Raw genomic sequence first — 57,671 nt, forward strand, 5'->3', positions numbered from 1 at the left:
CTGCTCCAGCTGATTCAGATAACGGGTACATAACGGGCAGTGGCGGCCACGATAAACCACGACCATCTTCCAGTCGCAGCCCTGTTCCGGCATCCCCAGAATGGCTGAGCCGCCACCGATCAGCGGCAATTCGATTTCAGGGAATACAGCCCCGGCTTTGATTTTTTCTGCGTTCATAGCGATTTCTCAATTATTAATTCAACGTAACGAGCTTGGTTAGTTTCTATTAACCGATGAACAAATCTTAATCATTACTATTCCATCAGAGAACTATGATAAATTGCATACCAATCATTCGAATTTGGAATTATTGAGGCGATTGTGGATCAGCTAAGCGCTATGCGGGTATTTGTCAGGGTGGTTCAGACTGGTAGCTTCTCCGCCGTGGGCCGGGAAATGAATAGCAGCCAGGCCACTATCAGCAAAAAGGTTGCTGCGCTTGAAACCAGGCTTGGTGTGAAACTGCTCACCCGCAGTAGTCGTGATCACTCCCTGACAGAAGCGGGTGTTGAGTACTTTGAAAAGTGCCTGATCCTGCTGGCTGAGTTAGACGAAGTGGAAGCGCGGGTTCGATCCCAGGTCGCTTCGCCCCGGGGCGTTTTGAAAATAACTGCCCCTGTAGCTTTTGGGCGTCTGGTCCTGGCTTCGCTGATAAAGGATTTTCTGCTGCAGTTTCCGGATATACGGATCGACCTGTCCCTTAGCGATCGCCACGTTGACCTTATAGCAGAAGGTGTGGATATTGCGATCCGGGCCAGAAAGCTTGAAGACTCAACTCTGATTGCCCAGCCATTGTTTGACAATCCAATGTTACCAATTGCCAGTCCAGAGTATCTTGAAAGTCACGGCACACCACAACACCCCGATGACCTTAAAGAACATAATTGCATCCTGTATTCCCTGGCCAGAGAAGCCTATATATGGCGCTTCCACCAAGCGGATAAAACATTTTCAGTACCTGTCAGTGGCAATTTTCAGAGTGACAATGGCGATACTAATCTGGAAGTAGTCCTTTCAGGCCTGGGTATTACCCAGTTACCGATCTGGATGGTTGAAGAATACCTACAGACTGGCAAGCTTATCCGACTATTATCCGATTACGGAACAGATAGCATTCCCTTCAACGCCATCTACCCACAAAACCGCTACGTTCCCCTGAAGGTGCGCTGCTTTATCGATTTCCTTAAACAGAAACTGACGGAAAGAGGCCTGGTGTAACGAAAAAAGCCCCTCAATGAGGGGCACAAGAACTTCCGGTTAGAGAAGGAAGATAAAACTCCGGGATTGCCCTCCCGGCAGGGTGATCAACTCTTTACGTTTCTATTTATTGATATTTATTACTTGAGCGCTGGTATATTCCATCAGACCTTCCTGACCAAATTCGACACCGAAGCCGGACATCTTGCAGCCTCCGAATGGTGCGTATGGCAAAAGTTCTGCGTGGCCATTGATCCAGGCGGTACCGCATTCCAGGCGGGAAGCGACGTTGTGGGCCTGTTCTGTATCAGCAGACCATACAGAGCCACCCAGGCCGTTTTCACTGCCGTTGGCTCGCTTGATCGCGTCTTCCACATCGCTGTAACGAATCACCGGCAGTACCGGGCCAAACTGCTCCTCGTCGACCAGGCGAGTGCCGTCAGAAATGTCGGCAACGATAGTCGGCGGATAGAAGTAACCTTTACCTTCCAGCGGCGTACCACCGGTCAGGATACGGGCGCCATTGGCTTTAGCGTCTTCCACCAATTCATTCACCAGATTAAACTGATCGCGGTTCTGCACCGGGCCAAATGTCACACCCTCTTCCATACCGTTACCAACATTCTGCTGAGCTGCAACATCGGCCAGCTTTTCACATAACTCATCGTAGATAGAGTCATGTACATACAGACGTTTCAGGCAAGCACAGGTCTGCCCCATATTGAGGAATGAGGTCTGGAAAATACCTTCCGCAATGGCTGCAGGATCAGCATCCGGCAGCACGATACCTGCATCATTACCGCCCAGTTCAAGGGTCAGGCGTTTCAGGTTATCTGCAGCGCCACGCATTATGGTCTGGCCAGTTGGTGTCGAGCCGGTAAAGACGATCTTACGAATTCCAGGGTGTTTAGTAATGCCACTACCTATACCGCTCTCGCCAGTCACTACGTTGACCAGACCGGCAGGTGCGACTTCATTAATAATTTCCACCAGACGCAGGGTATTCAGCGGCGTCAGGCCGGAAGGTTTACACACTACGGAGTTACCGGAACGGATCGCCGGCATGATATGCCATACCGCAATCATTAAAGGCCAGTTCCATGGTGTGATAGAGCCAACAACACCCAACGGCTTGCGGTGTACTTCTACCCGCTTAGTATCGGAATCTTCCAGCACATCGACCGGCATCTCCAGATCAGCGGTGGCACGGGTCCAGGCGATTGCTCCACCGACCTCAGCCTGGGCCAGGAACAGCGGCTTGCCCTGCTCCCGCACGACGATTTCCGCCAGTTCCGCAGCATTCGCTTCGATCCGGTCTGCGATATCGTTCAGCAACTGTTTACGATCACCATGGGCAGAGAACTGCCAGCTCTCAAACGCCGTCTGCGCGGCAGATACCGCTTCATCCAACTGCTCAATAGTTGCTTGAGGACACTGTGCAACCAGTTCCTCATTTGCTGGATTAAGAACCGCAAAAGTACCAGCACCGCCGGCTACTTTCCGGCCATTAACAATCAGTGAATATTCTGTCATTCTTATATCCTCTCTATACCGAAATGCCGGATCACAGTGAGTGATCCGGCTTTATAATTATGTTGGTTGTAATCAGAACGGCACGATCGCCAGCAACTGGAAGTAAGTGTTATCGGATTGAGTATTCTGAGTAGCGTTGCTGCTGTCAGGTGAATAGATACCGACCAATGGGCTGATGATCAGGTGCTCATTAACCACCCACTCAGCGTACAGATCAATTTCCTGACCTTCAGAATTAGCGCCGAAGGTTGTTGAATCGCTGAAGTCAAAGTACATAGCACCCAGCGCCAACGTCTCAGCCGGGAAAAGCTTCAGTCCAACGTGTTGAATATCAGCAGATGACCCAAAAGGGCCGGCATAGTTTGCTGCTACTTCACCCTGGTACCAGGTACCGTAACCACGACTGAAACCGAAGAACAGGGAATCAAAACCATCATCGTAACTGGTGTATCTGTAGTTTACTGCAGGCGACCACGGCAGATCAGCAAAGGTCCAGCCAGCCTCTGCAGTCCAGGCATCGGTATCAACACCGCTACCACTCTCCTGCTGCACAAATTCAGCGTTCAGGAACAGGTTCTCGACACCAGCATTACCCTGATAGCGCAAGCTAAGAGTTTCCTGGCCATCCCGGTCATGACCCATACCCAAAACATCATCCTGCCCCAGGCCTTCCAGATACATTGCACCGAAGGTACCTTTATCGGTCACGTACTCAAGATTCAAACCAGCCATCTCAACATTAGACTGGCCATTGTTATCAGACTTAAACCAAAACAGATCGGAGCGCAAACCACTATCGCCACCCAACTTGAGCCAGAAGGTCTCATCAAATGCTTTGCGGGCAGCCAGCCAATAGGCTCCACCACGATCAGAAAGGTCGCCGGCAAAGTCACCCAGGTTAAGAGAGTCACCATTAACCAGGAAACCATCGCCAATTGAGATATTCTGACGGCCAAAAGAGACATCCACGCCATTCTCGCCCAGCGCCGGAATCATGTTGCCGGAACGCCAGCCAACATAGATATCTTCAAAATCAGTTTCGCGCTCATTACCGGTAGTATTACCACCCGCATCGCCATCACCAAAAGTACCAGAAGCCAGTACATTAACCGCACCGTAAACACTTGCCCCTTGATCGCTGTAACTGTGACTGCCGCTCAGGCCAGCTTTAATATAAGCCTCCTGCCAATCAGAGCTATCTCCCGATTTACCGAAGTAGTTCTCCTGGCTGCTAAACGTCCCGAAGATCGCTTCCACATCCAGGTTCAGCTCGGTACCATTTTCGCTGTGCAGGTTATAGGCTGATGCCGGCAACGCCGTCACAGCGGTCGCTGCAGCAACCGCCGCAGATAACAGATAGCCCGAAGCTTTCCGGCTAATAGTATTCTTCATCGTGATTTTTCCTCCGCGAAGCACGCGTTTTTCTTTTTTATAATTTTTGTCCGGTCTGGCCGTCTTGTCGCTCTCTGGTTATTGCCTCGTGCTGTACCTTAAATCCGGTGGCTGAAGCTGAAGGGGTTAGTTCAGTCACCGGATTTAAAGAACGATCAGGTACTGCATTGAGATTAACGGTGCGGTGTAAACCAGATACGCGGCAGATGTAGGGAGTTGTAGAAAAATGTAACGAGATGTAAGGGCGGGAATAGTTGCCGTTGCTCGTTGCTCGCCCGCAGCAAAGAGCGCTGCTTATTCGTAGCTCGAAAGAGCCTTCTTAATGCCTATGATAAGAACTGATAGTAAAACCTTTGTAAGGTAACTTTTTAGGGGGCAGTCCAGTTTCGTTGGTCATCGCACATCGATGCCCACAAAAGGAAAATAAAGAGCCCCGAGGCGAGTGTTACACGGGGCTCTTGTATTCTTGTCAGAACGGGTAACGCAGAGAGACTGTCACGCTGGAGTCATTCAGTTGCCGGTGTCCGAACAGGTAATTCAGTTCAAAACTGGCGTTAACATTTTCACTGAGCCGTGTATCAACCCCAAGGGTAATGTTGCCATATTGCTCGTCGCTGCTACTAACAGGATCATTGAGTTGCCAGACTGACGCTTACGACTGGCAGAGATCGGAAAAGCCCGATAGACTGACGGTTCCATCCTATTAGTCAGCAGGGAGCAGATTAAATATGAACGAAATCCTGGAGTTACAAACCGGCCAGGTATCTTTTATCAGTGGCCTTATGGCGGGGTTCTCGCTGTCGATTGCAGCGCAGATCATCCGCAGCAGATCTGAAAGCCGTATGGCTACCATCAGCTTTCTACTGTTCACCGCTACTTCCCTGCTGTTTCTCATCGCACTCTACATCGATGTTGCCCTGAGCCTGCGGATTGCCGGAATTGATCAGATCGCCCAGGAACTACTCGAGCAAATAACATTCGTACGCACTATCGGCACCTCTGCCGCAACCCTGGCACTGTTCCTGTTTATTATCTCCATCGGCATTCTCGGCTGGCTGCAGTCCCGCATTGCAGGTATCGCCACCAGCGTCATCGCTCTGGCCACCTTCATCATGATCTGGATCGCCCGGAGTATGATATTCGGATGAAAGCCGAAGGCTTTTATCAAGTAGCTAGATCGCCGCTGCACGGCTAGCTAGAAACGCTGAGCAAGCTCAGCTTGCTAGTGGCTAGAAAAATCGTAAGAGCCTTCTTAACTCAGTAAGTACTTTTCTGAAGTATTAGGCTTTTTAAGGAAGGCTGGTGCTTAGTCCAGCTTACAATTTTGTAGGAGGGACGCTAGCATGCCCCATCGGGTACCTCGTCCCGAGAATATACATAGTGCTGGATCAATCGCCACGAGGGCGTGGCTCCCACAAGTCTGAGTATTTGCGCTTTTTCTAGCTACTAGCAAGTCGCGCAGCGACGTTCTAGCGAGGAAGGTTTCCTTCCGGTCTAGCTACTGCTTTTCTGCGGCGATCTAGCCACTTAAAAGCTTCGCTTTTACCCGTCCGAACGCTTCGATGGCGAATTCGAGATCATCCTTAGTTAACGCAGCCGACATCTGAGTGCGGATACGAGCCTTGCCTTTTGGCACAACCGGGAAAGAGAAAGCCACCACATAAACGCCCAGTTCCAGCATGGCGTTGGCAAACTGTCCTGCCAGTACAGCGTCATGCAGCATTACCGGCACGATAGGATGCTCGCCCGGTAGCAGTTCAAAGCCATGTCGCTCCATACCTTCCCGAAAGATCGCCGCATTCTCCTGCAGCTGATCACGCAGATCGGCGGATTCAGTCACCAGTTCGATCGCCTTCAATGCACCGGCAACCACAGGCGGCGCTACAGTATTGGAGAACAGATAAGGCCGCGAGCGCTGGCGCAATAACTCAACCACTTCTTTACTGGCGCTGGTATAGCCTCCGCTGGCACCGCCAAGCGCCTTACCCAGGGTACCTGTGATGATATCCACCCGATCCATACAGTTACGGTATTCATGGGTGCCGCGACCGCCTGCACCAATAAAACCGGTAGCGTGGGCATCATCAAAATGCACCAGTGCGTTGTATTTCTCAGCCAGATCACAAATTTCATCTAACCGGGCAATATAGCCATCCATCGAGAACACGCCGTCGGTGCTGATCAGTTTAAACCGCGCACCATTTCTGTCGGCGGCTTGCAGCTGCGCTTCCAGGTCCGCCATATCACTATTGCGATAACGGTAACGTTTCGCCTTACACAGCCTTATGCCGTCAATAATACTGGCGTGATTCAGCTCATCGGAAATGACTGCGTCTTCCTGCCCCAGGATGGTTTCAAACAGGCCGCCATTGGCATCGAAACAGGAAGGATAAAGGATGGTACTTTCCATCCCCAGAAAGTCACTTAACTTATCTTCCAGTTGCTTATGCAGTACCTGGGTACCGCAGATAAATCTCACCGAAGCCATACCGTAGCCCCAGTTTTCCAGCCCCTCTTTCGCGGCAGCATTCACTTCCGGGTGCTGCGCCAGGCCGAGATAATTGTTGGCGCAGAGATTAAGAACTTCCCTTTCTGAGCCAACACCGTTTGTATTTACGCCCACATGGGCACTTTGCGCGGTGGTAATGAGTCGCTCACGCTTATACAGCCCGGCCGACTCAATCGACTCCAGCTCCTTACCGATGTGGTCCTGAAACTTACCGTACATATCTGTTCTCCTAAGCTCTAAATCCCAGTGAGCAATCTGCTAGCTTATTCCCAGTTCAGGATGACCTTGCAGGCCTCACCGGAATTCATCGCATCGAAACCCTGTTGAAAATCCGGGTAATCGAAACGGTGGGTAATCACCGGCAGGATATCCAGACCGGACTCAATAAATATGGACATTTTGTACCAGGTTTCATACATCTCCCGGCCGTAGATACCTTTCAGCGTCAGCATATTAAAGATCACCGTACTCCAGTCGATGGCAACCTCATCACTGGGTATCCCAAGAATCGATACTTTTCCGCCATGACACATATTCACCAGCATATCCCGCAATGCAGCAGGACTGCCTGACATCTCAAGGCCCACATCAAAACCCTCGGACATTCCCAGCTTTTGTCGCACATCATCGAGGCTTTCTTTACTGGCATCCACCGTGCAGGTCGCGCCCAGCTGCTTTGCCAGCGCCAGACGTCGGGGGTTAATATCGGTGACCACAATATGCCTGGCGCCGGCGTGCCGGCATACCGCTGCCGCCATCACGCCAATTGGACCAGCACCGGTAATCAGAACATCCTCGCCAAGCAGATCGTACTGCAGAGCCGTATGCACGGCGTTACCTAAAGGATCGAACAGTGCTGCTATATCAAGATCGATGCCCGGCCGGTGTTCCCACACATTCGACATAGGCAACACCAGGTATTCGGCAAATGCACCGGGGCGGTTAACACCGACACCGCTGGTATGCGCGCACAAGTGACGCCGGCCGGCCATACAGTTACGGCAACGGCCGCAGACCACATGCCCTTCACCGGAGACAATCTGGCCACACTGAAAGTCATTCACGTTGGAGCCGACTTCGACGATCTCCCCGACAAATTCGTGCCCTACAACCATAGGTACCGGAATGGTATTTTGTGCCCAGCTGTCCCAGTTATAGATATGCATATCGGTACCGCAAATTGCGGTGCGTTTTATCTTGATCAGAACATCATTGATACCCACCTGCGGCACAGGCACCTCTTCTAACCAAAGCCCCGGAGCGGACTCTCTTTTGACCAAAGCTTTCATGTTCATGAAGCCTCCTCAAATTGTGTCAGAGATTGCAGTTCTGACGCACCGGCATTAGCAAAATCCAAAGCTTCTGCGAGTGTCAGAAACAACCTCTTAGAGTGGGTTTCGCACTTGCCGGTATCGTAAACATTGACGCAGTAATAGCGCTTACGCAGCCGCGTATTCGTTGCCCGACTCAGGTACACATATAACTGAGACCACGCAAGCTGAAAGGTTACAGCCCGCGATTGCCAATTCTCAGTATTGAGTACGGTCACCACATTCACAGGCTTAATACCCAGTATCGGATCGTGTGAAGGTACAAAGTAATCAACGATTTCATTCATTATAGACTTCTCTTTCAGCGCCCTATTGGGGCGTTCTTACTTTCGGGAAACGAATAAACAGATGCCAGTTCCCGGCGTCATTACACCGGTCACTAAGAGAGATACGCGTTAGTGACGCATTCGCTCAGGCATGACTTGCCCGTCTGGCCGCTGCCGGAAAGCTATAAGAGGAGAATCGACACGGCAGTATAAAACACCATAAGGGTGGCATTTATCCGCCGCGATATTTAATATAAAAGAAATCATTCCAGCATCTTAGAATGATGCATTCCTTGATACAAGATCTTTTTCTCATATAGCGGAAAATCATTAATGAGTTCAGAAAAAGCTAAAAGCAGTAATAAGGCCGATATCGATCCCGCCAGTCAGGTGTTATGCAATCGGGTGACCGAGCTGCGCAAGAAAAATAAACTGACTCTGGACCAACTGGCAGCCGCCTCAGGCGTAAGTCGATCTATGCTGAGCCAGATCGAAAGAGGACAGGCTAACCCCACTCTCGCGGTCACCTTTCGCATCGCCCAGGCCTTCGGCATCACTATCGGCGAACTTGTCGACCAGCCCTGGGCATCATCTACCATTGAGGTAGTGCATGGCGACGATGCCAGCAACCTGTTCCGTGCCGACGACGAGTGCCAGATCCGCACCCTCTCGCCGCTGCATATGGAAAAGAATATTGAGTTCTATGAACTGCGCATCGCACCCCGGGCCAGTTTGGCAAGTGCGCCCCACTTTGAAGGCACCAAAGAACTTCTGACAGTCACCCAGGGCAGCGCCCGCATTACCGCAGGGGACAACAGTCGTAATCTGGCGGTAGGCGATTCGGCACACTACCGTGGTGATCTGGAACACAGTATTGATAACTGCGGTAACGAAGAGTTGATCTGTTATCTGGTAGTTACCAGCCAGTAACTGCAGTAGCTAGATCGCCGTTGCGCGGCGGACTCGTGGCTCGTAGCTCGACCGCAGCAAAAAACGCTGCTCGTTCGTTGCTCGGAAAAGCAAAAGACAAAAGCCTTCTAACAACAGGTTGGTAAAGTCGCAGACAATAAATAACTCCATAAGGAAGGTCGTTAAGTAATAAGCCGGCGATGTATTAACTTTTTAGCGCTTCGACCCAATCGCAGATATGCTGATAATGTGAGCCGCGCCAATAGAGTTTCTGGCAACTTTCACACTGCCAGAAAACGTCACAATACTGCAAAGTATCTGCTGGCAACCGGTCCTGCACCTTAGCCTTCTCAACCTGCTGCAAGATCCCGTTACAGTTTGTGCATCGGATGAAGGGCCTGAAACTGCTTTCCAGCTGAAAGCGATTAATCACCTCTTTCATCTGCACTCCCGGATCATTACTGCGCACCCAGTAACCGTGGGTGACTGCACTGTGTTTCAGGACGCCTTTGTCCCGGGTCAGGATGATACGCTGCTCCAACAGAGCGATCTTAACGATCTCGCTATCCTCAAAATCGTTTCGATATAAGGAATCAAAGCCTAATAAGCGTAGCTTTTGTGCCAGTTTGCCAAGATTCACATCAACGATAAACTTAGTATCCCGCAATGGTTTTTCACGCAGATGGATAAGCGGTGTAATATCGAAAGATTCAAACACCGGATACACCGAAACCCGCTCACCTCCCAGCAGTTGGTGATCAAAGCCCACCGATTCACCATTAACCAGTATCAGATCTATTTCAGCATGTGGCACCCCGATCGCTTCGATAACGCCTTTAACTGTTGGCTTACCTATAAATTCATAAGGAAATGATCTCTTATGCAGGGCAACTGGCAGAAAGTCATTCAGTTCCTCGTAGAAACGGAAGACGGCAGAACGAACAACTGGGGCATGAGGATCGGAGTTCATAACAGAATTATAGGAAACGCCTTAAAGTAGTATGAACATCGCTTCGCGACTCGCTAGAACGGAAGGTAAACCTTCCTGCTAGTGGCTAGGAAAAGCAAAAAGGAGCGCAGCGATTTGCAGGAGAGACACTGGCATGCCCCATCGGGTACCTCGTTCCGAGAATATACATAGTGCAAGATCAATCGCCACGAGGGCGTGGCTCCCACAAGTCTGAGTATTCACGCATTTTCTAGCCACTAGCGAGTCGCGAAGCGACGTTCTAGCTAGCTGCGAAGCGGCGATCTAGCAACTGATCCTCTGATCTTCTTTCTGGCATAAAAAAGCCCGGCTACTGCCGGGCTTTTTAACTTTACGCTTCGCGACATTACCGCTCATCAAAATCCACAACAACAGATTCGGAAATCGGGTGCGCCTGACAGCTCAGGATATAGCCCGCTTCGATCTCGTGCTTCTCGAGACCGTGGGAGATATCCATATCGACCTCACCTTCTACCAGCTTACACTTACAGGTAGAACATACACCTGCTTTACAGGAGTAAGGCAGTTCCATGCCGTTATTCATACCGGCATCAAGTATATTCTCGCCAACCGTAGCCAGATCAAACATGATGGCCCGGCCATCAGCTCGCACAGTAACCTTCGAGGTCTTCTCTTCACCGAACTGCTCTTTACGGGCAGCGGCTTTCTCCAGCATCTCTTTCGAATCTGCAGAAGAGTTAGCGAACAGCTCATAATGGATCTGATCATCGCTAAGGCCTTCAATACGGAAGCCACGCGACACTTCAGACATCATCGATTCAGGGCCACAGATAAAGGCATCATCAACTTCTTTGATGTTGATCAGACCCGCTTTTTGCAGCGCGTAGCCTTTCGCGTTATCGATCCGGCCATTCAGCAGCTCAGCACCCTGATCTTCATAGTCCATGATGTTGATCCACTTAAAGCGGTTCATGTAACGGTTTTTAACAAAGTTCAGCTCGTCTTTAAACATTACTGAGTTACTGCGGCGGTTACCGTAGATCAGGGTTACCTGAGAGCCCGACTCAGTATCCAGTATCGACTTCATGATGGAGATCATCGGTGTGATACCGGAACCAACAGCAATACACATATAGTTCTTGTTGTTGTCAGCATTCAGTTCTGTATAGAAGCTGCCTTGAGGCGGCATTACTTCAATATCCATACCCGGCTTGAACGTATCGTTGGCGAAGTTAGAGAACTTACCGTTCATAACTCGCTTGATACCCACACGCATCTGGCCATCATTGACGCCGGAACAGATAGAGTAAGAACGACGTACATCCTCACCATCGATCATGGCACGCAGGGTCAGGAACTGACCTTGAATAAAGTTGAACTTTTCTTGTAGCTCAGCAGGAACTGCAAAGCTCACTGCGATCGCGGTTTCCGTTTCCGGTTGTACATCAGCGATCTTCAGTGTGTAAAAATTGGTGTCAGACATGCTTCACCTGTTCTATTAATAAGACCCGATCCAAGATCAGATCTTTTTAAAATAATCAAAAGGCTCACTGCAGTCATCGCACTGAAACAGCGCCTTACATGCAGTGGATCCAAACTCACTTACTCTGCGGGTATTACGTGAACCACAGTGCGGGCATGCTGCGTGAGCGTCCGGGGTCAGGCCATCATCATCCAGATCCGCATCCTCCGGTGGCGCAATGCCATATTCACGGAGGTTTTTGCGACCTTGTGGTGACATCCACTCTGAACTCCAGGCCGGTGACAGTGACATTTTGACGGTCACATCGGCATAGCCGTTATCGTTCAGCAGTTGAGTCACATCAGTACGGATATTGTCCATCGCCGGGCAACCGGAATACGTTGGCGTAATAGTGACAAGAATATTGTCACCGTTACGCTCGATATCACGCAGAATTCCCAGATCCCAGATTGAGAGTACCGGTACTTCCGGGTCTTTAACTGCGTCGAGCAGATCCCATAGTTCCTTTACATCCGGTTGACTGCGTTGCTGCATCCGGTCGTACTGCTCTTTCGGCATCAGTGAGATTTCAGTCATAGCCAATTACCATTTACAGCCCGGGTGGGAGCGGTGCACGATCTGCATCTCGGTCAGCATATGGCCCAGGTGCTCAGTGTGATAGCCAGTACGGCCTCCGCGAACAGCCCAGCTGTCTTCCGGTACAGTGATTGTCGCCTCGGTCAGAATATCGCTGACCATCTTCAGCCATGCACCGCGCAGTTTGGAAACATCAACGGCGATACCTTCTTTTACCAGCAGCTGCTCAGTTTCATCCATATCGAACAGTTCATGGGTATAACCCCACAGCTGATCAACAGCTTTCTGAGTACGCTTATGGCTCTCTTCAGTACCGTCACCCAGACGCAGCACCCAGTCACGGCTGCGACGCAGATGATACTTGGTCTCTTTGATCGCTTTAGCGGCAACTCCCGCCAGGGTTTCATCTTTAGACTGAAGCAGTTCAGGCAACACTAATGTGTAGTACACATCGGCAAACAGCTGACGTACCTGAGAGTAGGCGAAGTCACCTTTCGGCATCTCCAGCAACAGCAGATTGCGGTATTCACGGTCGTTACGCATGTACGCGAAGTCATCTTCGTCACGTCCGTCGTCTGCCAGTTCAGCTGCATAGCTGTAGAACAGACGGGCACGACCCACATAATCCAGAGAAACGTTACCGTAGGCGATATCTTCTTCCAGGAACGGGCCGTAGCTTACCCATTCAGAAATACGGTGACCCAGTACTACAGAGTCATCACCCAGACGGGTTGCATATTCCTGAATTGCGTTTTTAATTTGATCACTCATTATCAGCTCTCCCCCAATTACATGTTGTTAACTGGGTCAGGCAGAACGTAATAAGTCGCATGGCGGTACGGCTTATCATCGCTCGGATCGTAGAAGCACTCGGCATCGTCTTCCTGAGAAGCACAGATATCATCGGACTTAACAACCCAGATACTTACGCCTTCGGTACGGCGGGTATAACAGTCGCGGGCATATTCCAGCGCCTGCTCATGATCTTCAGCGTGCAGACTACCGATGTGCTTGTGGTCCAGGCCACGCTTGGAACGTACAAATACTTCAAACAGTTCCAGTTTTTCAGTGATGTTTGTCATTTCAGATACCCCTTATGCCGCGTTCTGTGCTTTCTTGGCACGCTTCTTATCGTTATATGCTGTGATCGCATCACGTACCCACTCACCTTCTTCGTGAGCGGCAACATGGTGCTCAATACGCTGACGGTTGCAATGACCGTTACCGTTGATAACGCTCCAGAACTCGTCCCAGTTCAGGTCGCTGCTATCGTAATGACCGCGCTCTTCATTCCACTTAATGTTCTTATCCGGATGTTCCAGACCCAGAACTTCAATCTGTTTAACTGTCTGATCAACAAACTTCTGACGCAGGTCGTCGTTAGTTTCACGCTTGATCTTCCACTCCATCGATTTCTGCGAGTGTGCAGACTCAGAGTCATGCGGACCAAACATCATCAGCGCAGGCCAGTAAAAACGGTTCAGCGCATCCTGAGCCATCTCTTTCTGCCCTTCTGAACCTTTAGCCAGTTCCAGAATTGCTTCATAACCCTGACGCTGATGGAAAGACTCTTCCTTACAGATACGGATCATGCCGCGAGAATACGGACCGTAAGAGGTACGCTGCAGGGATACCTGGTTAACAATCGCTGCACCGTCTACCAGCCAGCCAATTGCACCAACATCCGCCCAGGTCAGGGTCGGGTAGTTGAAGATAGAAGAGTACTTAGCCGTACCATTCTGAAGCTGCTCGATCATCTCAGAACGGGAGATACCCAGGGTTTCACAGGCGCTGTACAGGTACAGACCATGGCCCGCTTCATCCTGCACTTTAGATAGCAAAACTACCTTACGACGCAGAGATGGCGCGCGGGTGATCCAGTTACCTTCCGGCTGCATACCAATAACTTCGGAATGTGCATGCTGGGAGATCTGACGGATCAGGTTTTTACGGTACGCTTCAGGCATCCAGTCTTTCGGCTCGATCTTCTCTTCGGCCTCGATCTTGCGCATGAAGTTTTCTTCTTGAGGTGCTGTCATTTCAATCGCCTCCACAACGTTGTTTTACCGTAACCTGAGCCGTCTAGCACTGACGATAAAACGGTCAGTATTAGCCAGCCAGGTCACGATGATTCTTACCTACAGCAACCGCTATTACCGGCAGCTGCCTGTTTGTTATTAAACTTGCTGTTACTAGCCTTACGGGCGGTTATCGAAAACCCGCTTGGCTTTACCTTCAGAACGCGGCAGGCCACCCACCGGCACCACCTCAATCTTAGTCGAGATACCTACAACCGACTTAATGTGGTGAGACAGCTCTTTCATCGCCTGACTCTGATTCGCAGATTGCGCCTCCGGCGCCATCTCGACTTTCACCAGTACCGTATCAAGGTTGCCCTGCTTGCCGACGATGATCTCGTAGTGTGGCGCCAGCGCCGGGATCTTCAGGATCTGTTCTTCGATCTGAGTCGGGAATACGTTCACGCCACGGATGATCATCATGTCATCGGAGCGGCCAGTGATCTTATCGATACGACGCATCGGACGCGCGGTACCCGGCAACAGACGGGTCAGATCGCGGGTACGGTAGCGGATGATGGGCAACGCTTCCTTGGTCAGGGAGGTGAATACCAGTTCACCGTATTCGCCGTCCGGCAGTACTGCACCGGTATTCGGATCGATGATCTCAGGGTAGAAATGATCTTCCCAGATAGTCGGGCCATCTTTGGTTTCAATACATTCCATCGCGACACCCGGCCCCATCACTTCAGACAGGCCGTAAATATCAACGGCATCGATACCCAGGCGGTTTTCGATGTTCCTACGCATCTCTTCGGTCCACGGCTCGGCACCGAAGATACCCAGACGCAGTGAAGTATCCCGAGGATCCAGACCCTGGCGGTCCATTTCATCGATGATGTTAAGCATGTAAGACGGCGTCACCATGATGATGTCGGGATCGAAGTCACGCATCAGTTGAACCTGCTTCTCGGTCTGACCGCCAGACATCGGAATAACCGTACAACCCAGGCGTTCGGCACCGTAATGAGCGCCCATACCGCCGGTGAACAGGCCGTAACCGTAAGAGATATGCACCTTGTCGCCGTAATGGCCACCAGCCGCACGAATAGAACGTGCAACAATATCCGCCCAGGTATTGATATCGTTCTGGGTGTACCCCACTACCGTCGGCTTACCGGTAGTGCCGGAGGAGGCATGTATACGTACCACTTCATTCATCGGTGTCGCGAATGAATCAAATGGGTAAGTATCACGCAGGTAAGATTTAGTGGTGAACGGAAATTTCGCCAGATCATCCAGTGTTTTCAGATCGAACGGGTGAACGTCCTTCTCTTTACACAAGTTTCTGTACGCCGGTACATTGTTATAGGCGTGGGCGACACTCCACTGCATGCGGTTAAGCTGCAGCTCACGCAGTTCATCGATGCTCGCAGTTTCAATCTGATCAAGAGAACCGCGTAATGGCTGGTCATATTGCATGGTTATTCTCGTCCTGTCTTATAGTTCTGTTGAGCGCATCTTTATAGTTATGTCGGCATTCGGAACCGTGATGCGCTTCTTTTACTGCATGTACTGCTTGTATTACATCGAGTGCTCGTCAGACCCGTTCGATGATCAGGGCGATACCCTGACCCACACCGATACACATAGTGCACAGTGCGTAGCGGCCACCGGTACGGTGCAGCTGATACATCGCAGTCGTCACCAGGCGAGCGCCACTGGCACCCAGAGGGTGACCCAGAGAGATCGCACCGCCGTTCGGGTTAACGTTCGCTGCATCATCCGGCAGACCCAGATCACGCATGACCGCCAGCCCCTGTGAGGCAAACGCTTCGTTCAGTTCGATAACATCCATCTGCGCCAGTGTCAGACCGGTCTTTGCCAGTACTTTGCGGGTAGCCGGTGCAGGACCGAAACCCATAATACGGGGCTCAAGGCCAGCGGTTGCCATACCGACAACCCGAGCTTTCGGTGTAAGGCCATGCTTTTCTGCAGCCTCTTTAGATGCGATCAGCAAGGCGCAGGCGCCGTCGTTAACGCCGGATGCATTACCCGCCGTAACTGAGCCGCCTTCACGGAACGGCGCGCGCAGCTTGCCCAGCGCTTCCAGCGTCGTCGAGGCACGTGGATGCTCATCGGTATCCACTACGACAGGATCGCCTTTGCGCTGCGGGATAACCACCGGCACGATCTCATCAGCAAACAGACCCTGCTCCATCGCAGCCGCAGTCTTCTGCTGGCTGCGAAAAGCAAACAAGTCCTGGTCTTCGCGGGAGATATTGAAATCTTCAGCCACGTTCTCAGCAGTCTCCGGCATGCTGTCGACACCAAATTCAGCTTTCATCTTCTTATTGATGAAACGCCAGCCGATAGTGGTGTCGTACAGACCGTTCGGATTACGGCTGAAAGCGGATTCCGCTTTACCCATAACAAACGGTGCACGGGACATCGACTCACAGCCACCGGCAATCATCAGGTCGGTCTCGCCCGACTTAATAGCACGGGCGGCATAACCGATGGCATCCATACCGGAGCCGCACAGACGGTTGATCGTGGTGCCCGGCACATCGGTCGGCAGACCGGCCAGCAACGCGGACATACGCGCCACGTTACGGTTGTCTTCACCGGCCTGATTGGCATTACCGTAGATGATGTCTTCAACCTGCGTCCAGTCTACATCCGGGTTGCGGTCCATCAGGGCCTTGAGAGGTACCGCGCCCAGATCATCGGGACGTACCGGGGCTAACCCGCCACCGTAACGACCGAAAGGGGTGCGAACCGCATCACAGATAAAAGCGTCTGCCATTGTATTAACCTCATGTAAAAAAGCCGGTATTAAAAACCCGGGCCGGGAATTCCCCTGCCCACAAGATGAAAACAGACTGGTACTTCATCATTCAGTTTTCTTGTCTGAGTAATATATTACACAATTATTGACTAAGATCAATTTTATTGTATCACTTTAAATCAAAAACTATACTCTGCTGACAGCCAATAAAACCAGGAAGACCACTCTGTATCCGGACAACCGAGACGTTATTCGTAATAATTTTTTTATCTTTTGTATCAGACTAAAGATAAGTATTTCTGTTCCCAAAACTGGCATAGCAGGTATATTCAAAGGTTCATTGAAGACGATGGGCCGGGGTTTAAAGTTGTAAAACCTTGTAAACAAGATGTAAACATGGCTTGCCAAGCCTATGCTTAAAGCACTAGCGTATAGCCTGATAATAAAAATAATCTGTCGTCCCGGAGTTATGAACCTTTGCGCTTAGCCGAGCCTTAAACAGGTTCGCTTCAGAACTACGCCGCGACACTCACTTATGACTAATTATGAATAATGATGCCCGAATCCTGGTAGTCGATGATGAAGTGCTGACCCGGCAATGCCTGAGCAGCTACTTTGAAGAGGAAGGCTACACCGTCTTTTGCGCCGAAACCGCTGAACAAGCTGAAGGGATTCTCAGCGCTGAAACCATCGATGTGGTGCTGTTGGATATTCGCCTGCCCGGCAAGGATGGGCTGACCCTGACCCGGGAGCTACGAGTGCATACTGAAGTAGGCATTATTCTGGTCACCGGCCGGCTGGATGAAGTGGACCGTCTGATCGGTCTCGAATGCGGTGCCGATGAGTATGTGACCAAGCCATTTAATCCCCGTGAGATTCTCGCCCGCACCAAGAACCTGGTACGCAGGGTACGCCATTGTAGTGATGCCAAGCCCACCGACTCCCTGCCCCATACCTTTAAAAGCTTCGAACGCTGGAAGCTGAATCTCGATCGACGCCAGCTTATTGATGAGATGCAGCAGCAGATTCAGCTGACCGAAGGGGAATTTCAGCTACTCAATACCCTGATGCTTAATTCCGGTCGTGTCATGAGTCGCGAGCAAATTCTGGAACAAATTCGTAACCGGGAGTGGGTCCCCAGTGATCGGACTGTCGATGTTCTTATCGGTCGCTTAAGACGCAAACTCAACGATGATCCGGCCAATCCCAAAACGATTCTCACAGTGCATGGTGCCGGTTACCTGTTTACCCCGAAACCCGTGGATATGTAATGCCCCGTTACTCGCCGGCCTTTCTGAGTCAGATTCTAATCCTGATTCTGGTGCTGATTCTGATACCGGGCACCAGCTACAGCAGGACCCTGAAAGCCTGTGGGCATCCATTCTATCCGCCCGTCTCCTGGGTCAGTAACCAACAGCTGACCGGCCTTGCTCCTGCCATAACCCAGCAGTTATTTGCTGAACTGGGCTACAGTGTAGAGCTGCGCTCCGGCTACAACTGGAAGCGCTGCCTGCTCGAAGTACAACAAGGTAATGCTGACATTGTCGTGGCAGCCTATCGCATTCCCAGCCGGGAAGCCTATCTCGGATTCAGTAGCCAGCCGGTTATAGCTGATCCGGTGACGCTGTTTGTTAATCGGCAAAATCCCATGCCCTTTACCGGGCTTGGTGATCTTAAAGGTAAAATAGCAGGACTGTTACTTGGCGATAGCTTTGGCGAAAGCTTTGATCAGTTTCTACGTCAGAATAACCGTATCGAATATGTCTCACGTAATCGGCAGAACTTTGAAAAACTGGCCCGTCAACGCATAGATTTTATGCCGATAGGCCTGCTCAGCGGTCGTCTGCAGAGCAGAAAATTAGGTTTTCATGAGCAGGTAATGCCGCTGGAGTACCCTGTCAGTACTGAATTCTATTTTCTTGCCGTCGGTCGCAACAGCGGTTTGCAGCAACACCTGCCCTTTCTCAGCCGCCGCCTGCAGGAGATGTACCAGGATGGCTCCATTAACCGATTAACCGACTATTACAGCCTGATCTATCTCGACCAGACGGCGGCGGAGTCCAGCCCATGAAACCGCTTAAAGGACTGCTCCCTAACATCACTCGTTACTCCCGCGAGCATCCTTTGGGATTCCGAATGATGATCTATGTCTGCGCCTGTAGTTTCCTGTTTATTCTGCTCTCCACCGCCCTGCAACTGACACTGGACTATCGCCGCGAGTTCCGGGCTATCGATCAGCAGGTCGAGCTGATCCGCAGCAGTTATCTGGCAAGCCTGGCCAAAAGCCTATGGGATGTGGACCGGTCACAGATAACGCTGCAACTGAAAGGAATTCGTAATCTGCCCGATGTCAGCTACCTTGTTCTCCAAAATACCGACACAGGAGAAACCGCTATAGAGGGGCAGCTAAACTCCTTCCCCGACTATCCACTGCAAAATCACAGTTTCGATCTTATTCACACCACTCCGGAGCAACAACGCAAACTGGGACAACTGGAAGTCAGCTTCGATCTTCAAGCGGTCTATAACAGAATCTGGGCACGCGGTTTCAGCATTCTTCTCAATCAGACCCTGCTGGTTGTACTGATCGTTCTCGTCATTCTTATTTTGTTTCAGCGCAAGATCACCCGCCACCTGGAAGCAATGGCCAACTACAGCCGGGATATCGGTGCCGGCCAGTTGGAACACAGCCTGACATTGAGTCGCCAGCCACCGAAGAACAGCGATGAGCTGGATCAGTTAGTAAACGCCCTGAATGATATGCGACAGTCGATCAAACAAGAGATCGTGCGGCGTGAACAGGAACAGCAAGAACTGCGCTATAACCGGGATCAGTTACAAATGATGGTTGAACGGCGCACAGAAAGCCTGCAACGGGCCAAGGACGCAGCCGAAGAGGCCAGCAACGCTAAGTCCCGCTTCCTCTCTACTATGAGCCATGAGATCCGCACCCCGATGAACGGTATGCTGGGGATGATCCAGCTATTGGAAAACTCGCAACTGGATTCCCGTCAGCGGCAACATATTCAGGTGCTGCACGATGCCACTAATGCCCTGCTGGAAACTTTCAATAATGTGCTTGAATATGGCCGCCTGGTGGAAGGTGCCTATAGTGTCAGCCCCACCCGATTCTCGCTGCATAACCTGTTGCATAACCTGACCACCCTGCTATCTCCCGAAGCCGATCGCAAAAAGCTGCAACTTAAGCTTGAATGCAGTAGCGATGTGGCAGATATCTTTCAATCCGAAGAGAGCAGCCTGCGGCAGATCCTGACCAATCTGCTGGCCAACGCAATTAAATTTACCGATAGCGGTGAAGTGAAACTCAAGGTAGAACAATTACCTGAACAAGCGCAAAGCCGGTCAGGTAATCAGCAACAACAGAAGATCCGTTTTGAAATTTCTGACTCAGGTATCGGCATCGCTCCGGAATTGCAACAACACATCTTCGATCGCTTTACCCAGGCCGATGAAACCATAACCCGCCGCTTTGGTGGCACCGGTCTTGGCTTGGCAATCTGCAAAGAGCTGGCTGAACACTTAGGCGGACAAATCGGCCTCAATAGTATTCCAGGCGAAGGCAGTACCTTCTGGCTGGAACTCAATTTAACACAGGCCAGCAACTCAGCTGCAGAGCAGGATTCTCTACCTATTGAGTATGCGGCGATGCAGCAACAAAAAATACTTCTGGTCGAAGATGTCGAAATTAATCAGCAGGTTGTACTGGGACTGCTTGAAGAACAGAAGCATGAAGTCACCATCGCAGGTGACGGTATCAAAGCTCTGGAACTGGGTCGGCAACAACGATTCGATCTGATCCTGATGGATATGCACCTGCCGGGCCTGAGTGGCTTAGAGGTCAGCGCCCGCCTCAATAATGACCCGGACTGTATCAACCAGAACACCCGGATCATCGCACTGACCGCCAGCGTCCGGCCGGAAGATATCCATAACTATCTGGATGCAGGCATCAGCAGTGTTATCGCTAAACCGGTTCACAAAGAGCAACTGCTGCAGGCAATCGCTGGCAATAGCACAATTCCTGAAGCCAGTATTGAAGTAGCCCCGGATGCGGCGGCTCACCCGTTGTTGGATCAAGCGGTAGTGAGTGTCCACCAACAGATGCTGGGATCTGAAAAGCTGGCCACCCTGATGCAGGGGTTTTGTAAGGTTCACGATGAACTGTGGCCAGCATTGCAGCAAAGTATCCGTGCCACCGATGACTACGAAATTTCCCAGCAGGCACACAAACTAGCCGGTGCCTGCGATACTATCGGCTTTGCTCAGGCCAGCCAATTACTACGCCAGCTTGAGCAACAGGCGGACAATGGAGAAACTGTTCAGGATCATTTCCGGAAAGAACTGGGCCAAGTGATGGCTGCAACGGTTGGCTTGGCACAGGACTGGAAATAACAGCGCAGCAGGAAATTCTAAGTGGCTAAATCGCGGCTTCGCCGCTAGCTAGAACGGTGCGCAAGCGCACCTGCTAGTGGCTAGAAAAAACATAAATGCCTTCTTAACTAAATGAGGTAAAAACGCAGGTATAAGGGGGACTGTGCTTTTAGCTTTTAGCTTTTGACTGTCGCTTTTGACTTTGCCTTTGATTTTTCTAGCCACTAGCAGGAAGGTTTACCTTCCGCTCTAGCGAGCCGCGCAGCGGCGTTCTAGCTACTGTTTTAAACAGGCCCGTAGATTGCGTCTTTATTCCCGGTAAGAAAGGCCCAAAACCGGTCTCCATAGGAGAAATGCCACCACTCCTGCGGATAGTTCACAAACCCGGCAGCACTCATAACATCGACTAACAGCTTACGGTTACTGACGGCCTCGTCAGACAAGCCTGCTGCCATGGTAAAACAGAGATCCGGATCAACCTCGGTCCAGCAGTGAATATCCATACCGAATTCCAGCGTTACCCCATTGCTATTAATCAATTCCAGATCAACTGCCGCGCCGGTATTGTGGGGTGGCACATTGTGACTTCCATCAGGATAAATCACTGCGGAAACCATTCGGGTCGCTTCTTCGAAAAGTTCATACTCATCGATCCCCGGCTGGCGTTTTCGTACCCGCTCCAATTCATCATCAAACAGCATCTGTTGCACAGCAAGACTGCGGTAACCTTCATACAGCCGCAGATATATTCCTTCAGGTAGCTGGGATTGCACGATTAGCAGCCGCTCATAAATACCCTTTCGCATACGGGTATAATCCGGGGCCGTAGCCGGACACTCGGGCGGCGGACCGTATAGCAGATCAGCGCTCTGTTTCAGATCCACCAGCGGTTCATGGCATTCGTTGATAGGAACTAAACAGACTTCGGCTGAAGAGGGTGTTAATCGATGCATCAGATGTTTTCTAATCCAGTTTACCGGCCCATAAAAAAGCCCTGTGGTTACTCTAAACCATAGGGCCTTGTTCTAATTACAGCAATAACTTATCGCCAGCTTCACCGCTTCAACTAACCGAACACCATCTCCGGCAGGAACAGTGAAATCTGCGGAATATAAGTGGTCAGAATAAGCGTTGGTATCCACGCAAAGAGGATCATGATCAGTGTCGGCTTCAACATCGCGCTCACCCGTACCCCGGTCACCCGTGAACCGAGATATAGTAACGGTGCGGTTGGCGGCGTGATATTACCCATGCCCAGGTTAACCCCAACAATGGCTGCAAACTGAATCGGATCGATACCCAGCTCCACTACTATTGGAAACAGCAACGGCGAAGCCAGTAATACACCACTGACATCATCCATCAGCATACCGATCAGAATCATCACAACGTTGATCATCACCAACACTATGATCGGGTTATCAGATACTGAGAAGATCAGCTCTTTCGCCAGATCAGGGATATCCTCAAAAATCAGTAGCCGGCTAACGATCATCACCATGAAGAACATCACCATCACCACACCGGTAGTCGTGGCAGACTGAACCAGCGCATCTCTGAAGTTGGCCAGATTTAACCCTTTATAGATAAAGAAGCCCACCGGAATGGCGTAAACTACCGCGATACCTGCCGCTTCAGTTGGCGTCATGATGCCACCATAGATACCACCCAGAATCATAAATGGCATCAACAGAGCTGGCAGGGCAAAACGGCTTTTCTTGGCGACTTCTTTAGTCAGGTTATCCGACTTAGGCAGCACCTTGATATTGTTGTATTTACGCAGCATCACATAGTTAACGATACACAGCAGAACTACCAAAATCAGACCCGGCACTATTGTCGCCAGAAAACATTTAAGCACCGATTGCCGGGTCACCCAGGCGTAGATAATCTGAATCGCGCTGGGCGGAATCAGAAGCCCCAATGGCGCAGCATTAGTTATCAAAGCAGCCGACAACCCTTCGGGATAATTTGCCTTGCGCAGTTGCGGCATCATAATGCTGCCAATGCAGGTCAGCGTTGCCGTCGCACTGCCCGCAATAGAGCCAAAGACAGCACTGGCCCCCACTGCGGTATAAGCAATACCGCCTTTGAAACGACCGACAAACACTTCAGCAAGCTCAACCAGAGGCTGGGCTATCTTACCCCGCTCCATAATAGTGCCCGCCATAATAAACAGCGGAATTGCCAATAGCACCAGAACATTCATACGCCAGTGCCCGGACGCCAGAAAGCCAGCCGGATCATGATCTCCGGTCAGCGACATGTAAATCAGTGCCAGACCAAAGGCAAAAGGTACCGGAATACCAATCACCAGGGCGACACAGACAACCAGAAGAATAGCTAAAATTAACATCGTGAATACCCGTAGTTGGGAAAGGTTTGAACAAGTCCTTTCTTATATGTGCGGAGGCGTTTCATCAGATTCCCACTCCTTACTGGGGCCATCACGCAAGCCGCTATAAACATGCAGCGCGGTATACAAGGTCATTAATATGAATCCCAGAAAGATACCTAGTTTGGGAATAAAAAATGGCAACTCCAGTCCGGTGGTTCGCTGCCAATCCGGGTAGGCGCTGATCTCTTCCGCCAGCATCAGCCAGCCCCAATAACTGAGCACAATACAGATCAGGGTCTCAATAAAAAGAGTGCAGTTAACAACTATCCATTTAGTTTTAACGTTATCGATAAGCGATAGAAGAAAATCAGCCTTTACATGGGTGTTTTCATAACTACCCACCGCCGCTCCCAGAAAATAAATCCAGAATGCGATCATTAACACCCATTCTTCATAAGCAAAAAGGTCCGCCTGAAACCAATAACGAAGAACAACTACAAAGAAAAAGACAAAGGCCATAATAAGGCTGGATATCGCCAGAAAGTATTTCTTAATATTAAGAAGAACACTAACCAGCCTACCGAGCGGGCGCGGTATATTCAGATGCATACAGCTTCACTCTTGTTATTATTTATTTTAATACCCGCGACCATATCTATTTATTCAGATATAGCCGTGCAGGTAACAGAAAATGAGCCTTTATGTGTTGATAGACAAAAAGGCTCTTAAGACGATCGGTTTACAGATCGGCGATGACTTTTTGCAGCACCTCTTTGCCTAAACGATCTTCCAGTTTAGGCCAGGTTTTGGCACGAATCTCTTGTGCAATAGCGCTACGCTCGGCATCGGAAATAGGCAGGATGTTAACTCCAAACTGTTCCAGCTTCTTCAGATTGGCAGCATCATTCTCACGACTCCAGTCAACAAAACCTGCCGCCGCTTTGGCAAATACCTCAGCGATCACTTTGCGCTGTTCGTCGTTAAGCTTTTTCTCCCAGGTTTTCTTACTGGCATAGTAGGCATAGTTTTCTACGAAAGCGTTGTATGGCACGTAGTTACTTATCGCTTCCTTAAACGTGGTGTAAGTCGCCTCGGGTGTAGCGCCGATCATGCCATCAACCACTCCCTGCTGGATGGCAGGGAAGGCATCGCCCCAGTCAATTGTGGTTGTATTGAAGCCCATATCCTGTGTTGCCAGCTTCGCAGACTGCGCACTCCAGACCCGAATGTTCTGGCCCTTGGCCCCGGTAGTCTTATAGTTTTCCGGAACGGATGATGACATAACCCCAATAAAGCCCTCAGCAGTAACACCCAGAAGTTTCAGGCCCATCTTATCCATACGCTGATCGAAGATACCGTAGAAGTTAGACCCCGGGCTGAATACCTTCTCCATTTCATCATAGTTAGATACCAGGTATGGCAGGGAGTTGATCTCCAGTACCGGATCCTTATGGCTGTAAACAAATGAGTGTACGATATCAATATCGCCACGTACTGTGTCGCCCAATAACTGCTCGCCTGACCCTAGCTGACCCGCAGGATAAAGCTTAATTTTCAGGTCGACACCGGCACCTTCCAGGTCGGTTTTAATCTGACGCAGTACCTCAGAAGCGTACTGATCAGGCGCATGCTGGCTGGCAATTCGAAGTGTTGTCGCTTCTGCAGAAGTTGCCAGTAAAGCACCCATGACCATGCTGGACGCGATAAGTGATTTGAGACTGAATGGATTTTGAATCTTTTTCATTATTTTCTCCGCGTCTTCCATCTGGAAGATTATTTTTATAGTTCGCGCTGCACTCTTACATCGGCCTTTTAAGGGACAGATATAAAGGAACCATTATTTTATACAGAGATAAAACGAGATTTAAAAGGGCGTAAAAACCAACCTAAAATACTCAAATAAAAAATCACCAAGAATCATTGTAAACATAGAATTACATTTAACGATTATTTCCCTACAAAACAGATACTAGTTTAATTTCAAGATATAAAACAGCATATATGTAAATCATATAACCAGATAAACATGTCTATCTATAAATATACATTTACATTTTTTTACAACTATTTACGACTATTAATAACTTTCAACACCAGATGATTTTAAGAGTATAAAAACAGTGCTATAACGCAGAACAAACAATAAAAAGAGCGCTATAAAATGCCTGAAGCCAAAGAGAAACGACAGTTCAGCAACCTGATGCGTGAAACAAACAGTGCTTTTCTCCCCTCCGAGAGCTTTTCTGGCGAGCTCTGTCGGGTCGGCTTCGTACTCCAGGAGCATTTCTCAATGATGGCTTTCACGGCCGCTGTGGATGCGCTGGTCACTGCTAACCTGGTAAGAACCAGCCCATTATTCAGCTATCAGACCTATGGGGGGGATTCTGCCCCCGTTACCAGTGACCTGGGGATTGAGATCGCCAGCCACTCCACCCTGACGACCCTGGCGCAGGAGATCACCAAAACACCGGATATTCTGATCATCTGTGGTGGCTTTCGCTGTAATACAACGGAAAATACTCTGTTATCCCAGACCCTGAGGCAAGCTGCTAAACAAGGATTAACACTAGGCGGCTTATGGAATGGAGCCATCGCACTGGCACATTCCGGGCTTCTGGATAATATGGGCTGCGCCCTGCACCCCGATAACCATGCCTATATGCGGGAAAAATTTCCCAGGGTACAAGTTGCTGACCAGGTTTTTGTCAGCGATAACAAACGCCTGACCTGCGCCGGTCCTGTCAGTGCCCTGGAAATGATGCTGCACATGATAGAGCACACCCACGGTAAGCAAGTAGTACGGGCAATCCGGGAGATCCTCAGTTCTGATCAGTTATCAGAGAGCAGCAACCAAAAACTGACGCCGATCGGTGATGACCCTCGTCTGCCAAAGACTCTGCGTGATCTTATCGAACTGATGGCGGCAAACATTGAAGAGCCGATGAGCGTTGACGAACTGACCGAGTATGTGGATATATCGCGGCGTCAGGCAGAGCGTCTGTTCCAGACCCACCTGGATACTTCACCGGGCCGGTATTATCTGGAATTGCGAATTACCCATGCCCGCCGACTGCTGTTACAAAGCAACGAGTCAGTAACAAACATAGCCCTGGCCAGCGGTTTTGTAAGTACCAGTCATTTCAGTAATTGCTATAAAGATTATTTCGGTGTATCACCCAGCCATGCGAGGGACAGAACGGCAGTGGCTAGACCGCCGCGAAGCGGCTAGCTAGAACCGCTGAGCAAGCTCAGCTCGCTAATGGCTAGAAAAAGCGTAAAAAGCCTTCTTAATTCAGGACCTGCCGGGATTACCTCGGCACTTCGTAAGAATTGTAGGTTGGTGCTGAGCGCAGCGATGCCCAACATCAAGCTAGAATAAACGAAGATCAAAACCCTCTTTAAATAGCCTTTCTGAACAAGTTCTCTTACTGCGCACACAAACCAGACCCAAAAAAGCCCTCAGTTAAGAAGGCTTTGTGTTTTTGACTTTTCTAGCCACTAGCAGTGACGCTTGCGTCACGCTCTAGCTAGCTGCGCAGCAGCGATCTAGCCACTGTTTTTTAATCTAGCCACTGCTTTTATATAGCGACAGAACCAAAACTTGGCTCAGTCTGAGCATAATTGAGAGCGGAAGCGGAACGGGCAGCCTGCACCATCATCAGGTTTTCCTGTAACGGATCACGCAACACATTACTCTGACCGCTACTGGCCCAGACACTTTTACGTTCATCCCGTGGCGAGATGCCAAGGTGTTTGCGGTAACAGCGGCTGAAATGCGGCGTTGACACAAAACCACAGGCGGCTGATATCTCAACGATCGACATACTGGATTGTTTCAACAGCTGTCGGGCGCGGTCCAGGCGTAATTTCAGGTAATAGCGCGACGGCGAACAACTCAGGTACTTATGGAACATGCGCTCCAACTGGCGCCGTGAAACGTCGACAAAGCATGCCAGTTCATCCAGCTCAATGGGTTCTTCCAGATTATTTTCCATCAGTTCGATCACATCCACCAACTTCGGCTTAGGCTGACCGCTGTTATGCATCTGCCTTAGTGGCACCCGCTGCTGATCAAATTCACCACGAATACGATCGCAGACAAACATATCCGATACCGCACTGGACAGTTTAGGACCATGCTGCAAGGAAACCAGATGCAAGAACATATCCAATGGCGAATTACCACCGGAAGAAGTCATACGATTACGGTCAATCGTAAACAGGCGGTTGTTGCAGTTAGCCTTAGGAAAGCGTTCCTGCAACGCAGCCATACACTCCCAGTGCGCACTGCAATCATAGCCATCCAGAAGTCCGGCATGGGCCAATGCATATGTCCCGGTGCAGATACCACCCAAAATCGTTTTCCGACGCCCCTGGGATTGTAGCCAACTGACCTGACGCGGCCGGAAGCTGCGCGTGATATCGACGCCACCGGCAACAATAATAATATCCAGATCCGGCGCATCCGCTATGGAGAAATCGGCATTAAAACTTAAGCCATCACTGGCAGATACCGGATTACCGTCTTCAGTAATCATATGCCAGCTGTACAATTCCTCACCAGACAGCTGGTTCGCCATTCGCAGGGGCTCCATCGCAGAAGCCAGCGCAATCATAGTAAAATTGTCCAGTAATAGAAAACCAACCCGGGTCAGCTTCGGTTCGCCATTAGCAGAATTCAGTGCAACAACATTGGTCATCGGTATGCCCTCTTTAACGTACTGCTCATCGCTGACGATGAGATAGCTTCAATTAGTGAAACACAACAATCAGTACATTATTTTTTATTATCGTAGGACTTATCTTTCAGGGGTTAGATAGCAGCATAGAACTGCATTTTTATCCCAACCTCTGCGCCTTGATCGGTCTCTTAATTATTTACGTTTTACCCCATTCACCTGCCTGGTTGAACGTCATCGGGTCAAAAACGTCAGGACTCATAATAACCCGCTGAAAAAAAGCCGAATCACCAAAAACGACCTTTCCGGGACAACGCTTACCCAAAAACGACACAAGCACCCAATTTACTCTTGATGCAGATCAAAAAAAGCAAAATAAATATGTTGTTCAGATGTCGCTAACCGGCATGAATTTTTGTCGATAATTCGCAAAATTCACCTATCCCCCTGCTCTCTTGAAGCATACATATTAATCAACCAAAAACCGCTGAATCCCTCTATTTGCAACCTTTATAGCAAAAACAAGGGCTTTTATGGTTAATTATTAGACAATAGATCATTCCCTGCTATTACTTAATGCTATTGGGGGTGGGAAGCCGGGCCCGGCTTAAGAGAATAGCTGTACGATTAAGTCATAATCAGTACGTTTTCTCGTCTCCGGGTAGTCTCTTAAACGACAAGGTGGATCAGCCCTATGAAAATGCAGAAAAAACTCCTCACGGTATCAATTGCCGCATCACTGGCTTGTTTCTCAACCACATCCGTTCTGGCCGCAGGTCATACTGAAGTTGAAGCCCTTCGGGCTCAGATTGAAGCGATGACTAAACGACTCGATCAACTGGAAAAGCAGTCAGCCAACGCTGAAAAGATGGCCGCTGCAGCGGAAGAAAAAGCGCAGATGGCAAGCCAGAGCAGTGCAGGCAAGGGAATTCAATCAGGCAATGACAAAGTTCGTGTCACCCTGTCTGGTCATGTTAACCGGGGCCTGCTGTGGGCCGATGACGGTGAAAGCAGCAACGTCTACCATGTGGATAATGATGCCTCCTCTACCCGGATGCGGGTTATCGGCGAAGCCGATGTCTCCGACGATATGACCGTTGGCGCCGCTATGGAAGTCCAGCTCGAATCCAATTCAAGCTCAAGTGTGACTCAAGACGATGAAGATGGAACAACCTCTGACGGCTTTACCAAACGCCGTGCCGAGGTTTACTTCGCCAGCAAGCAGTACGGCAAACTCTGGGTCGGCCAGGGTTGGACTGCATCGGAAGGCACCTCTGAAATGGATCTCTCCGGAACAGCTCTGGCAGGCTACTCCGCCACCACGGATATGGCTGGCGGGATTAAATTCCGTGATAGCAGTGGATCATTCGTATCAACTGGACCTGATAGTTTTCTCACCGCAGGTAATGTATTCACTAACTACGATGGCCAGGGCCGACAGGATCGTATCCGCTATGATACACCAGCCTTCGGCGGCTTTACCTTCTCGGTTGGCGCCATTGAAAACGATGTCTGGGATACCGCCCTCAGGTATTCTGCTAACTACGATGGTACCAAGGTGGCCGGCGCAGTGGCATATTCTGAACCCGACTCCTCCAGTGTCGATAGCCGGGTCAACGGCTCTGTATCCGTTCTCCTGCAGGGCGGTCTGAACCTGACGCTCGCGGCCGGTGAACAAGATGCTTCCAGCGGTAGTGACCCAAGCTTCTATTATGCAAAACTCGGTTACCAGACCCGCATGAATGGTGCCGGTATGACCGCATTCTCGGTAGATTATCACGGCGCTGACGATGTTCACACGGATGGCGATGAAGCAACCAGCTATGGTTTGCAGGTCGTGCAGAAGATCGATTCATGGTCTACAGAAACCTATCTCGGCTGGCGCACCTATGAATTGGATCGCTCTGGAATCAACCTACAGGATATCGATGCACTGATTGCCGGTGCGCGGGTTAAGTTCTAGGAGTAGCTTATGAACTGGCACAAGCTGACAGGAATTGCAGTACTGATCTATCTGCTAAGCGGATGCAGCAACGGACAGTACTACCAATACAGCAACAACCTGGAGCAACCTTCAGGTCCCGGCTTACTTAGCGGTCCAGATGGACAGTTCGGCATTACCCGGGAATCCAAATAGCACCTTCCCGGTATGCAAAGGAGACTTCGGTCTCCTTTTTTTGTTTTTGATTTTTCTAGCCACTAGCAGCTGAGCTTGCTCAGCGTTCTAGCTAGCCGGACGTGTCCGGCAATCTAGCCAATGAAATACCTGAAGGCCTTCTAACTTTGTTTCAGTGCGAGGTATATTTTCACCTCGTAAATAGACCAAAAACTTGACACCAAATTATTAGTTTTTTGTTTTTGTTTTTGATTTTTCTAGCCACTAGCAGCTGAGCTTGCTCAGCGTTCTAGCTAGCCGGGCTTGTCCGGCGATCTAGCCACTGTATAAAAGCCTTCGGCTTTTATCCTGTCGCTCCCGATCAACTCCTGTGCCGGTCAGGGTCAGTTTCCGGTTTCCGCTTCCCGCTAAAGTGGCGTGGCGCCTTCCACAATGCTGTAGGTAGTCCGAAAGGAAACCTGGAAGCGCGCTAAATAAAACAATAACAGGAGTAGTTACCATGTGTAGCAACCATGCCAACCGTGGTGTTGTCTATAAAGGCCCGGGTGAAGTCGCTGTTGAATCTATTGCTTTCCCAGAACTGGCGCTGGGCAACCGAAAATGTGAACACGGTGTAATACTGCGTGTTCTGACCACTAATATCTGTGGCTCCGACCAGCATATGGTTCGTGGCCGTACCACCGCTCCATCCGGTCTGGTTCTGGGCCATGAGATCACCGGTCAGATTCTGGAGTGCGGCAGTGACGTCGAGTTCCTGAAGCCGGGTGATATCGTTTCTGTACCGTTTAACATCGCCTGCGGCCGTTGCCGTAACTGTAAAGAGGGCAATACCGGTATCTGCCTCAGCGTGAACCCTGCCCGTCCGGGCGCGGCTTATGGCTACGTTGATATGGGCGGCTGGGTAGGCGGTCAGGCTGAGTACGTCATGGTACCTTATGCCGACTTTAACCTGCTCAAGTTCCCGGATTCTGACCAGGCGATGGAGAAGATCCGTGACCTGACACTGCTATCCGATATATTCCCTACCGGTTTCCACGGCTGCGTTACCGCAGGTGTTGGACCTGGCTCAACTGTGTATATCGCAGGAGCAGGTCCTGTTGGTCTGGCTGCAGCAGTATCTGCTCAACTGCTGGGTGCCGCCTGCGTTATTGTCGGTGATATGATCGAAGATCGCCTGGAACAGGCGCGTAGCTTCGGCTGTGAAACCATCGACCTGCGTCAGGAAGGCGAGATGGCCGATAAACTGGAAGTTATCCTGGGTGAACGTGAAGTTGATGCCTTCGTCGACTGCGTAGGATTTGAAGCCCACGCCTGTGGTTGTAACCACGGAGTTGAAGCACCGGCAACTGTACTGAATTCGGCGATGGAAATGACCCGCGCTGGCGGCCAGATCGGCATTCCGGGCCTGTATGTTACTGAAGATCCTGGCGCTGTGGATGACGCAGCCAAGCAAGGTGCTCTAAGCATGCGCTTTGGCCTGGGCTGGGCAAAATCCCACTCGTTCCATACTGGCCAATGTCCGGTAATGAAATACCACCGCGCGCTGATGCAGGCGATCCTGTTCGATAAGGTCGATATTGCTAAAGCGATCAATGTTCAGGTGATCAGCCTTGAGCAGGCGCCACAAGGCTATGCCGATTTCGATGGTGGCGCAGCGAAGAAGTACGTTATCGACCCGCACGGTAGTGTTGCAGCGTAAAACTATCATCAGATAAAACCAGAAAAGCAAAAGGAGGCAAAAGCCTCCTTTTTTATGTCATAAATTTAACGAGTAAGCATAGAAGTCTTCATTTGTACGCTGAAAACCAAGCTTCTCATACAACCGCTGCCCCGGCGTATTATCTTTTCCTGTCAGCAGGTCAATTCTGGCGGCTCCATGCTCACAGGCAAAAACGGCGGCCTGCTCCATCAGCATTTTACCGGTGCCTGACTTACGCCTGCCCGACTCAACAAACAGATCGTAAAGAATAAATATCTTTATCGCATCCACCGAGCAAAATGATGGATACAACTGAACAAAGCCTATTACTGACCCATCCTCAACAGCTATAAAGATCACCGACTCGCCGTTTTCAATCCGCTCAGAGATAAACCGGGTTGCCAGCGTCAGATCGGTATCACATCGGTAAAACTGCCGATACAGGTCGAAGAGTCGGGCTACATCTGGGATATCAGTTTTATCCGCTCTGATGATTTTCATCGACTCTCCTGTGAATGATCGCGCCCTTGAATTTTAATATTTCGATAGCAATCTCTAAAGATACAGACCCGACAGGGTACAAGAACATACCACCGGATAGGTAATAACAGATATCTCAGATACAAAAAACGCCCCAACAGGAGCGCTTTAGTTTTGTCTTTTTTTATTGTTTAATCGCTCATTATACCGGTTCAGGTAATCAAACTGCTTCAAATGACTCATCTGACCCAGTTACAGCGCTTCAGATTCCTGGGATTCCAGTTCACTGACCGGTTTAATATTTACCGCATGAATTCCGCTATCACCTGGCTTAGTTTCGAACTCGACCGCCTGACCCGCCTTAAGGCTCTTATAACCATCAACAAGAATCGCCGAATAGTGTGCAAACAGATCCTCGTCAAAATCGGACGATATAATAAAACCAAAGCCTTTTACATTGTTAAACCACTTTACCGTTCCCGTATACATCCACTTCACCCATCGACAGATATCGTCATTACGCCCACAACATCCGCATACAGCATCAGAGCGCTCCCCCTTCCTCCCTGAAAACTGTTCTCCTGTGTTTAATATTGAACAACAGTATAGATCTGTATATAGGAAAAAGTCTCAATCTCACTGCTGAGGCCAAATTACTTGATAACTATCAGTTTTTTTTCATAAGAAAAGCTTGGTGGAAGCATCAATATTACGATAAAGGATAGACAGTCCAATAAAAAAGGAGGCTAAGCCTCCCCTTTAATTGGACTGTGATGTCGCTTTAAAAATCGATTACCACATCGCCCTGCGGCACACTGCAGCAAGACAGAACATAGCCTGCCGCCACATCCTCATCGGTGATGCCACCGTTATGGTCCATAGTCGCTTCACCCTCTTTCACCATCACCTTACAGGTACCACAGATACCCATACCACATGCCTTAGGTATATTCAGATCAAGCTTAGATGCTGCAGCATGAAGGGTTTCACCCGGCATAATCTGAATACTCTTACCGGTATTGGCAAAATCGACCCGAATCATTTCAGACTGATCAACTGCCAGAGCTTCTTCCTGAGCGCTATCGGCCTGATCTTTCGCATCCTCGGCGATACCTACCGGAGTCTCACCGAAGGACTCTTCATGGTAGCGGCTCATATCAAAACCGTTACTCTCCAGTAGTTGCTTCATCGCAGCCATGTAAGGACCCGGTCCACAACAAAATACTTCCCGCTCCATGAAATCCGGAGCGATCATCTCCAGCTTAGCCTGATCCAGATAACCGCGATAACCGTGCCATGCCTGACCGTTATCAATCTTTTCGCAGATCAGATGCAGACTGAAATTACCGATCCGGGATGCCATATGATCAAGTTCACGCTGGAAGATAATATCTCCCGGGGTACGGGCACTGTGGGCAAATGCCATATCGACATCGGCATTGGTATCGAAGAACCAGCGGGCCATAGACATCATCGGCGTAATACCCACGCCACCAGACAATAGCAACACTTTGCTGGCTGGATAATCAATACAGTTAAACACACCGACCGGGCCGTGTACTGCCAGCTCATCGCCCTCCTGCATATTATCGTGCAGCCAGTTTGATACTTTACCGCCCGGCGCCCGTTTGACCGTGATAGAGAAACTGTATGGTACCGATGGAGAGCTCGAGATAGTGTACGAACGCATCACCTGCTTTGCATCGATCTCAAGTTCCAGAGTTACAAACTGACCCGGCTTAAAGAAGTACATTACCGGCTGCTCAGACATAAAGCAGAAAGTGCGCACATCCCAGGTTTCTTTAATCACTTTGACGCAACGCACGTTGTGACGACCATTGACCCAGGTCTGAGTGTTAACCGGGATAAAGTTGTCAGCGCTGACAACAACAGGAACTGTATTGGTCATAATCTATCTCTCTTCTAAGGCCTGAAGGCCCTGTGCAAATAACAATTAAACGGCACAGGGATCCCCTGCATTTACCAGTTCCAGCCATTGTCTGCCCAGCACGATTTACAAAATTAACCAGTAACGACAAAAACTTGCTTATTGCGACCAGAGCTTGCCACTGCAAGCCCTGAAGTCGATTTAGGTACAGTCCGATGTCGCAAATGGTCAATCTGCGACAAGGTTCTTGAGCGAGGATAGCGTTATCGGTAATGCCGACACAGTTCGTAGGGTTTTGTCCTAACAGCAACCTGTATGAACAGCGGATTTATAAAAATTGCACTCTGGTGCTTATGAGGATAAAAACAAATGAACCAGAACGATCTGCTGAATACCACCAGCGCCACTATTGAAGATGCAAGGCAGGAGATGGCAAACCTGCTGGAAGCCCGCCCGGCTAACTATTCTCTGCCACAGCCTCTGTATAACGATCCGCAGATGTTTCGCATCGATATGGAAGAGGTATTTCAGAAGGAATGGCTGTTTGTCGGCATGACCAGCGAAGTCCCTTCTAAAGGCGATTATTTCACGGTTGAGATAGGCCAGAATCCTGTCCTGATCGTACGTGATGCCGATGGCAGCGTGAATGCCTTCCACAATACCTGCCGTCACCGTGGCTCACGGGTTTGCACCGAACACCGCGGCAAAGTCGCTAACCTGGTCTGCCCATATCACCAGTGGACCTATGACCTGAAAGGCAACCTGCTGTTCGCCGGTACCGAGATGGGCGATGCCTTCGATATGAAGGCGCACGGCCTGAAGAAAGCACATTGCAAAACCGCTGGCGGTTTCATTTTTATATCCCTGGCTAAGAAAGCACCGGAAGGCGATTTCGATCAGTTCCTGGAGACTCTGGAAGAGTACATGGAGCCGTACGATGTGGAGAACACCAAACTGGCGGTGGAATCCAACATGTACGAGAAAGCCAACTGGAAGCTGGTTATCGAAAACAATCGCGAGTGTTACCACTGCGCCAGTAACCACCCTGAGCTGCTGAATACACTGCTTGAATTTGACGATACCAAGGACCCTCGTGCGTCAAAAGAGTTTGTCGAACTCCACGCTGAGCAATCCGCAGAGTGGGACGCTGAAGGTATCCCCCACGAGCACCAGAGCTTTGGCCCGGGTCTGCGCAACCGTATCGTTCGGATGCCGCTGAAGAAAGGCACCAAGGTAATGACCCTCGACGGTGAAGCCGGCAGTAGTAAACTGCTGGGCCGGATCAAGAATCCACAGATGGGCTCTATGCGTATTCTGCACTTGCCGAACTCCTGGAACCACATGCAGTCCGATCACTTCATCGTATTCCGGGTACTACCGATCTCCGCTCAGGAGTCGCTGGTAACGACAAAGTGGTTTGTCCATAAGGATGCTGTAGAAGGTGTTGATTACGACCCTGCACGTCTGCGTCAGGTATGGGACGCTACCAATGAACAGGATCGTATCCTGGGTGAAGAAAATCAGCGCGGTATCAACTCTGTCGGTTATCAGCCTGGGCCTTACTCAGAGACTTTTGAGTTCGGTATCATTAACTTTATGGAATGGTACAGCGAGACAGTACAAAGCAACTTGAAAAGCAAGTAAACACTTGATATTGTTGAATAAAAAACCGCCCTATGGCGGTTTTTTTATTAATTCAGTAGCTAGATCGCGGCTTTGCCGCTAGCTAGAACACATCGCAAGCGATGCTGCTAGTAGCTAGAAAAAACCTTCTATCCGGCTGCGGTTTATCAGAGGCTCCGATACTTCGTAAGTCAAGACTTTAAACCCTGCTTAAAAAAAATGTTCTGCTACCCTTAATACTGTTTCAATTGAATTGAATTGACGTAACTCCGTGCCACTGGCACTGGGCGACTAAGGGGGACATATGCAAACACTGAATTTAAACGAGAACGTGCTGGGCTGGGACTGCGATACTTTAGAGGTCAGTTATAACGGTAAGATAAAGACCTTTGATACCGTATGGGAACTGGAAGAGTACCTGGATCACCGTTACGGTGTGTTACTGGTCAGTGAAGAAAGCCTGACCGACGAAACACTGCACTAATACGCATTTTAGTTACACACCCATGGTAAAAAGCTTCAATGACACAGGGACACAGGGACACAGGGACACAGGGACACAGGGACACAGGAAGAGTAACCGGATAGCTGCTACGACGACTACGGGTTAATGAAGAAAGCCTGACCAACGAAATCCTACACATATATGAATGTTGCCATTTTCTAAGTTCTTACAAACCGCCCCAGAGAGGCGGTTTTTTTTTGCGCTCAGTAACTTGAACACCTTATTCTGGGTACTGTTTTAACAATATGGACTCGACTATGACGGCAGCTTTTAGCATTCTAATTCATGGTTGTTCACTTCCCTGATCAAAACTGATCATTTGGCAACCAATAGCTTTTAATATAATCAGATTGTGAACAACAGCTCTGAATTACACAGCTCGTCACGCTATCTTATAAGTTGATGGAATTAAGGAATACCGCATGACCATGAAGCTAACTATCAAGGAAAAAATGTACCTGCTGGCAGCGGCTGTTGCGCTGGTTTCACTATTAATCCTGAGTATAGCCTTATACGGTACTCATACTTTAGACCAGATATCCTCGACTCAGGATCTGGCACGGCAAGTCAACTCTCAGATGCTGATGATGCGTCGCTATGAAAAAGATTTTATCAGCCGCAATGATCTGAAGTACCAACAGAAATTCCATCAGCAAATGGAGGAACTGAAAACCAATAGCCAAACTCTGACAGAGTTTAAGGCTGAAGCAGGGATACCTACTGATAATATTACCGGGCTGATCACCATATTTAACAAATATGATGCAGAGTTTGATCGCCTGGTTGATATCCAGAAACAGCTTGGCTTCGACCATAAGACCGGCTTGCACGGCAAACTGCGTAAAGCAGTACGCGATGCTGAAGAGCAACTCGCCAGTACAGGTGATTTAAGCCTGACCAACGCAATTCTGGAACTGCGCCGGAACGAGAAAGACTTTATCCAGCGTAAGGAACTTAGCTACAGCGCACAGTTTGATGATAACCTGCGGCGGTTCATGACGGTACTGGATAACAGCCACATCAGCAACGCAAACAAACACTCCATCAGTAACTTAATGAAGGCCTACAACACCTCATTCCAGAATATGGTTGCCGGCTATAAGGATCGCGGCCTGGACTCAACTTCGGGGATTCAGGGTGATATGCGAGCCGCGGCCCACCAATCAGAGGCCTTATTGCAAGAGGTCATAGCCGACACCCTGGGCATGACTAAAATCAGGCACGATCAGGTCGAGACCGCTATTACCGTATCAGTTCTTGTATTAGCATCGCTGCTGGTGATATCGCTGATTCTGCTGGTTCGAAATATCGTCGGCGCCCTTGAACGTATCGTCAATCAAATGAAATGTATCGCAGAAGGAGAAGGTGACCTGCGGGTACGTCTGCCGGATGAAGGCCGCGATGAAATAGCCCGCCTTTCTGCCAGTTTTAACTTGTTTGTAAGCCGCATTCAGGAGCTGGTGAAAGAAGTTTCCGATGCGGCGCTCAGCCTGGCCGATGCTGCCGAAAAATCAGCAGCATCGGTTGATCAGACCGCAGAGATGCTCAATCAGCAACAACATGAAACCGACCAGGTTGCGTCAGCTATTACTGAGATGAGCGCCACTGTGGCCGAGGTAGCAAGTAGTGCTGCCACTGCAGCACAGGCGACACAGGCTGCCAATGCTGACAGCCAGCGCGGCAAGGATGTGGTCGATGAAAGCGCTAGTGCTATTCGTAATCTGGCCTCTGAGGTTGAAGCCGCCGCAGACGTTATTCATCAGCTCTCAGAACGATCGGTCTCTATCGGCTCAGTCGTTGATGTCATCAGTGAAGTCGCCGAACAGACTAATTTACTGGCTCTGAATGCCGCCATTGAAGCGGCCCGAGCCGGTGATCAGGGGCGGGGATTCGCAGTTGTAGCCGATGAAGTCAGAATCCTGGCCCAGCGCACCCAAAACGCGACCAACGATATTCACACTATGATTGAAGAATTACAGCATGGGACCCAGAATGCCACTACTGTAATGGAAACCAGCCGCGAATCTGCAGGCATTGTAGTAAGCCAGGCCGTCGATGCAGGTCAGGCTCTGGATTCCATTACCGACGGCGTCAGTACTATCAGCGATCTCAATACGCAGATTGCCAGCAGCTCGGAACAGCAGGCAGCGGTATCCGATGAAATAAGCAAAAGCATTATCAACATCAGCAACTATGCCCAGCAGACTTCGGCGAGTGCAAGCCAGATCCGCACTGCAAGCTCAGAGCTGGCGCAACTGTCACAAAAACTATTTAGCCTGACCAGCCAGTTCAAGGTTTGAAGATTGAATTCTGAGGATTGAGTTCTAAGGAGTGAGTTTTGAGGACTGAGCTGTGAAGTTTCAGATACTTGTAAATCACCCCAGACGGTCGCTTGCTTCAGGCCTGCAGATACTATCGAAACAGGCCCCTTATCCTTTATCGACGTTTTGTTGCAATCAGGGAGGCAAGCCTCCCTTTTCTTAAAAAAGTAAAAGCAAAATCACCCGCAAGGGAATAGAAAAGAAAGGAACCGTTAGCGATATTTACATTTAAGAAATTCAGAGTTAGACATACATATCTGGAGACGTTATGGGAAATGAGACACTGGGGATTCTTGGGGTTGGCCATCTAGCCTCATATACCGTGAAAGGACTTCGTAATAGTGGTGATCAGCGAGGGATTGTTCTTTCACCAAGAGGCTCAGAAACCGCAAAGATACTCTCTGAGAGCTGCCACTGCAGCGTTGCTGCCGATAATCAGAGTGTTATTGACCAAAGTAATATCCTGCTGCTGGCTGTCAGGCCTGACGCCCTGGACAGCCTGCTGACTGGCCTTAGGTTCAAACCTGGCCAAACTGTTATCTCCGTCATGGCCGGTGTCACATTACCGCAGCTACAGCAATTTCCGGAACTAACCGATATATGCCTGGTACGCGCCCTGCCCTCCGCCAGCGCCGAAGCCTGCACCGGTGCCATACCGTTATATCCGGCAAATACCAAAGCAGCAGATCTGTTCAGCCGGATCGGCAAAGTAGTTTCACTGGAGTCCGAAGCGCTATTCGATGTCGCACTATCCCATGCCTGCCTTCACGGCTGGAGCTACTTCCTTATCCAGCAAATAATAGACTGGAGCACCGATCAGGGCATGGACCTGGACACCGCCCGACTAATGGTCGCCCACTCAATCGGCAGCGCCGTCGAGTTTGGCGAAGCGAATCCTCAACTCAGCTACGGTGAAATCGGCAGATCGATCGCCACTGAAGGCACCTTCACCCGCAAGGGAATAGATCAGATAGAAGCCGGTAACGGCATCAGCAGCTGGGTTGATGCAATGAATGAAATACTGAGACAGGCGAAGTAATAAGCCCAAACTGAGAAATCAGTTTATTACTTCCCTGAAGAAAAAAGAGGTGCTACCTCCTTGTCCACTTCACTTAGTTTTAATTAGCACCCAAAGCATACTCAGCCTCTGTTGCTTCTTCCCACCAGAAGACATTCTGCCGAGGCTGCCCAAGCACCAGTGGCTCACCAATTTTTGGCGTCGCAAGTGTTACCGATGCGTCCCAGGCCAGACTGGAAATCCGCTCTAAAGGTTCATACCAGGCATGCAAAGCCAGATCGAAAGTTCCATTATGTACAGGCATAAGTTGCTTGCCACGTAAATCCTGGTGCGCCTGCAAAGTTTGCTCTGGAGTCATATGAACATCCGACCAGAGTTCATCATAAGCACCATTTTCTATCATCGTCAGATCGAAAGGTCCAAACCGTTCACCAATCTCTTTAAAGCCATCAAAATAACCACTATCACCGCTGTAAAACAGATTGTATTCCGGCGTTCGGATAACCCATGAGGCCCACAGAGTCTGATTCCGATCGGTCATTCCCCGCCCCGAAAAATGTTGTGCCGGGGTCGCCGTCAGATTCAGCTGTCCGATCTGAACCGAGTGCCACCAATCCAGCTCAGATATTTTTTCTGCGTGCACACCCCATTTTTTTAAATAGCCGGCAACACCCAGCGGTACTACAAAGTGATCGGTCTTTTCTGCCAGCTGACGAATACTCTGCTCATCAAGATGATCATAATGATCGTGGGATATCAGCACTCCCTCAAGCGGTGGCAGCAGCGCAAGACTAACTGGCACCTGGTGAAATCGCCTGGGTCCGGCCCAGCTTACCGGAGAGGCACGATCAGAAAATACCGGATCAATCAGCCAGTGCTTTCCCTTGACGGCCAGTAACAGGGTCGAGTGACCAAGCCTGTAGATCACAGTTTCCGAGCACTCTACACTCAGCTGCAACGGATCAATCGGTAGTACCGGAATATCCACAGCAGGCACTGCTGTTGAGGGTTTATTGAAGAAATAATGCCAGGCTATTTTTACCGTCTGAGCTGCCCCCGCTAACTGAGTCTCATCAGGGTTTCGGAATTCGCCAGCGCTGAACTGAACAGAATCCGGATATGCCTTCTTTGTCTGATTTACAGAACAACTGATAACACCTGCCACAATAAATCCTCCCAGCAATAAGGTTGTTAATTTTTTCACGACGACCTTCCAATCCTGAATGAACTTTCGGATAGCCAAAAGTAAACTATACGGTGTAGTTTACAATCAAGTTTCCAAAAGTAAACCCTGCAGTGTAAAATTTACGAATCACTAACAGGAACCAAACCAGATGAATCAGCGTGAGCGAAAACGGGCAGCCATCATTGAAGCCGCGATAGGCGAGTTTCTCGAGAACGGATTTCAGGGCAGTAGTATGGATGCCATCTCAGCCAGAGCGGAAGTATCTAAACGTACCGTTTATAACCACTTCGCCAGCAAGGAAGCCCTGTTTCAGGCGATTGTCCTGCAACTGTTTCAACTCAGCGCAGAACAACAGGACTATAGTTACCACTGTGATATTTCACTTGAGCAACAGTTAACCGCGATCGCTCAGCGTAAGATTGAGATGTTCCGGGACGAACATATGCATGGTTTGGTCAGGGTTATTTTTGCCGAATGTATCCATTCTCCCCACCTGATAAGTGAAGCACTGCAGCAGTTCCAGGAACAGGAACAAGGGCTGGATAGCTGGATCAGCGCAGCCATTACCGACGGTAGATTCAAAAAAGCCGATCCGCACTACACAGCAGAGCAGTTTATGGGGCTGATCAAAAGCGTTACTTTCTGGCCTCAACTGTTGATGGGGCAACCAATGCCCGAGGAACAAAAGTGTCAGTTGATTATCAAAGACAGCGTCACTATGTTTCTCAATTACTACGCTGAACCGAGAGCTGAGTGAGAAAAAGCCAGCTGAAGACTACGCGATTTCAGTCTCGATTAATGCAACGAGGGAACAGCAATAGCAGTCCTTATCAAAGCTCCGGTGTATTACCGGCTACTTCAGGTTACTCTTCGATCAAAATCGCCAAAGCTGTGCGTACTTCCGGCAGCATAATTGATTCTTTTTCCTTAAGCTCTGCAACAGCGATAGCGAACTGAGTTTTGATTGTTTCATCCTGCTCCACCAACCAGGCCAGCGCCGCCTGGCTACATTGCTCCGGCGTCCACCCCTGGTCCAGTTGCACGCCTGCACCTTGCAGAAACTCAAAAAAATCATCCTGATCTATCAGGTCCGTAATCATCATTACTCAGTCACTCCAAATTCTAACAATCGCTATAGCGGTATGTTTCGAGATAGTCTACACGCAAAAAGCCGGCACAAGGCCGGCTTCGATCTTTCATACTACAGTATTAACGAACTTCTGAATGCAAGCCTTTGTACAAGCTTACACACATCAGCAACAGCACTACTGTAAATGGCAGACCTACAGTTATAGCACCCGCCTGCAACGCAGTCAGCGCTTCAGAACCACCACCATACAACAGTACACCGGCAATTGTTCCCTGCAGTACTGCCCAGAAGATCCGCTGTGGCACTGGCGCATCAACCTTACCACCGGCAGTGATTGAGTCGATAACTAGAGAGCCTGAGTCTGATGAGGTGATGAAGAACACCAGTACCAGAACAATCGCCAGAATGGAAGTCATCTCTGTCAGTGGCAGATTCTCCAGCATATGGAACATCGCCAGGGATACATCACCGACACCCTTAGTCAGTTCACCAACACCTGCCTGAATCTGATCCAGTGCATTACCACCAAAGGCAGCCATCCATACCGCGGTTACCAGGGTAGGAATCAGCAGCACCGCAGTCATAAACTCACGTACCGTCCGGCCCTTCGAAATACGGGCAATAAACATACCCACGAAAGGCGACCATGATACCCACCACGCCCAGTAGAACACAGTCCAGCCTGTGTAGAACTTATCGTCCTCACGACCGACCCAGTTACTAAGCGGAATAATATCGCTGGCATAGCTGGTCAGAATGCCGAAGAAGTTACCAAAAAACGCGGTAACAGATCCGGCAACAACGATGAACAGCAGCAGCACCCCTGCAATAATCATGTTGATGTTACTCAACACTTTAACGCCGCCATCCAGCCCCCGTATGACAGAGAAGATAGCGATAGCGGATACCGCAATGATAATACCGATCTGGGTAGAGATATTGTTATCAATACCAAACAGGAAGTTCAGACCACCTGACGCCTGGGAAGCACCCAGACCAAGCGAGGTCGCAAGTCCAAAGATTGTAGCCAGTACCGCTACGATATCAATTACGTGGCCAATTGGCCCCCAGACACGCTCACCCAGTAACGGGTAAAAAGCGGAACGGATGGTCAGAGGCAGACCTTTGTTATAGGTAAAGAACGCCAGCGCCAGTGCAACTACACCATAGATAGCCCAAGGATGCAGACCCCAGTGGAACATGGTCGCGCCCATTGCAGCGGAAGCACCTTCCGGAGTATTCGCAGCAGCATTCAGCGGTGTACCCCACCAGTCAGTGTAATACGCAACCGGCTCGGCAACACTCCAGAACATCAGACCGATACCCATACCAGCAGCGAACAGCATGGAGAACCAGGACATACGACTATGCTCAGGCTTAGCTTGCGCGCCACCCAGACGAATTTTACCAACGGGCAGGAAAATAAGTGCGATACAGAACACAACAAAGACGTTGCCGCCGATCATAAACAGCCAGTCAAAGGTTTCGATTGACCAGGTGCGTGCTCCGACCAGCATCTCTTTAGCATCGGCAGGAAAAATCAGTGCCAGGACGACAAAAGCAAGGATCGCCAATGCGCTGGTACCGAATACAGGGTTCAGGATATCCATGCCCATGACCTGGACGTTATCCTGCCCGGCTTTGTAATCGGTAGTATACGCTGCCGACTTAGGACCGGTTTGGACTTTTTGGTTCATAGAACTACTCCAGTTGTTTTTATTATGGGTCACAGGATAAGTTTTAACAGGGTCAAATTAGCCAGGGTCTGCCCGTGTGTCTCTCATCAACCTTATCCGGTGACATAGCCAAATTCAGCAGAAACAAAACCGGTTACCGGTTCTGGTTATTCGCTAAACAGGGCCTATCCATCTTACGAGCTGTCAGCGCTGCAAAAGTTACTTTTTGCGACACATATACTGCGAAGCTGTCTGTTTTCGACAACTGTTATTTTCGCCAACTGTGAATCTGGCAAGGAACTGAGTGCTGCCGCGGAGAGTATAGGCAAGTTAAAAAAAAAGCCACTCCATAGCCGTGAAGTATGGAGTGGCAAATTGCCTGGAAGGGAATCCGGTGACAGATTCAGTTTTCGGGTCAGGCTGTTTCAGGTTGAAGCCTTCAAATTGAAACCCTTCAAAATAAAACAAGGTGCAAGAAGCAAGATCAATACTACCCACACCTGAACCTGCACAAATTTCTTTTAGCGACAAATACCATCCGTTTAACGACTTTTATAAACAGATCCAGACGCAACAGAAAATCCAACTAAGACTTTATTAATCAGCCCTTATTGGACAGAGCTTATACCCCAAACAAAAAAAGCCACCTCAAACCTGAAGCATGAGGTGGCATCCGCTATTCAAGCGCGACTTAAATAAAATTCGGACCTCAGCCCGGACAACGAAGGGGTTGCTGGCCGGACTTAAGTGTCAGAATTCAGCTAAGGCAGCGTTTACTTTTCCTTAGTGAATAGCGGTTATTAAAAGTTTAGAAGTGCCACTTAAGCAGCAGCGCAGGGTTGCGCTCATCAGCACCATCTATACCAAACTTGTTGTTCCAATAAGCATACTCGACACCTACATAAACCGGAGAGCTCGTGCCTATAACCTTACCCGCATTCCATTTCAGCTGAGAGGTGAAGTTCATTTCTGTTTCAAGATCATCAGTAGAGCTGGCCAGATCGAGGAAACCGTCATACAGTAATTCAGCCGAACCCAGTTCAAATGGTACGCCCCATGTCAGGGTCAGCTGTTCGTTATTTTCAGTCTGCTCATTGTTAGCATAATAAAAATTGGCGTTCAGATAACGAAAGCCTGGTACATCAAAGCTAAACCCGACACCTGCCAGGTAGTTATCAAAACCACCCTTAAAGTTTTCACCACTTTCCCAGGTACCTGCCAGCAATACATCCTTCACCGGACCAAAAGACAGATCGGAACCGGTCAGGTAGCCCAGGCTTACACGAGGTGAAAACTCGAGGTAGTTTTCCACGCCTTCATCATCGGACTTAAGGCGGTCCATGAAGAAGAAAGTATCTCCCCAGGTGTGGCCGCTGGCGTGTTCAAAGGTATACACCTGACGGTCAGGGTCACCAACTTCATAGTCACTCCCCTTCAGATAACTCAGGCTGAAATCGCTCCAGAGTTTTTCAGCAGATGCGGTAGTTGAAACCAGTGCGCCGGCCAAGAACAGTGCTGCTGATGACTTAATATGCATGTTTTATTTCCTTAGTTTTTATTGTTATTTCAGTTTTTAGATAAAAAGGTGCCCTACCAGCCAGTTAAGGCCGGTATTGCAAGCTTGCGTTAAAGAATTATTACCGCTCAGAGCAGAGCGGTATTGCTATTCAGGTCGTGATTAGTTCAGGTCACTGTTGCCAGTTTACGCGCCAGTGATTTCTGACGCGCAATCAGGTCGTTCAGATCCTGCCCCACAATTGCGCCATCAAGTACCCGCCATTCCCCGGCGACCATCACCCGGTCAGCCTGATGAGCACCACATAACACCAGAGCCGCTAACGGATCTCCGGCGCCGGCGAAGCGCAATTCGTCCAGTTTAAACAGGGCAATATCCGCCTGCATACCCACTTCCAGCTTGCCAATGTCTTGCCGCCCCAGACAGCGGGCAGATCCTTCGGTAGCCCATGACAGCACCTTCTGGTGGGTAATTTCGTCTGCGCGATAACGCAGCCGTTGTAGCAGAAATGCCTGTCGCACTTCCTGAATCATATTGGAGCCGTCATTCGAGGCTGAGCCATCGACACCCAATCCAACCGGGCTGCCCGCCCGCTCCAGATCAAGCGTCGGACACATACCCGATGCCAGCAACATATTAGAAGACGGACAGTGAGCGATTCCGGTACCCGCTTCACCCAACCGACGGATCTCATCGTCGTTGAAGTGAATACCGTGCGCCAGCCAGACCTGATCATTAAGCCAACCGACTTTCTCCAGATAGTCCAGCGGACGAAGGCCGAACATCTCAATACAGAACGCTGTCTCATCATGGGTTTCAGCCAGATGCGTATGCAATCTGACACCATGTTTCTTCGCCAGATCAGCACTCGCTCGCATCAGGCTTTCACTGACAGAGAAAGGAGAGCAAGGCGCCAAAGCAACCTGGCTCATCGCGCCCTCACCCGCCTGATGATAGCGTTGAATTAAGCGTTCGCTGTCGGCCAGGATAGTATCTTCATCCTGTACCGTACTCTGCGGTGGCAGACCACCATCATCTACCCCCAAACTCATCGAACCACGGGTAAGGTGTACCCGCATACCGAGTTTTCGGGCCTGTTCCATCTGAATATCGATGGCATTTTCCAATCCATCCGGAAACAGATAATGGTGATCGCTTGCCGTAGTACAACCTGACAACAGCAACTCTGACAAAGCCACCTGGGTAGAGACTTCGATCATTTCCTGCCCCAGTCGCGCCCACACCGGATAGAGGCTTTTCAGCCAGCTAAACAACGATTTATTAAGCGCCTGAGGGTAAGCCCGGGTCAGGGTCTGATAGAAATGATGATGACTGTTAATCAGTCCCGGTAACATCACATGCTCCCGGGCGTCAAACACTTCATCAACTGAGCTAACTGGTGTTGCGCCACTGGCAACAAGCTCAACAATACGTTGTCCTTCAATCACTATGCCGCCGGCACAGTGATTATCAAGGGTCGCCAGTGGTGCCTTAATCCAGATACGTTGCGAACTGTTCAACGTTATTACTCCGTCCAGTACTCTAAAGTTATGTTATCAAGTAGTGCTATTAAATATTATCTGTCGACCGATACAGGAACCGGTTCAGCACTCTGCTGATCGTCCTGCTCTTGTGCGGCTGCTTCTTGCTCTTCTTCAACCAGATCTTCCGGCAGAATAATATTCAGGAAGATAGCTGAAAAAGCACCGATTGTGAGAGGGTTACCGATAATACTCTTCATTTGATCAGGCATTGAAGACAGTACCTCAGGTACAAAGTCGACACCAAGTCCCAAACCGATTGAAATAGCAGTAATGAACATTGCCCTGCGATCAAGACCACTCTCGGCAATAATTTTAACACCGGCCATCGCTACGGTACCAAACATGATCAGAGTAGCACCGCCAAGCACCGGTTTAGGCATCTGCTGCAGTACACCGCCGATAATCGGGAACAAGCCGAGCAGAACCAAAATCGCTGCAATAAATAAAGCAACATAACGACTTGCCACGCCAGTCAGCTGAATCACACCATTGTTCTGGCTGAATGTAGTCATTGGCAGACTGTTCAGAGTCGATGCGATGGCAGAGTTAACACCATCAGCCATAACACCACCCTTGATACGCTTAATAAACAGTGGACCTTCAACCGGTTGCTTAGAAACCATGCTGTTAGCTGTCAGGTCACCGGTGGTTTCCAGTGCAGTAATCACATAAATAATAGCGATAGGAATGAAAGCGGCCAGATCAAAGTTAAAACCATACTTAAACGGCACAGGCACTGATATTAATGGTAATGTGCTCAGGCTGCTGAAATCAACTTTACCCATCGACCATGCGACAACAAATCCGACCGTCAATCCCATGATCACTGCACTTAAACGCAGCATATGCACTTGAAAGCGGTTAAAGATAACGATAGTAATCAGCACCAGGGCGGCAAGTAACAGGTTAACCGGAGAACCCAGGTCAGGCGCACCAAAGCCACCGGCAATATCAGTCATTGCAATCTTGATCAGGTGCAAACCGATCAGGGTAATGATGGTACCTGTAACGATTGGGGTAATGATTTTCTTAAGCTTATCGATGAAACGGCTTAAAATAATCTCCACGAAAGCCGCCAGAAAGCAGACGCCGAAAATAGTTGCCAGAATATCTTCTGGTGTGCCGCCTCTGTTTTTCACAATAAAGCCGGCAGCCAGGATGGAACTGAGGAATGCAAAGCTGGTGCCCTGCACGCAAAGCAATCCGGAACCAACCGGTCCGAAACGTCGCGCCTGAATGAAAGTACCAATACCCGATACGATAAGCGCCATGCTGACCAGGTAAGGTATTTCACTACCTAAGCCAAGCACCCCGCCCACAATCAAGGTTGGTGTAATGATACCAATGAAGCTTGCCAGCACATGCTGCAACGCTGCAAAGGTTGAAACGGAAAATCCGGGTCTATCGTCCAGTCCGAAAACCAGATCGTTTGATGATGAGTTGCCTTGTGCCATCGTGTATCACCTTATTTATTGTTATATCGGTTTAGCTTCTGGCCCTATCCTTAGCAGCCATCGGCGCACGGTTCAGTTGATCATGTTGTCACCGAACACCACAAAAGATAAACAAATATCAAGAAAACATCCAGACAATTGTATACATAAATGTATCCACAATATGAAATATTGCTTTCTTTCAATTAAAAAACAATAGTTTATGGAAAAATTACACTTATGTAATTAAGACGAATGGATGAATAAAAGATCTCTGAAAACAGCATATTGCACAGTACAAAATGGCATCAACAGGACAACAATGTATCCATATATAAAAAGTTTATGGATACATATTCACAGTATGAATAAAAATACGCAGCAACAAATAGCTAAACGACACAGTTGATACGGCACTGCAGTGGCTCAACGTCCTACAGGCTGCGCAAAGGAGAAGATGATCGGAATAATGGGTGACAGAAAATAAAAAGCCCCCATACCTGAAGGTATGGGGGCTTATAAACAGTTATGAATAACCTTATTTATGCCTTCATATGCCCGGCATGGAAGCGCATGTGCTCCTCAATAAAGGAGGCGATAAAGTAGTAGCTGTGATCGTAGCCCGGCTGCATCCGCAACTCGAAATTGAGACCGCTGGATGCCACAGCCCTGACCAGCTGTTCCGGCTGCAGCTGCTCAGCCAGGAACTGATCTTCACTGCCCTGATCCACCAGCGTCGGCGGTACTGAGCGAGCCTTCCTGATCAATTCACAACTGTCATACTGGCGCCATGCTTCGCGGTCATCACCAAGATAGCTAGTAAAAGCCTTCTGCCCCCAGGGGGCCTGCATCGGGTTACAGATCGGACTGAATGCGGATACCGAACAGAACTGCTGCGGATTTTTCAGTGCAATCATAAGTGCACCGTGTCCACCCATGGAATGCCCACTGATGGACCAGCGATCGGTCACCGGAAACTCCTGCTGCACCAGCTGCGGCAACTCATTTACGATGTAATCATACATCCGGTAATGCTTAGCCCAGGGCTGCTCAGTCGCATTGACATAGAAGCCGGCACCCAGCCCTAAATCATAAGCGCCTTCAGCATCATCCGGTACATCTTCACCCCGTGGGCTGGTATCCGGCACCACTATAGCAACACCCAGCTCAGCAGCTATCCGGTGAGCACCGGCCTTCTGCATGAAATTTTCATCGTTGCAGGTCAGACCTGACAGCCAATACAGAACCGGTACTTTTTGACCCGGTTCGCCATGTTCACCCTGCTCTACCTGCGGCGGCAGATACACGGCAAAGCGCATCGAGCAGCCCAGGGTTTCTGAGTAGTGATTATATTGCCGCTGCCAACCACCAAAGCTGCGGTTGGCTGAAATGTTTTCCATAGTCATGAATCAGTCCTTCTGGCCATATTCGATAACGGTACGGATGCTCTTACCTTCGTGCATAAGGTCGAAGGCCTCGTTGATATCTTCCAGCGGCATACGGTGGGTGATGAAATCATCCAGACTGAATTCGCCCGCCATATATCGATCAACATAACCAGGCAGCTCAGAACGGCCCTTGACGCCACCAAAAGCGGAACCTTTCCATACCCGACCGGTTACCAGCTGGAACGGGCGGGTTGAGATCTCCTGACCGGCACCGGCAACACCGATAATGACAGACTCACCCCAGCCTTTATGGCAGCATTCCAACGCAGAACGCATGGTATGTACGTTACCGATACACTCGAAAGAGTAGTCCACACCACCGTCAGTCAGCTCAACAATCACTTCCTGAATCGGCTTCTCGTAATCCTTAGGATTAATACAATCGGTCGCACCCAGTTTACGTGCCAGGTCGAACTTGGTTTCGTTAATATCGATAGCGATAATACGACCAGCCTTAGCCATCGCAGCACCGATAATCGCAGAGAGACCAACGCCACCCAAACCGAATACGGCAACAGTCGCGCCCTCTTCTACCTTAGCGGTATTCATCACTGCGCCCATACCTGTAGTCACACCACAACCTAACAGGCAGACTTCATCCAGCGGGGCTTCTTTATTAACCTTGGCCAGCGCAATTTCTGGCAGTACTGTGTACTCAGAAAAAGTAGAACACCCCATGTAGTGGAAGATCGGCTCGCCATCTTTATAGAAACGGGTAGTGCCGTCTGGCATCAGGCCTTTACCCTGGGTCTCACGAATCTTCTGGCACAGGTTAGTCTTGCCGGATTTACAGAATTTACACTCGCCACATTCCGGTGTGTACAGCGGAATAACATGATCACCGATCGCAACACTGGTAACACCTTCGCCAATCTGCTCAACAACGCCGCCACCCTCGTGCCCCAGGATCGCAGGAAAAATACCTTCCGGGTCTTCACCGGACAAGGTAAACGCATCCGTATGACAAACACCGGTAGCAACAATTCGTACCAGTACTTCACCTGCCTGTGGCGGCATTACATCAACTTCTTCGATAGACAGAGGTTGGCCCGGGCCCCAGGCAATAGCAGCTTTTGACTTAATCATTGTTTGCTCCAGCAGAAAACGTTTTATTATTCAGTAACCTGCCCCAGCCATTTGCAAACCGGCCAGAAAGATAGCGCGCTAATACAGGTTACTCAGTTATTTTAAAAGATTGTTATTTCAAAGTAGATAAAGATCAGGGTAGTAAAAGAATAGCGAAAGGATATGCCCGGGAGCGACTTTTTATTTCAGAATCCGGTCGCCCCGGGAAACAGGTAAACGATTTAGCGCAGCACGCCTTCTTCCAGCAGCAGATCAAAGATGGCCTGCGCCTGCTCGGCAGCTGGCTCATTTTTCATCACTTTACCACCATCGCCCTGGGCTTTGGCAGTCGCCGCTTTAAATCGTTCCGCTGCGGTTTTGGCTTTAACCATTTTCAACCGCTTCGGTCGTTTGCGGGCCGGCGCTTCACTCCACTCATCACGTACAACGTCGGTTGTAGCTGATGTCGATTGGAGATCCATCTCAGCACGACTGGCGGGACCAAAAGCACTCTGACGCGCTTCCTGCGCTGCATTATCAACGCTGGCTACAAACGGCAGTCGAACCTTCAGCGCACGACGCTGACCACGCGGCAACGCCTGCAGTATTTCAGCAACCCCGCCTTCCACAGAGACGATATCAGCAATACGAGGTACCAGCGGCCAACCCAGCTGTTCTGCTAACTGATAAGGCACCATACCGGACGACTCACCGCTTTCAGCGCGCACACCGGCCAGCACAATATCAGGGCCATGCTGTTTCAGGTAATCACTCAGGGACGCGATCGCATCAGCTGAGGGATCCATCTCCAGCACCCGGATTGAGTTCAGGCCCATACCAGCATAGCTACGTAATGCCTGCTGTTGCGGATCACCGGCATGAAGTACTGTCAACTGCCCCTGAGATGAAGAGCCGCTGCATAGACTCATACCCAGTTCTACGGCACGGCCATCCTGTTCTGCGCGCCGCTCACGACCCGACTGTGGGTGCTTACCCACCGAGATCAGGGAGACGATATTCAGATCGTTGGCAAAACGCTGCCCTGCTTGCTTATGCTGCATCCTGATCACCTCCTTCAGTCTGTTGCTGACGGAAGTTTTCCGCCAGTTTCGTCAGTTCAGCAAGAATCTCTTCGCTGTCACCGATTGTGCTTAGTGCAGCACTCTTCACCATGTCACAACCGGCATCAGTATTAATCGCAACGATCTTATCGCACTGACCAATACCCTGCATATGCTGGATCGCACCGGAGATACCCACCGCAATATAGACCCGGGCGGTAACCCAGGTACCAGTAGCACCGACCTGACGGAAACGTGGCATAAAGCCATCGTCAACCGCTACCCGGCTGGCACCTTCTGTCGCACCCAATGATGCGGCTGTGGCGTGGAACTGATCCCAGTTATGGATACCATTACCGGCAGAGAGGATAAACTCAGCTTCACCCAGCGGTATCGCATTCGGATCAACCGCTACCTGACCCTGATCCTGAAGCTGTGCAATAACCGTCGGCACATGCGCCAACTCAACTGGCAACGCTTCATGACGGGTTTCATCGATCGGATCGGCACACTCTTCCGCCAGCATCAGCAGACGAGGAGTAGCGCGGGTAATATCACTGGTACCACCGGCACCCCGGCTGACGGTCGTGGCATTATCTACCTGCCACGCCTGTACCGCTGGCCGTTCATTGATGCGTGCCGCCAGACGGGAACCAAGATCGGTGCCGCCATTTACGCTATCCGGGAACAACCAGTGTTTCGGCTGGTAGGCATTTTCAACCTGAACCAGTGCCGTCAGTTGTTGCTCAGGGCAGTAACCCTGGTATTCATCACCATCGAGTAACAACAGACGGTCAACACCCGCCTTATCAAAGGCATCTTCTTTACTGCTGCCGAAGCAAACAGCAAGTACCGCGCCCTTCTCGTCTGAAGAGTCTCCGATACCATTGGCCAGCTTATGCGCCTGGCCGATAACATCTTTATCGTGACTGGTCAGACGACCGCCGACCATATCCGGCACTACGACAATGTAGAAGTCCGGATTCTCTACCTTATGCAGCGGCAGTTCAGCTTGTGCTGCAGTCCCACTACGGCGACCTTTACCGGACGCCGCGGCATTGCCTTTCAGGCGATCAATACGTTTGATACCGTTAGGCCCGATGAAGCCTACCTTATGCGGATTCTTACGCAGCAACCCGGAAGGGCCCCGGACTTCAACGTCATCGCTAACCGATACAGTACCGTGCAGCGGATGTAGCCTGTTGCGGGCGATCCACTCAGCGCGGGGATCTCTACGAATGATATCGCTCATCAGTGAACCTCCTCTATCAGCTGGCCGGCTAATATCTCAGCAATATCTTTTACTTCCGGACGTGGTTCAACCACGCCTTCCAGCATCGCAGTACACTGCTGACAGCCAACCGCTACCAATTCCGCCCCGGTGCTGTTTACATCTTCCATCCGCATATCGGCGATACGACGCTCACCCGGAATATCAGTAATCGGTGCACCACCACCGCCGCCACAGCAACGGGAACGGAAACCTGAACGCTCCATTTCGGCAATCTCGACACCCAGCGAACGCAGTAGTTCACGCGGCGCTTCGTATTCACCGTTATACCGGCCCAGATAACATGGATCATGATAGGTCACAGTGCCTGCACTCAGGTTATCCAGCTTCAGCTTGCCCTGCTGTACCAACTCATTCAGGTAAGTCGTATGATGCAGCACTTCAACATCCTTCAACACATCTAAACCTAAATCGTTATATTCATTGCGCAGGCAGTGATACGCATGGGGATCGGTGGTCACAATGCGCTTAAACTTATACTTTGACATTGCTTCCATGTTGCGTTTCGCCAGGCTCTGGAACGTCGCGTCATCACCCAGACGGCGGGCAACATCACCACAATCCAGTTCCTCATCACCCAGTACAGCGAAATCGACATCAGCGGCTTTTAGCAGCTTCACGAATGAACGCAGGATACGCTGACTGCGCATATCAAAGGCGCCATCGGACACCCAGAACAGCACTTCAGTCTCTTTAACATCACTCAGTAGCGTCAGGTTCTGATCCGCTGCCCAGTTAGTCCGGCTCGCTGGTGCATAACCATTCGGGTTATCGGTAGCGATAATATTATCCAGAATCTCGGCACCCTTATTCGGAGTACTGCCCTTTTCCATAGTCAGGTAGCGACGCATATCAACAACAGCATCGACATGCTCGATCATCATCGGACACTCTTCAACACAGGCACGACAAGTAGTGCAGGACCAAAGTGTTTCCGGATCGATCAGACCTTTCGTGATAATCTGATTAGGGCCGCCTTTAGCATTGCCAACCTCTTTACCGGGGTAGGGACTACCGGCAAATTTAGCATCACTGCCACCCGCCAGACCTACCACCATATCCTGAATCAGCTTTTTCGGATTCAGCGGCTGACCCGCTGCAAATGCAGGACACATCGCCTCACACTTACCACACTGTACGCAGGCATCGAAGCCAAGCAACTGAGTCCACTTAAAGTCGGTTGGTTTAGCGACACCCAGTACACTGCCTTCGTCCGATGCAACAGTCAGATCAACCGGTTTCAGCCCGGTAGAGCGGCCACCGCCGAAACGCTCCTGACGTCGATGGAATGCCAGATGTAGGGCACCAGCGAAAGCGTGCTTCATCGGCCCGCCCCAGGTCATACCAAAGAACAGCTCACCCATACCCCAGATAATCAGAGCGGTCAGGAACAGCGTCAACAGTACTCCACCGGTTCCTTCCGGCAGTACACCTGCAGCAGGCAGAGTGAGTACAAAGAAAGCCCCAGCAAAAGACAGCAGGCTCTTAGGCAGCCGCATCCATGGGCCTTTAGAGATCCGGCTCGGAGGATCTATACGACGCTTAAAGACAAACAGCGCACCAGCAAACATCAGCACCAGTGAAGCCAGCAGCGCCCAGGCCAGAATCTGACTATCGATACCCAGCATATGAACCAGGATGATCAATACCGCAGAAAGGACAAAACCACCACCGGTCGCGGCGTGGGTCTTGGACATATATTTATCGCGTTCAACGATATCATGCAGATCGTGCAGATAACGACCCGGCATCGCCATCAAACCGGCGATCAGGTTGATCTGATCAGCTTGCCCGGCACGCCACAGATTGACCCGGCGTACAGCACCGATTGCAGCCAGCACTAGCGCAGTAGCAATCAGGACGGGGTGTAACCACTCAAAAATCATAAGGCACCCTCATAAAAAACAGGTGTTCGGGCAGTTATACCTGCCCTGTTATTCTTACTGACCAGCCCTTAAGTTCACTAACAAACAGGGCAGGCACAAGCGTATTTAATCGAGCTGGTCGTAGCTGAGCGTTATGAGCGCAGGAAGTGCAAGACATAAAGCTTACGGATGAGCGGAGCATAGCAGCGCTATGTGAGCACCAGCCGTAAACTTTTAACGCCGCAATTCCAAGCGCAATAGCTCAGATACGATCAGAGATCTTTGCAAAGGCGCAGGGCATCATAGATTGCGGCATGAGTATTACGCTGCGAAACGCAATCACCCAGACGCCACAGAATCATGCCTTCGCCTGCCTCAGCCAGTACCGGCTGAGCGACAGAATCAAACAACGCTTCGTTGTCGATCTGACCCTTATTGCTAGACTCTGATTTCAGCTCGTAATACAACTCTTCGTTAGGCCGGATACCGTTCTCGACCACAACCTGATCGACAACCCGTTCTTCACGCTGACCGGTGTATTCGTTCTCGAGTACCGCCACCAGGCTTTCGCCTTCACGGTAGACTTTTTCGAGAATCATGTCAGAGGTCATAATTACCTCTTTCTCATACAGGTTTCGGTAGTAAGTCGGGAATGTAGTACCGCCGATACCCACGCCAGGCTTGATATCGTCGGTTACCAGCTCAACCATTGAACCTTTGGATGCCAGGTAATCTGCCGCCGACATACCGGAGAACTCACAGATAGTGTCATAGATCAGAACATTCTTGCCCGGCTCAACCTTGCCGTTCAGAATATCCCAGGTAGATACGCTCAAACCTTCTGCCGCGCCCCACTCAGGGTTCTGATCGACAAATGGACGGCCGCCGGTAGCCAGAATACAAACATCCGGCTTAAGGTCGCGGATAACATCGGCATTGGCATCAGTTCCCAGTCGCAGATCAACACCAAGACGTTCAATTTCCATCGCAAGCCAACGGGTGATACCCGCCATCTGATCACGTTGCGGTGCTTTCGCAGCGATAGTGATCTGACCACCCAGCTCTTCCGCTTTTTCAAGCAGCGTCACATCATGGCCCCGCTCAGCAGCAACCCGCGCCGCTTCCATTCCACCAGGGCCACCACCAACAATCACCACCTTGCGCTTAACACCGGTGGTTTTTTCAATGATATGCGGCATACCCTTGTGCTCACGGGAGGTCGCAGCGTTCTGGATACACAACACATCCAGACCCATGTACTGACGGTCGATACAGTAGTTAGCACCGACACACTGACGGATCTGATCAACCTGATCCATCTTGATCTTGGCGATCAGGTGCGGATCTGCAATATGCGCACGGGTCATACCTACAAAATCGACATAACCGGCTTCAACAATACGCTTCGCCTGGTTCGGATCTTTGATGTTCTGGGCATGGATAACCGGCACATCAACGACTTCTTTAATACCAGCCGCCAGGTGCAGGAACGGCTCAGGCGGGTAGCTCATGTTAGGAATAACGTTCGCCAGGGTGTTGTGAGTATCACAACCGGAACCTACCACGCCGAAGAAATCCAGCAGGCCGGTATCGTTGTAGTACTTGGCGATCTGTTTCAGATCGTCATGGCTCAGACCGTCCGGGTGGAACTCATCGCCACACATGCGGATACCAACAACAAAATCACGACCAACCTCAGCACGTACCGCTTTCAGCACTTCAAGGCCGAAACGCATACGGTTTTCCAGGCTTCCGCCCCATTGGTCCGTACGCTTGTTAACCCGTGGCGACCAGAACTGATCGATCATGTGCTGGTGTACTGCAGACAGCTCAACACCGTCCAGGCCACCCTCTTTAGCACGACGGGCCGCTTGCGCGAAGTCGCCGATTACACGCCAGATCTCTTCCTCTTCAATCGTCTTACAAGTCGCACGGTGAACCGGCTCACGGATGCCTGATGGTGACATCAGGTTAGGCCATTCACCACCATCCCAACGGGAGCGACGTCCCATGTGGGTAATCTGAATCATGATCTTGCCACCGTGCTTATGCACAGCATCGGCAAGATTCTGGAAATGCGGGATAATCCGATCAGTCGACAGGTTGACTGAGCTCCACCAGCTCTGTGGACTATCGATAGACACCACACTGGAACCACCACAGATAGACAGACCACAACCACCTTTGGCCTTCTCTTCGTAATACTTCACGTAACGGTCAGTAGTCATACCACCATCGGTCGCATAGACCTCGGCGTGAGCGGTACTGACAATACGGTTACGGATAGTCAGGTTGTTAATCTTTAATGGCTCAAACAGTACATCAAACTGGGACATGGTCGGGAACCCCACCTTATTCTTAACTGGACGGATCGTTTTAAAGCTACTGCGCTTTAAAGCGATCCTTGTGCCAGTGTTTATTTATTCTTAACAGGCCTCTGTGGACCTGCAGTAACTCTTGTCTTTATTTGTTCTGGCCAGACG

50 protein-coding genes (1 of these 50 only partly in view) are annotated in these 57,671 nt (G+C 50.1%); 15 read left to right on the forward strand and 35 right to left on the reverse strand.

The features are described from left to right. Positions 1–177 carry the start of a peroxiredoxin-like family protein gene (locus tag ACQUQM_RS10820; protein WP_432474511.1) on the reverse strand. It extends 354 nt beyond the left edge of the window, so the window shows 177 of its 531 coding nt (coding positions 1–177); it begins with the start codon at positions 175–177; its stop codon lies beyond the left edge, outside the window. Between the two features lie 144 nt (positions 178–321). Between ACQUQM_RS10820 and ACQUQM_RS10825 the strand changes: the two genes are divergently transcribed. Continuing rightward, positions 322–1,218, forward strand: coding sequence for a LysR family transcriptional regulator (locus tag ACQUQM_RS10825; protein ID WP_432474512.1), 897 nt, complete (start codon positions 322–324; stop codon positions 1,216–1,218). A 102-nt stretch (positions 1,219–1,320) separates the two neighbouring features. Here the strand turns inward: ACQUQM_RS10825 and ACQUQM_RS10830 are convergent, their stop codons facing one another. After that, positions 1,321–2,730: an aldehyde dehydrogenase family protein gene (locus ACQUQM_RS10830; RefSeq protein WP_432474513.1), complete on the reverse strand. Its 1,410-nt coding sequence runs from the start codon at positions 2,728–2,730 to the stop codon at positions 1,321–1,323. Positions 2,731–2,802: 72 nt separating this feature from the next. Continuing rightward, positions 2,803–4,122 (reverse strand): hypothetical protein, encoded by a 1,320-nt coding sequence (locus tag ACQUQM_RS10835; RefSeq protein WP_432474514.1) that lies wholly within the window; start codon positions 4,120–4,122, stop codon positions 2,803–2,805. A 728-nt stretch (positions 4,123–4,850) separates the two neighbouring features. On the opposite strand from ACQUQM_RS10835, the gene ACQUQM_RS10840 reads away from it, so the two are divergent. Then, positions 4,851–5,270 carry a hypothetical protein gene (locus ACQUQM_RS10840; RefSeq protein ID WP_432474515.1) on the forward strand — a complete coding sequence of 140 codons (420 nt, stop codon included), beginning with the start codon at positions 4,851–4,853 and terminating at the stop codon, positions 5,268–5,270. Between the two features lie 371 nt (positions 5,271–5,641). Here ACQUQM_RS10840 and ACQUQM_RS10845 read toward each other — a convergent pair whose 3' ends face one another. The 3 genes from ACQUQM_RS10845 to ACQUQM_RS10855 are packed head-to-tail and all read right to left on the reverse strand — an operon-like array spanning position 5,642 to position 8,249. Next, positions 5,642–6,850: a glycine C-acetyltransferase gene (locus ACQUQM_RS10845; protein WP_432474516.1), complete on the reverse strand. Its 1,209-nt coding sequence runs from the start codon at positions 6,848–6,850 to the stop codon at positions 5,642–5,644. 44 nt (positions 6,851–6,894) lie between these two features. After that, complete coding sequence (gene tdh / locus ACQUQM_RS10850) at positions 6,895–7,920, reverse strand: L-threonine 3-dehydrogenase (RefSeq protein ID WP_432474819.1); 1,026 nt, start codon at positions 7,918–7,920, stop codon at positions 6,895–6,897. Positions 7,921–7,922: 2 nt separating this feature from the next. Beyond that, complete coding sequence (locus ACQUQM_RS10855) at positions 7,923–8,249, reverse strand: hypothetical protein (protein ID WP_432474517.1); 327 nt, start codon at positions 8,247–8,249, stop codon at positions 7,923–7,925. 312 nt (positions 8,250–8,561) lie between these two features. On the opposite strand from ACQUQM_RS10855, the gene ACQUQM_RS10860 reads away from it, so the two are divergent. Further along, a complete protein-coding gene (locus ACQUQM_RS10860; RefSeq protein WP_432474518.1) occupies positions 8,562–9,158 on the forward strand; it encodes a helix-turn-helix domain-containing protein in 597 nt (198 codons plus the stop codon). Positions 9,159–9,342: 184 nt separating this feature from the next. On the opposite strand, the gene ACQUQM_RS10865 is transcribed toward ACQUQM_RS10860, so the two are convergent. From ACQUQM_RS10865 to pcaF, 8 genes are all read right to left on the reverse strand, one after another. After that, positions 9,343–10,107, reverse strand: coding sequence for a Mut7-C RNAse domain-containing protein (locus tag ACQUQM_RS10865; RefSeq protein ID WP_432474519.1), 765 nt, complete (start codon positions 10,105–10,107; stop codon positions 9,343–9,345). Between the two features lie 364 nt (positions 10,108–10,471). Beyond that, positions 10,472–11,569, reverse strand: coding sequence for a 1,2-phenylacetyl-CoA epoxidase subunit PaaE (gene paaE / locus ACQUQM_RS10870; RefSeq protein WP_432474520.1), 1,098 nt, complete (start codon positions 11,567–11,569; stop codon positions 10,472–10,474). Between the two features lie 36 nt (positions 11,570–11,605). Then, positions 11,606–12,145, reverse strand: coding sequence for a 1,2-phenylacetyl-CoA epoxidase subunit PaaD (gene paaD, locus ACQUQM_RS10875; RefSeq protein WP_432474521.1), 540 nt, complete (start codon positions 12,143–12,145; stop codon positions 11,606–11,608). 6 nt (positions 12,146–12,151) lie between these two features. After that, positions 12,152–12,916, reverse strand: coding sequence for a 1,2-phenylacetyl-CoA epoxidase subunit PaaC (gene paaC / locus ACQUQM_RS10880; RefSeq protein ID WP_432474522.1), 765 nt, complete (start codon positions 12,914–12,916; stop codon positions 12,152–12,154). Positions 12,917–12,933: 17 nt separating this feature from the next. Further along, positions 12,934–13,227 (reverse strand): 1,2-phenylacetyl-CoA epoxidase subunit PaaB, encoded by a 294-nt coding sequence (gene paaB, locus ACQUQM_RS10885; RefSeq protein ID WP_124924539.1) that lies wholly within the window; start codon positions 13,225–13,227, stop codon positions 12,934–12,936. Positions 13,228–13,239: 12 nt separating this feature from the next. Further along, the gene (gene paaA, locus ACQUQM_RS10890) at positions 13,240–14,184 is read right to left on the reverse strand and encodes a 1,2-phenylacetyl-CoA epoxidase subunit PaaA (RefSeq protein WP_432474523.1); all 945 of its coding nucleotides are present in this window, start codon (positions 14,182–14,184) and stop codon (positions 13,240–13,242) included. A 159-nt stretch (positions 14,185–14,343) separates the two neighbouring features. Continuing rightward, a complete protein-coding gene (gene paaK, locus ACQUQM_RS10895) occupies positions 14,344–15,645 on the reverse strand; it encodes a phenylacetate--CoA ligase PaaK (protein WP_432474524.1) in 1,302 nt (433 codons plus the stop codon). 118 nt (positions 15,646–15,763) lie between these two features. After that, positions 15,764–16,972, reverse strand: a complete 1,209-nt coding sequence (gene pcaF, locus ACQUQM_RS10900) for a 3-oxoadipyl-CoA thiolase (RefSeq protein WP_432474525.1) — start codon at positions 16,970–16,972, stop codon at positions 15,764–15,766. Positions 16,973–17,499: 527 nt separating this feature from the next. Here pcaF and ACQUQM_RS10905 point away from each other — a divergent pair. Genes ACQUQM_RS10905 through ACQUQM_RS10915 form a run of 3 tightly spaced genes read left to right on the forward strand, consistent with a single transcriptional unit; the run spans position 17,500 to position 21,367 of the window. Continuing rightward, positions 17,500–18,225 (forward strand): response regulator, encoded by a 726-nt coding sequence (locus ACQUQM_RS10905; RefSeq protein ID WP_432474526.1) that lies wholly within the window; start codon positions 17,500–17,502, stop codon positions 18,223–18,225. Further along, on the forward strand, positions 18,225–19,025 hold the full coding sequence (locus ACQUQM_RS10910) for a substrate-binding periplasmic protein (protein WP_432474527.1): 801 nt from the start codon (positions 18,225–18,227) through the stop codon (positions 19,023–19,025). Before ACQUQM_RS10905 ends, ACQUQM_RS10910 begins: the two co-directional genes overlap by 1 nt. Continuing rightward, positions 19,022–21,367: an ATP-binding protein gene (locus ACQUQM_RS10915; RefSeq protein ID WP_432474528.1), complete on the forward strand. Its 2,346-nt coding sequence runs from the start codon at positions 19,022–19,024 to the stop codon at positions 21,365–21,367. The genes ACQUQM_RS10910 and ACQUQM_RS10915 overlap by 4 nt, the downstream gene beginning before the upstream one ends. A gap of 263 nt (positions 21,368–21,630) precedes the next feature. Here ACQUQM_RS10915 and ACQUQM_RS10920 read toward each other — a convergent pair whose 3' ends face one another. The 4 genes from ACQUQM_RS10920 to dctP all read right to left on the reverse strand — a co-directional run bounded on the left by ACQUQM_RS10920 (position 21,631) and on the right by dctP (position 25,428). Continuing rightward, positions 21,631–22,299: a M15 family metallopeptidase gene (locus ACQUQM_RS10920; RefSeq protein WP_432474529.1), complete on the reverse strand. Its 669-nt coding sequence runs from the start codon at positions 22,297–22,299 to the stop codon at positions 21,631–21,633. A 113-nt stretch (positions 22,300–22,412) separates the two neighbouring features. Continuing rightward, on the reverse strand, positions 22,413–23,702 hold the full coding sequence (locus ACQUQM_RS10925; RefSeq protein WP_432474530.1) for a TRAP transporter large permease: 1,290 nt from the start codon (positions 23,700–23,702) through the stop codon (positions 22,413–22,415). Positions 23,703–23,744: 42 nt separating this feature from the next. Continuing rightward, a complete protein-coding gene (locus tag ACQUQM_RS10930; protein WP_432474531.1) occupies positions 23,745–24,293 on the reverse strand; it encodes a TRAP transporter small permease in 549 nt (182 codons plus the stop codon). Positions 24,294–24,423: 130 nt separating this feature from the next. After that, positions 24,424–25,428 (reverse strand): TRAP transporter substrate-binding protein DctP, encoded by a 1,005-nt coding sequence (gene dctP, locus ACQUQM_RS10935; protein WP_432474532.1) that lies wholly within the window; start codon positions 25,426–25,428, stop codon positions 24,424–24,426. A 417-nt stretch (positions 25,429–25,845) separates the two neighbouring features. On the opposite strand from dctP, the gene ACQUQM_RS10940 reads away from it, so the two are divergent. Continuing rightward, positions 25,846–26,913 (forward strand): GlxA family transcriptional regulator, encoded by a 1,068-nt coding sequence (locus ACQUQM_RS10940; protein WP_432474533.1) that lies wholly within the window; start codon positions 25,846–25,848, stop codon positions 26,911–26,913. Between the two features lie 349 nt (positions 26,914–27,262). Here ACQUQM_RS10940 and ACQUQM_RS10945 read toward each other — a convergent pair whose 3' ends face one another. Beyond that, a complete protein-coding gene (locus ACQUQM_RS10945) occupies positions 27,263–28,384 on the reverse strand; it encodes a GlxA family transcriptional regulator (RefSeq protein WP_432474534.1) in 1,122 nt (373 codons plus the stop codon). A 673-nt stretch (positions 28,385–29,057) separates the two neighbouring features. Between ACQUQM_RS10945 and ACQUQM_RS10950 the strand changes: the two genes are divergently transcribed. From ACQUQM_RS10950 to fdhA, 3 genes are all read left to right on the forward strand, one after another. Continuing rightward, positions 29,058–30,326 (forward strand): porin, encoded by a 1,269-nt coding sequence (locus ACQUQM_RS10950; protein ID WP_432474535.1) that lies wholly within the window; start codon positions 29,058–29,060, stop codon positions 30,324–30,326. Between the two features lie 9 nt (positions 30,327–30,335). Further along, positions 30,336–30,500 (forward strand): hypothetical protein, encoded by a 165-nt coding sequence (locus ACQUQM_RS10955; protein ID WP_432474536.1) that lies wholly within the window; start codon positions 30,336–30,338, stop codon positions 30,498–30,500. Positions 30,501–30,978: 478 nt separating this feature from the next. After that, positions 30,979–32,178 carry a formaldehyde dehydrogenase, glutathione-independent gene (fdhA, locus tag ACQUQM_RS10960; RefSeq protein WP_432474537.1) on the forward strand — a complete coding sequence of 400 codons (1,200 nt, stop codon included), beginning with the start codon at positions 30,979–30,981 and terminating at the stop codon, positions 32,176–32,178. Positions 32,179–32,235: 57 nt separating this feature from the next. Here the strand turns inward: fdhA and ACQUQM_RS10965 are convergent, their stop codons facing one another. From ACQUQM_RS10965 to ACQUQM_RS10975, 3 genes are all read right to left on the reverse strand, one after another. Next, on the reverse strand, positions 32,236–32,679 hold the full coding sequence (locus ACQUQM_RS10965) for a GNAT family N-acetyltransferase (RefSeq protein ID WP_432474538.1): 444 nt from the start codon (positions 32,677–32,679) through the stop codon (positions 32,236–32,238). 231 nt (positions 32,680–32,910) lie between these two features. Next, on the reverse strand, positions 32,911–33,147 hold the full coding sequence (locus ACQUQM_RS10970) for a cold shock domain-containing protein (protein WP_432474539.1): 237 nt from the start codon (positions 33,145–33,147) through the stop codon (positions 32,911–32,913). A gap of 292 nt (positions 33,148–33,439) precedes the next feature. After that, positions 33,440–34,567, reverse strand: a complete 1,128-nt coding sequence (locus ACQUQM_RS10975) for an FAD-binding oxidoreductase (protein ID WP_432474540.1) — start codon at positions 34,565–34,567, stop codon at positions 33,440–33,442. 348 nt (positions 34,568–34,915) lie between these two features. On the opposite strand from ACQUQM_RS10975, the gene ACQUQM_RS10980 reads away from it, so the two are divergent. The 4 genes from ACQUQM_RS10980 to ACQUQM_RS10995 all read left to right on the forward strand — a co-directional run bounded on the left by ACQUQM_RS10980 (position 34,916) and on the right by ACQUQM_RS10995 (position 40,034). Further along, the gene (locus tag ACQUQM_RS10980) at positions 34,916–36,190 is read left to right on the forward strand and encodes an aromatic ring-hydroxylating oxygenase subunit alpha (protein WP_432474541.1); all 1,275 of its coding nucleotides are present in this window, start codon (positions 34,916–34,918) and stop codon (positions 36,188–36,190) included. 283 nt (positions 36,191–36,473) lie between these two features. Beyond that, on the forward strand, positions 36,474–36,653 hold the full coding sequence (locus ACQUQM_RS10985; protein ID WP_432474542.1) for a hypothetical protein: 180 nt from the start codon (positions 36,474–36,476) through the stop codon (positions 36,651–36,653). 443 nt (positions 36,654–37,096) lie between these two features. Continuing rightward, entirely contained in the window at positions 37,097–38,974 is a 1,878-nt protein-coding gene (locus ACQUQM_RS10990) for a methyl-accepting chemotaxis protein (protein ID WP_432474543.1), read from the forward strand. 289 nt (positions 38,975–39,263) lie between these two features. Beyond that, positions 39,264–40,034 carry an NAD(P)-binding domain-containing protein gene (locus tag ACQUQM_RS10995; RefSeq protein ID WP_432474544.1) on the forward strand — a complete coding sequence of 257 codons (771 nt, stop codon included), beginning with the start codon at positions 39,264–39,266 and terminating at the stop codon, positions 40,032–40,034. A 79-nt stretch (positions 40,035–40,113) separates the two neighbouring features. On the opposite strand, the gene ACQUQM_RS11000 is transcribed toward ACQUQM_RS10995, so the two are convergent. After that, positions 40,114–41,217, reverse strand: coding sequence for an MBL fold metallo-hydrolase (locus ACQUQM_RS11000; protein WP_432474545.1), 1,104 nt, complete (start codon positions 41,215–41,217; stop codon positions 40,114–40,116). 130 nt (positions 41,218–41,347) lie between these two features. Between ACQUQM_RS11000 and ACQUQM_RS11005 the strand changes: the two genes are divergently transcribed. Next, positions 41,348–41,956, forward strand: a complete 609-nt coding sequence (locus ACQUQM_RS11005; RefSeq protein ID WP_432474546.1) for a TetR/AcrR family transcriptional regulator — start codon at positions 41,348–41,350, stop codon at positions 41,954–41,956. 106 nt (positions 41,957–42,062) lie between these two features. Here ACQUQM_RS11005 and ACQUQM_RS11010 read toward each other — a convergent pair whose 3' ends face one another. From ACQUQM_RS11010 to dgcA, 12 genes are all read right to left on the reverse strand, one after another. Continuing rightward, on the reverse strand, positions 42,063–42,302 hold the full coding sequence (locus ACQUQM_RS11010) for a hypothetical protein (protein ID WP_432474547.1): 240 nt from the start codon (positions 42,300–42,302) through the stop codon (positions 42,063–42,065). Positions 42,303–42,408: 106 nt separating this feature from the next. Further along, the gene (locus tag ACQUQM_RS11015) at positions 42,409–43,986 is read right to left on the reverse strand and encodes a BCCT family transporter (RefSeq protein WP_432474548.1); all 1,578 of its coding nucleotides are present in this window, start codon (positions 43,984–43,986) and stop codon (positions 42,409–42,411) included. 309 nt (positions 43,987–44,295) lie between these two features. After that, the gene (locus ACQUQM_RS11020) at positions 44,296–44,496 is read right to left on the reverse strand and encodes a hypothetical protein (RefSeq protein WP_432474549.1); all 201 of its coding nucleotides are present in this window, start codon (positions 44,494–44,496) and stop codon (positions 44,296–44,298) included. Between the two features lie 277 nt (positions 44,497–44,773). Continuing rightward, entirely contained in the window at positions 44,774–45,502 is a 729-nt protein-coding gene (locus ACQUQM_RS11025) for an outer membrane protein OmpK (protein WP_432474550.1), read from the reverse strand. A gap of 146 nt (positions 45,503–45,648) precedes the next feature. Next, entirely contained in the window at positions 45,649–47,001 is a 1,353-nt protein-coding gene (locus ACQUQM_RS11030) for an 8-oxoguanine deaminase (protein ID WP_432474551.1), read from the reverse strand. Positions 47,002–47,057: 56 nt separating this feature from the next. Next, positions 47,058–48,479: a nucleobase:cation symporter-2 family protein gene (locus ACQUQM_RS11035; RefSeq protein WP_432474552.1), complete on the reverse strand. Its 1,422-nt coding sequence runs from the start codon at positions 48,477–48,479 to the stop codon at positions 47,058–47,060. Positions 48,480–49,000: 521 nt separating this feature from the next. Beyond that, the gene (gene fghA, locus ACQUQM_RS11040; protein WP_432474553.1) at positions 49,001–49,864 is read right to left on the reverse strand and encodes an S-formylglutathione hydrolase; all 864 of its coding nucleotides are present in this window, start codon (positions 49,862–49,864) and stop codon (positions 49,001–49,003) included. A gap of 3 nt (positions 49,865–49,867) precedes the next feature. Continuing rightward, positions 49,868–50,989: an S-(hydroxymethyl)glutathione dehydrogenase/class III alcohol dehydrogenase gene (locus ACQUQM_RS11045; RefSeq protein WP_432474820.1), complete on the reverse strand. Its 1,122-nt coding sequence runs from the start codon at positions 50,987–50,989 to the stop codon at positions 49,868–49,870. Between the two features lie 224 nt (positions 50,990–51,213). Then, positions 51,214–52,032, reverse strand: a complete 819-nt coding sequence (locus ACQUQM_RS11050) for an electron transfer flavoprotein subunit beta (RefSeq protein WP_432474554.1) — start codon at positions 52,030–52,032, stop codon at positions 51,214–51,216. Next, positions 52,022–53,284 carry an electron transfer flavoprotein subunit alpha/FixB family protein gene (locus ACQUQM_RS11055; RefSeq protein ID WP_432474555.1) on the reverse strand — a complete coding sequence of 421 codons (1,263 nt, stop codon included), beginning with the start codon at positions 53,282–53,284 and terminating at the stop codon, positions 52,022–52,024. The genes ACQUQM_RS11050 and ACQUQM_RS11055 overlap by 11 nt, the downstream gene beginning before the upstream one ends. Further along, a complete protein-coding gene (locus ACQUQM_RS11060; protein ID WP_432474556.1) occupies positions 53,284–55,209 on the reverse strand; it encodes a (Fe-S)-binding protein in 1,926 nt (641 codons plus the stop codon). The genes ACQUQM_RS11055 and ACQUQM_RS11060 overlap by 1 nt, the downstream gene beginning before the upstream one ends. Before the next feature lie 251 nt (positions 55,210–55,460). Beyond that, positions 55,461–57,524: a dimethylglycine demethylation protein DgcA gene (gene dgcA, locus ACQUQM_RS11065; protein ID WP_432474557.1), complete on the reverse strand. Its 2,064-nt coding sequence runs from the start codon at positions 57,522–57,524 to the stop codon at positions 55,461–55,463. Between the last annotated feature and the right edge of the window lie 147 nt (positions 57,525–57,671).

This window comes from Amphritea sp. HPY (assembly GCF_050870985.1).
GTDB lineage: Bacteria > Pseudomonadota > Gammaproteobacteria > Pseudomonadales > Balneatricaceae > Amphritea.

Bases quoted from the DNA above. Each gene is read 5' to 3' on its own strand.
- ACQUQM_RS10830 (WP_432474513.1), bottom strand. From the start codon at position 2,730: ATGACAGAATATTCACTGATTGTTAATGGCCGGAAAGTAGCCGGCGGT.
- ACQUQM_RS10835 (WP_432474514.1), bottom strand. From the start codon at position 4,122: ATGAAGAATACTATTAGCCGGAAAGCTTCGGGCTATCTGTTATCTGCG.
- ACQUQM_RS10840 (WP_432474515.1), top strand. From the start codon at position 4,851: ATGAACGAAATCCTGGAGTTACAAACCGGCCAGGTATCTTTTATCAGT.
- ACQUQM_RS10845 (WP_432474516.1), bottom strand. From the start codon at position 6,850: ATGTACGGTAAGTTTCAGGACCACATCGGTAAGGAGCTGGAGTCGATT.
- tdh (WP_432474819.1), bottom strand. From the start codon at position 7,920: ATGAAAGCTTTGGTCAAAAGAGAGTCCGCTCCGGGGCTTTGGTTAGAA.
- ACQUQM_RS10855 (WP_432474517.1), bottom strand. From the start codon at position 8,249: ATGAATGAAATCGTTGATTACTTTGTACCTTCACACGATCCGATACTG.
- ACQUQM_RS10860 (WP_432474518.1), top strand. From the start codon at position 8,562: ATGAGTTCAGAAAAAGCTAAAAGCAGTAATAAGGCCGATATCGATCCC.
- ACQUQM_RS10865 (WP_432474519.1), bottom strand. From the start codon at position 10,107: ATGAACTCCGATCCTCATGCCCCAGTTGTTCGTTCTGCCGTCTTCCGT.
- paaE (WP_432474520.1), bottom strand. From the start codon at position 11,569: ATGTCTGACACCAATTTTTACACACTGAAGATCGCTGATGTACAACCG.
- paaD (WP_432474521.1), bottom strand. From the start codon at position 12,145: ATGACTGAAATCTCACTGATGCCGAAAGAGCAGTACGACCGGATGCAG.
- paaC (WP_432474522.1), bottom strand. From the start codon at position 12,916: ATGAGTGATCAAATTAAAAACGCAATTCAGGAATATGCAACCCGTCTG.
- paaB (WP_124924539.1), bottom strand. From the start codon at position 13,227: ATGACAAACATCACTGAAAAACTGGAACTGTTTGAAGTATTTGTACGT.
- paaA (WP_432474523.1), bottom strand. From the start codon at position 14,184: ATGACAGCACCTCAAGAAGAAAACTTCATGCGCAAGATCGAGGCCGAA.
- paaK (WP_432474524.1), bottom strand. From the start codon at position 15,645: ATGCAATATGACCAGCCATTACGCGGTTCTCTTGATCAGATTGAAACT.
- pcaF (WP_432474525.1), bottom strand. From the start codon at position 16,972: ATGGCAGACGCTTTTATCTGTGATGCGGTTCGCACCCCTTTCGGTCGT.
- ACQUQM_RS10905 (WP_432474526.1), top strand. From the start codon at position 17,500: ATGAATAATGATGCCCGAATCCTGGTAGTCGATGATGAAGTGCTGACC.
- ACQUQM_RS10910 (WP_432474527.1), top strand. From the start codon at position 18,225: ATGCCCCGTTACTCGCCGGCCTTTCTGAGTCAGATTCTAATCCTGATT.
- ACQUQM_RS10915 (WP_432474528.1), top strand. From the start codon at position 19,022: ATGAAACCGCTTAAAGGACTGCTCCCTAACATCACTCGTTACTCCCGC.
- ACQUQM_RS10920 (WP_432474529.1), bottom strand. From the start codon at position 22,299: ATGCATCGATTAACACCCTCTTCAGCCGAAGTCTGTTTAGTTCCTATC.
- ACQUQM_RS10925 (WP_432474530.1), bottom strand. From the start codon at position 23,702: ATGTTAATTTTAGCTATTCTTCTGGTTGTCTGTGTCGCCCTGGTGATT.
- ACQUQM_RS10930 (WP_432474531.1), bottom strand. From the start codon at position 24,293: ATGCATCTGAATATACCGCGCCCGCTCGGTAGGCTGGTTAGTGTTCTT.
- dctP (WP_432474532.1), bottom strand. From the start codon at position 25,428: ATGAAAAAGATTCAAAATCCATTCAGTCTCAAATCACTTATCGCGTCC.
- ACQUQM_RS10940 (WP_432474533.1), top strand. From the start codon at position 25,846: ATGCCTGAAGCCAAAGAGAAACGACAGTTCAGCAACCTGATGCGTGAA.
- ACQUQM_RS10945 (WP_432474534.1), bottom strand. From the start codon at position 28,384: ATGACCAATGTTGTTGCACTGAATTCTGCTAATGGCGAACCGAAGCTG.
- ACQUQM_RS10950 (WP_432474535.1), top strand. From the start codon at position 29,058: ATGAAAATGCAGAAAAAACTCCTCACGGTATCAATTGCCGCATCACTG.
- ACQUQM_RS10955 (WP_432474536.1), top strand. From the start codon at position 30,336: ATGAACTGGCACAAGCTGACAGGAATTGCAGTACTGATCTATCTGCTA.
- fdhA (WP_432474537.1), top strand. From the start codon at position 30,979: ATGTGTAGCAACCATGCCAACCGTGGTGTTGTCTATAAAGGCCCGGGT.
- ACQUQM_RS10965 (WP_432474538.1), bottom strand. From the start codon at position 32,679: ATGAAAATCATCAGAGCGGATAAAACTGATATCCCAGATGTAGCCCGA.
- ACQUQM_RS10970 (WP_432474539.1), bottom strand. From the start codon at position 33,147: ATGTATACGGGAACGGTAAAGTGGTTTAACAATGTAAAAGGCTTTGGT.
- ACQUQM_RS10975 (WP_432474540.1), bottom strand. From the start codon at position 34,567: ATGACCAATACAGTTCCTGTTGTTGTCAGCGCTGACAACTTTATCCCG.
- ACQUQM_RS10980 (WP_432474541.1), top strand. From the start codon at position 34,916: ATGAACCAGAACGATCTGCTGAATACCACCAGCGCCACTATTGAAGAT.
- ACQUQM_RS10985 (WP_432474542.1), top strand. From the start codon at position 36,474: ATGCAAACACTGAATTTAAACGAGAACGTGCTGGGCTGGGACTGCGAT.
- ACQUQM_RS10990 (WP_432474543.1), top strand. From the start codon at position 37,097: ATGACCATGAAGCTAACTATCAAGGAAAAAATGTACCTGCTGGCAGCG.
- ACQUQM_RS10995 (WP_432474544.1), top strand. From the start codon at position 39,264: ATGGGAAATGAGACACTGGGGATTCTTGGGGTTGGCCATCTAGCCTCA.
- ACQUQM_RS11005 (WP_432474546.1), top strand. From the start codon at position 41,348: ATGAATCAGCGTGAGCGAAAACGGGCAGCCATCATTGAAGCCGCGATA.
- ACQUQM_RS11010 (WP_432474547.1), bottom strand. From the start codon at position 42,302: ATGATGATTACGGACCTGATAGATCAGGATGATTTTTTTGAGTTTCTG.
- ACQUQM_RS11015 (WP_432474548.1), bottom strand. From the start codon at position 43,986: ATGAACCAAAAAGTCCAAACCGGTCCTAAGTCGGCAGCGTATACTACC.
- ACQUQM_RS11025 (WP_432474550.1), bottom strand. From the start codon at position 45,502: ATGCATATTAAGTCATCAGCAGCACTGTTCTTGGCCGGCGCACTGGTT.
- ACQUQM_RS11035 (WP_432474552.1), bottom strand. From the start codon at position 48,479: ATGGCACAAGGCAACTCATCATCAAACGATCTGGTTTTCGGACTGGAC.
- fghA (WP_432474553.1), bottom strand. From the start codon at position 49,864: ATGACTATGGAAAACATTTCAGCCAACCGCAGCTTTGGTGGTTGGCAG.
- ACQUQM_RS11050 (WP_432474554.1), bottom strand. From the start codon at position 52,032: ATGCAGCATAAGCAAGCAGGGCAGCGTTTTGCCAACGATCTGAATATC.
- ACQUQM_RS11055 (WP_432474555.1), bottom strand. From the start codon at position 53,284: ATGAGCGATATCATTCGTAGAGATCCCCGCGCTGAGTGGATCGCCCGC.
- ACQUQM_RS11060 (WP_432474556.1), bottom strand. From the start codon at position 55,209: ATGATTTTTGAGTGGTTACACCCCGTCCTGATTGCTACTGCGCTAGTG.
- dgcA (WP_432474557.1), bottom strand. From the start codon at position 57,524: ATGTCCCAGTTTGATGTACTGTTTGAGCCATTAAAGATTAACAACCTG.